General features: G+C 74.1%; 50 protein-coding genes and 2 pseudogenes (1 of these 52 cut by a window edge). 30 read left to right on the top strand and 22 right to left on the bottom strand.

Going from position 1 to position 56,560, the window contains the following annotated elements; genetic code table 11:
• Positions 1-435, top strand: the end of a protein-coding gene (glmS, locus tag AB0J86_RS32640; RefSeq protein WP_363861518.1) for a glutamine--fructose-6-phosphate transaminase (isomerizing). Its footprint begins 1,476 nt before the window's first position; only the last 435 of its 1,911 coding nucleotides appear in the window; its start codon lies off the left edge, out of view; it ends in the stop codon at positions 433-435.
• Positions 436-458: 23 nt separating this feature from the next.
• Here glmS and AB0J86_RS32635 read toward each other — a convergent pair whose 3' ends face one another.
• On the bottom strand, positions 459-2,024 hold the full coding sequence (locus AB0J86_RS32635) for an alpha/beta hydrolase (RefSeq protein WP_363861517.1): 1,566 nt from the start codon (positions 2,022-2,024) through the stop codon (positions 459-461).
• On the bottom strand, positions 2,021-2,320 hold the full coding sequence (locus AB0J86_RS32630; protein WP_363861516.1) for a type VII secretion target: 300 nt from the start codon (positions 2,318-2,320) through the stop codon (positions 2,021-2,023). The genes AB0J86_RS32635 and AB0J86_RS32630 overlap by 4 nt, the downstream gene beginning before the upstream one ends.
• 173 nt (positions 2,321-2,493) lie before the next feature.
• Here AB0J86_RS32630 and AB0J86_RS32625 point away from each other — a divergent pair, with 173 nt between their 5' ends.
• The 6 genes from AB0J86_RS32625 to ung all read left to right on the top strand — a co-directional run bounded on the left by AB0J86_RS32625 (position 2,494) and on the right by ung (position 8,076).
• A complete protein-coding gene (locus AB0J86_RS32625; RefSeq protein WP_363861515.1) occupies positions 2,494-2,862 on the top strand; it encodes a holo-ACP synthase in 369 nt (122 codons plus the stop codon).
• 51 nt (positions 2,863-2,913) lie between these two features.
• Positions 2,914-4,398: an NAD(P)H-hydrate dehydratase gene (locus tag AB0J86_RS32620; protein ID WP_363861513.1), complete on the top strand. Its 1,485-nt coding sequence runs from the start codon at positions 2,914-2,916 to the stop codon at positions 4,396-4,398.
• Between the two features lie 102 nt (positions 4,399-4,500).
• Positions 4,501-5,619, top strand: a complete 1,119-nt coding sequence (gene alr, locus AB0J86_RS32615; RefSeq protein WP_363861512.1) for an alanine racemase — start codon at positions 4,501-4,503, stop codon at positions 5,617-5,619.
• Between the two features lie 8 nt (positions 5,620-5,627).
• Positions 5,628-6,716 (top strand): alpha/beta hydrolase, encoded by a 1,089-nt coding sequence (locus AB0J86_RS32610; RefSeq protein ID WP_363861542.1) that lies wholly within the window; start codon positions 5,628-5,630, stop codon positions 6,714-6,716.
• 73 nt (positions 6,717-6,789) lie between these two features.
• Positions 6,790-7,254 carry a tRNA (adenosine(37)-N6)-threonylcarbamoyltransferase complex ATPase subunit type 1 TsaE gene (gene tsaE / locus AB0J86_RS32605; protein WP_363861541.1) on the top strand — a complete coding sequence of 155 codons (465 nt, stop codon included), beginning with the start codon at positions 6,790-6,792 and terminating at the stop codon, positions 7,252-7,254.
• Between the two features lie 123 nt (positions 7,255-7,377).
• Complete coding sequence (gene ung, locus AB0J86_RS32600; protein ID WP_363861511.1) at positions 7,378-8,076, top strand: uracil-DNA glycosylase; 699 nt, start codon at positions 7,378-7,380, stop codon at positions 8,074-8,076.
• A 167-nt stretch (positions 8,077-8,243) separates the two neighbouring features.
• Here ung and AB0J86_RS32595 read toward each other — a convergent pair whose 3' ends face one another.
• From AB0J86_RS32595 to AB0J86_RS32580, 4 genes are all read right to left on the bottom strand, one after another.
• On the bottom strand, positions 8,244-9,155 hold the full coding sequence (locus AB0J86_RS32595; protein WP_363861510.1) for a hypothetical protein: 912 nt from the start codon (positions 9,153-9,155) through the stop codon (positions 8,244-8,246).
• Positions 9,152-9,679 (bottom strand): SigE family RNA polymerase sigma factor, encoded by a 528-nt coding sequence (locus AB0J86_RS32590; RefSeq protein WP_363861509.1) that lies wholly within the window; start codon positions 9,677-9,679, stop codon positions 9,152-9,154. Before AB0J86_RS32590 ends, AB0J86_RS32595 begins: the two co-directional genes overlap by 4 nt.
• A 148-nt stretch (positions 9,680-9,827) precedes the next feature.
• A complete protein-coding gene (locus tag AB0J86_RS32585) occupies positions 9,828-13,190 on the bottom strand; it encodes a S8 family serine peptidase (protein ID WP_363861508.1) in 3,363 nt (1,120 codons plus the stop codon).
• 104 nt (positions 13,191-13,294) lie between these two features.
• Positions 13,295-14,689: an MFS transporter gene (locus tag AB0J86_RS32580; RefSeq protein WP_363861507.1), complete on the bottom strand. Its 1,395-nt coding sequence runs from the start codon at positions 14,687-14,689 to the stop codon at positions 13,295-13,297.
• Between the two features lie 190 nt (positions 14,690-14,879).
• On the opposite strand from AB0J86_RS32580, the gene AB0J86_RS32575 reads away from it, so the two are divergent.
• From AB0J86_RS32575 to AB0J86_RS32545, 7 genes and pseudogenes are all read left to right on the top strand, one after another.
• Positions 14,880-15,959: a LysR family transcriptional regulator gene (locus AB0J86_RS32575; RefSeq protein WP_363861506.1), complete on the top strand. Its 1,080-nt coding sequence runs from the start codon at positions 14,880-14,882 to the stop codon at positions 15,957-15,959.
• A 34-nt stretch (positions 15,960-15,993) separates the two neighbouring features.
• On the top strand, positions 15,994-16,671 hold the full coding sequence (gene tsaB, locus AB0J86_RS32570) for a tRNA (adenosine(37)-N6)-threonylcarbamoyltransferase complex dimerization subunit type 1 TsaB (RefSeq protein WP_363861505.1): 678 nt from the start codon (positions 15,994-15,996) through the stop codon (positions 16,669-16,671).
• Positions 16,672-16,759: 88 nt separating this feature from the next.
• Positions 16,760-17,206 (top strand): ribosomal protein S18-alanine N-acetyltransferase, encoded by a 447-nt coding sequence (gene rimI, locus AB0J86_RS32565; protein ID WP_363861504.1) that lies wholly within the window; start codon positions 16,760-16,762, stop codon positions 17,204-17,206.
• A 5-nt stretch (positions 17,207-17,211) separates the two neighbouring features.
• The gene (gene tsaD / locus AB0J86_RS32560; RefSeq protein WP_363861503.1) at positions 17,212-18,258 is read left to right on the top strand and encodes a tRNA (adenosine(37)-N6)-threonylcarbamoyltransferase complex transferase subunit TsaD; all 1,047 of its coding nucleotides are present in this window, start codon (positions 17,212-17,214) and stop codon (positions 18,256-18,258) included.
• A 43-nt stretch (positions 18,259-18,301) separates the two neighbouring features.
• Positions 18,302-18,556, top strand: a complete 255-nt coding sequence (locus tag AB0J86_RS32555) for a hypothetical protein (RefSeq protein WP_363861540.1) — start codon at positions 18,302-18,304, stop codon at positions 18,554-18,556.
• A gap of 218 nt (positions 18,557-18,774) precedes the next feature.
• Complete coding sequence (locus tag AB0J86_RS32550) at positions 18,775-19,359, top strand: winged helix-turn-helix domain-containing protein (protein WP_363861502.1); 585 nt, start codon at positions 18,775-18,777, stop codon at positions 19,357-19,359.
• Positions 19,359-20,729 (top strand): annotated as a pseudogene (locus AB0J86_RS32545) (MFS transporter); the annotation flags it as partial. The gene AB0J86_RS32550 and the pseudogene AB0J86_RS32545, both read left to right, overlap by 1 nt.
• 81 nt (positions 20,730-20,810) lie before the next feature.
• Here the strand turns inward: AB0J86_RS32545 and AB0J86_RS32540 are convergent.
• Both AB0J86_RS32540 and AB0J86_RS32535 read right to left on the bottom strand, forming a co-directional pair.
• Positions 20,811-21,101: a DUF1707 domain-containing protein gene (locus tag AB0J86_RS32540; RefSeq protein WP_363861501.1), complete on the bottom strand. Its 291-nt coding sequence runs from the start codon at positions 21,099-21,101 to the stop codon at positions 20,811-20,813.
• Between the two features lie 159 nt (positions 21,102-21,260).
• Positions 21,261-21,479 (bottom strand): GntR family transcriptional regulator, encoded by a 219-nt coding sequence (locus AB0J86_RS32535; protein WP_363861500.1) that lies wholly within the window; start codon positions 21,477-21,479, stop codon positions 21,261-21,263.
• A gap of 655 nt (positions 21,480-22,134) precedes the next feature.
• On the opposite strand from AB0J86_RS32535, the gene AB0J86_RS32530 reads away from it, so the two are divergent.
• The gene (locus tag AB0J86_RS32530) at positions 22,135-22,332 is read left to right on the top strand and encodes a hypothetical protein (protein WP_363861499.1); all 198 of its coding nucleotides are present in this window, start codon (positions 22,135-22,137) and stop codon (positions 22,330-22,332) included.
• 27 nt (positions 22,333-22,359) lie between these two features.
• Here the strand turns inward: AB0J86_RS32530 and AB0J86_RS32525 are convergent, their stop codons facing one another.
• The 6 genes from AB0J86_RS32525 to AB0J86_RS32500 form a co-directional block, all read right to left on the bottom strand.
• Positions 22,360-23,538 (bottom strand): ROK family transcriptional regulator, encoded by a 1,179-nt coding sequence (locus AB0J86_RS32525; protein WP_363861498.1) that lies wholly within the window; start codon positions 23,536-23,538, stop codon positions 22,360-22,362.
• 25 nt (positions 23,539-23,563) lie between these two features.
• Positions 23,564-24,826 carry an ABC transporter permease gene (locus AB0J86_RS32520; RefSeq protein ID WP_363861497.1) on the bottom strand — a complete coding sequence of 421 codons (1,263 nt, stop codon included), beginning with the start codon at positions 24,824-24,826 and terminating at the stop codon, positions 23,564-23,566.
• Complete coding sequence (locus AB0J86_RS32515; RefSeq protein ID WP_363861496.1) at positions 24,823-25,647, bottom strand: ATP-binding cassette domain-containing protein; 825 nt, start codon at positions 25,645-25,647, stop codon at positions 24,823-24,825. Before AB0J86_RS32515 ends, AB0J86_RS32520 begins: the two co-directional genes overlap by 4 nt.
• Positions 25,648-25,780: 133 nt before the next feature.
• Positions 25,781-26,875, bottom strand: a complete 1,095-nt coding sequence (locus tag AB0J86_RS32510) for a substrate-binding domain-containing protein (RefSeq protein ID WP_363861495.1) — start codon at positions 26,873-26,875, stop codon at positions 25,781-25,783.
• Positions 26,876-27,266: 391 nt separating this feature from the next.
• Entirely contained in the window at positions 27,267-27,743 is a 477-nt protein-coding gene (gene ybaK, locus AB0J86_RS32505) for a Cys-tRNA(Pro) deacylase (RefSeq protein ID WP_363861494.1), read from the bottom strand.
• Positions 27,744-27,884: 141 nt separating this feature from the next.
• The gene (locus AB0J86_RS32500) at positions 27,885-29,108 is read right to left on the bottom strand and encodes a methyltransferase domain-containing protein (RefSeq protein ID WP_363861493.1); all 1,224 of its coding nucleotides are present in this window, start codon (positions 29,106-29,108) and stop codon (positions 27,885-27,887) included.
• A 267-nt stretch (positions 29,109-29,375) separates the two neighbouring features.
• On the opposite strand from AB0J86_RS32500, the gene groES reads away from it, so the two are divergent.
• The 3 genes from groES (at position 29,376) to AB0J86_RS32485 (ending at position 33,380) form a co-directional block, all read left to right on the top strand.
• A complete protein-coding gene (gene groES / locus AB0J86_RS32495; protein WP_199187625.1) occupies positions 29,376-29,690 on the top strand; it encodes a co-chaperone GroES in 315 nt (104 codons plus the stop codon).
• Between the two features lie 141 nt (positions 29,691-29,831).
• Positions 29,832-31,481 carry a chaperonin GroEL gene (groL, locus tag AB0J86_RS32490; protein WP_363861492.1) on the top strand — a complete coding sequence of 550 codons (1,650 nt, stop codon included), beginning with the start codon at positions 29,832-29,834 and terminating at the stop codon, positions 31,479-31,481.
• Between the two features lie 324 nt (positions 31,482-31,805).
• The gene (locus tag AB0J86_RS32485; RefSeq protein ID WP_363861539.1) at positions 31,806-33,380 is read left to right on the top strand and encodes a sulfite oxidase; all 1,575 of its coding nucleotides are present in this window, start codon (positions 31,806-31,808) and stop codon (positions 33,378-33,380) included.
• Between the two features lie 88 nt (positions 33,381-33,468).
• Here AB0J86_RS32485 and AB0J86_RS32480 read toward each other — a convergent pair whose 3' ends face one another.
• Positions 33,469-33,852 carry a WhiB family transcriptional regulator gene (locus AB0J86_RS32480; RefSeq protein ID WP_363861491.1) on the bottom strand — a complete coding sequence of 128 codons (384 nt, stop codon included), beginning with the start codon at positions 33,850-33,852 and terminating at the stop codon, positions 33,469-33,471.
• 326 nt (positions 33,853-34,178) lie between these two features.
• Here AB0J86_RS32480 and AB0J86_RS32475 point away from each other — a divergent pair, with 326 nt between their 5' ends.
• Positions 34,179-35,201 carry a LuxR C-terminal-related transcriptional regulator gene (locus AB0J86_RS32475; protein WP_363861490.1) on the top strand — a complete coding sequence of 341 codons (1,023 nt, stop codon included), beginning with the start codon at positions 34,179-34,181 and terminating at the stop codon, positions 35,199-35,201.
• Positions 35,202-35,284: 83 nt separating this feature from the next.
• On the opposite strand, the gene AB0J86_RS32470 is transcribed toward AB0J86_RS32475, so the two are convergent.
• Positions 35,285-35,686 carry a DUF5319 domain-containing protein gene (locus AB0J86_RS32470; RefSeq protein ID WP_363861489.1) on the bottom strand — a complete coding sequence of 134 codons (402 nt, stop codon included), beginning with the start codon at positions 35,684-35,686 and terminating at the stop codon, positions 35,285-35,287.
• A 470-nt stretch (positions 35,687-36,156) separates the two neighbouring features.
• Here AB0J86_RS32470 and guaB point away from each other — a divergent pair, with 470 nt between their 5' ends.
• From guaB to AB0J86_RS32455, 3 genes are read left to right on the top strand one after another with little or no spacing between them, the layout of a single operon-like run.
• A complete protein-coding gene (guaB, locus tag AB0J86_RS32465) occupies positions 36,157-37,707 on the top strand; it encodes an IMP dehydrogenase (RefSeq protein WP_363861538.1) in 1,551 nt (516 codons plus the stop codon).
• 43 nt (positions 37,708-37,750) lie between these two features.
• Positions 37,751-38,869: a GuaB3 family IMP dehydrogenase-related protein gene (locus AB0J86_RS32460; RefSeq protein ID WP_363861488.1), complete on the top strand. Its 1,119-nt coding sequence runs from the start codon at positions 37,751-37,753 to the stop codon at positions 38,867-38,869.
• Positions 38,870-38,895: 26 nt separating this feature from the next.
• Positions 38,896-40,308, top strand: coding sequence for a M1 family metallopeptidase (locus tag AB0J86_RS32455; RefSeq protein WP_363861487.1), 1,413 nt, complete (start codon positions 38,896-38,898; stop codon positions 40,306-40,308).
• Positions 40,309-40,324: 16 nt separating this feature from the next.
• Here the strand turns inward: AB0J86_RS32455 and AB0J86_RS32450 are convergent, their stop codons facing one another.
• Complete coding sequence (locus AB0J86_RS32450; protein ID WP_363861486.1) at positions 40,325-41,476, bottom strand: LCP family protein; 1,152 nt, start codon at positions 41,474-41,476, stop codon at positions 40,325-40,327.
• Positions 41,477-41,676: 200 nt separating this feature from the next.
• Between AB0J86_RS32450 and AB0J86_RS32445 the strand changes: the two genes are divergently transcribed.
• Positions 41,677-43,407, top strand: coding sequence for a GMC family oxidoreductase (locus tag AB0J86_RS32445; RefSeq protein WP_363861485.1), 1,731 nt, complete (start codon positions 41,677-41,679; stop codon positions 43,405-43,407).
• Positions 43,408-43,511: 104 nt separating this feature from the next.
• The gene (guaA, locus tag AB0J86_RS32440) at positions 43,512-45,065 is read left to right on the top strand and encodes a glutamine-hydrolyzing GMP synthase (RefSeq protein ID WP_363861484.1); all 1,554 of its coding nucleotides are present in this window, start codon (positions 43,512-43,514) and stop codon (positions 45,063-45,065) included.
• A gap of 7 nt (positions 45,066-45,072) precedes the next feature.
• Here the strand turns inward: guaA and AB0J86_RS32435 are convergent, their stop codons facing one another.
• Positions 45,073-45,468, bottom strand: a complete 396-nt coding sequence (locus tag AB0J86_RS32435) for a PspC domain-containing protein (protein WP_363861483.1) — start codon at positions 45,466-45,468, stop codon at positions 45,073-45,075.
• 144 nt (positions 45,469-45,612) lie between these two features.
• Between AB0J86_RS32435 and AB0J86_RS32430 the strand changes: the two genes are divergently transcribed.
• The 3 genes from AB0J86_RS32430 to AB0J86_RS32420 all read left to right on the top strand — a co-directional run bounded on the left by AB0J86_RS32430 (position 45,613) and on the right by AB0J86_RS32420 (position 49,001).
• Positions 45,613-46,560 carry an NUDIX hydrolase gene (locus tag AB0J86_RS32430; protein WP_363861537.1) on the top strand — a complete coding sequence of 316 codons (948 nt, stop codon included), beginning with the start codon at positions 45,613-45,615 and terminating at the stop codon, positions 46,558-46,560.
• Between the two features lie 152 nt (positions 46,561-46,712).
• Positions 46,713-47,633: an NUDIX domain-containing protein gene (locus AB0J86_RS32425; RefSeq protein WP_363861482.1), complete on the top strand. Its 921-nt coding sequence runs from the start codon at positions 46,713-46,715 to the stop codon at positions 47,631-47,633.
• 399 nt (positions 47,634-48,032) lie between these two features.
• The gene (locus AB0J86_RS32420; protein WP_363861536.1) at positions 48,033-49,001 is read left to right on the top strand and encodes a CDP-alcohol phosphatidyltransferase family protein; all 969 of its coding nucleotides are present in this window, start codon (positions 48,033-48,035) and stop codon (positions 48,999-49,001) included.
• A 91-nt stretch (positions 49,002-49,092) separates the two neighbouring features.
• On the opposite strand, the gene AB0J86_RS32415 is transcribed toward AB0J86_RS32420, so the two are convergent.
• The 3 genes and pseudogenes from AB0J86_RS32415 to AB0J86_RS32405 form a co-directional block, all read right to left on the bottom strand.
• Positions 49,093-50,346 (bottom strand): phosphatidylserine decarboxylase, encoded by a 1,254-nt coding sequence (locus AB0J86_RS32415; protein ID WP_363861481.1) that lies wholly within the window; start codon positions 50,344-50,346, stop codon positions 49,093-49,095.
• A gap of 392 nt (positions 50,347-50,738) precedes the next feature.
• Positions 50,739-50,921: pseudogene (locus AB0J86_RS32410) on the bottom strand (hypothetical protein); the annotation flags it as partial.
• Positions 50,918-52,708, bottom strand: a complete 1,791-nt coding sequence (locus AB0J86_RS32405) for a PspC domain-containing protein (protein WP_363861480.1) — start codon at positions 52,706-52,708, stop codon at positions 50,918-50,920. The gene AB0J86_RS32405 and the pseudogene AB0J86_RS32410, both read right to left, overlap by 4 nt.
• A 77-nt stretch (positions 52,709-52,785) precedes the next feature.
• On the opposite strand from AB0J86_RS32405, the gene AB0J86_RS32400 reads away from it, so the two are divergent.
• On the top strand, positions 52,786-54,120 hold the full coding sequence (locus AB0J86_RS32400) for a PspC domain-containing protein (protein ID WP_363861479.1): 1,335 nt from the start codon (positions 52,786-52,788) through the stop codon (positions 54,118-54,120).
• Positions 54,113-54,802: a response regulator transcription factor gene (locus AB0J86_RS32395; protein ID WP_363861478.1), complete on the top strand. Its 690-nt coding sequence runs from the start codon at positions 54,113-54,115 to the stop codon at positions 54,800-54,802. The genes AB0J86_RS32400 and AB0J86_RS32395 overlap by 8 nt, the downstream gene beginning before the upstream one ends.
• Before the next feature lie 60 nt (positions 54,803-54,862).
• Here AB0J86_RS32395 and AB0J86_RS32390 read toward each other — a convergent pair whose 3' ends face one another.
• Positions 54,863-55,597: a PIG-L deacetylase family protein gene (locus AB0J86_RS32390; RefSeq protein ID WP_363861477.1), complete on the bottom strand. Its 735-nt coding sequence runs from the start codon at positions 55,595-55,597 to the stop codon at positions 54,863-54,865.
• A 443-nt stretch (positions 55,598-56,040) separates the two neighbouring features.
• On the opposite strand from AB0J86_RS32390, the gene AB0J86_RS32385 reads away from it, so the two are divergent.
• A partial coding sequence (locus AB0J86_RS32385; protein ID WP_363861476.1) for an ABC transporter substrate-binding protein occupies positions 56,041-56,560 on the top strand: 520 nt, incomplete at its 3' end.

Here is a 56,560-nt window from a genome sequence, read left to right as displayed (position 1 = left end):
TTCATCGGGCGGCACGTCGGCTACCCGGTGGCGCTGGAGGGCGCGCTCAAGCTCAAGGAGCTGGCCTACATGCACGCCGAGGGCTTCGCGGCGGGCGAGCTCAAGCACGGCCCGATCGCGCTGATCGAGCAGGGCACCCCGGTGGTCTGCGTGGTGCCCTCGCCGACCGGGCAGGCCATGCTGCACGACAAGATCGTCTCCAACATCCAGGAGGTCCGGGCCCGGGGCGCCCGGACCATCGTGATCGCCGAGGAGGGGGACGGCTCCGTGCTGCCGTACGCCGACGACGTGATCTACGTACCGCGCACGCCGACGCTGCTGGCGCCGCTGGTCACCACCGTGCCGTTGCAGGTACTCGCCTGCGAGATCGCCGCGGCCCGGGGCCACGACGTGGACCAGCCCCGGAACCTGGCCAAGTCGGTCACGGTCGAGTAGCGCGGGTTCCCGCGGGCCACGGGTCACGGGGCGACGCCCAGGGCGATGCGGGCCATGCTGTCCAGTGCCGGGTTGCCGGCGTCCCAGTAGCCGGTGTGGCCGCGTGGGGCGCCCGCGAAGACCCGCGCCCCGAAGCCCGGGTCGACCGGGTTGCGGCCGAACCAGAGCTGCTCACCCGGGCGGCCCAGCACCAGCGGAAGGCCGAGACCCGGCAGCGCCACCCCGGCGGCCAGCCCGGCGAGCGCCTCGCCGGGCGACCGGGCGGCGTACTGGATGACGTCGTTCGCCGCCGTACTGGCCCAGACGGCCGTACCCGGCGCCGACAGCCGTGCGGCGTGGTCCACGCCGACACCGGGAGAGCCGACAAGGACCAGGTTGTCCGCGGCCAACCCGTGGTCCCGGGCGGCGCTGCCGACCACGAGCGAGCCGTAGCTGTGCCCGACCACGGTACGGGTCGCGGTGCTGCCCTCGGCGGTCTCGTGGGTGAGGCGCAGCCCCTCCTGGAACCGGTGCAACCCGGGCGCGGCCACCTCGGCGCGCTTCGCGCCCGCGGCCTCGTCGACGAAGTCGGGCGCGTCGTAGTCCAGCCAGAGCACCGCCGCGCTCTGCCTGGTCGGGGCCAGCTCGCCGCAGCGCGCCGCGAGCCGTTCGGCCCGGTCCAGTTCGCCCCGCAGGCCGGGCAGGTCGGAGGTCATCCCCGGCACGTAGGTCAGCACGTTGTCGGCCCGGTCGGGGTTGCCCAGCGCCACGACCGCCCGGCCGTCGCCGGCCGGATCGAGCGAGAGCAGGTACGCCCGGGGGCCGTTCCGGGCGGCCAGCCGGTGCTCGACGTCGGCCAGCCCGTCCAGGAGCCCGTCCAGCCGGGCCAGCTCGGCCGCCCCGGCCGCGGTCGCCGGGCGCTGCGCGAGCAGTCGGGCGCGCCGCGCCCGCAGCTCCGCCCGCTGGTCGGCCAGGAGCAGCCGGTTGGCCTGGTCGCGGGCGGCCACCGGCACGCCGTCGAGGCGCCCGACCAGCGCCGGCTCGCGCCCGAGCAGCCACCGGCGCTGGGCCGGGGCCAACCGCTGCCACCAGTGCCAGACCGCCAGCGGACCGGCGGTCGCCGGGGGTCGCCCGGCCGGCGGCGGGGCGGTCCAGCCGGTGCGGGCATCGGCCGCCAGCTCGGTCAGCGCCCGGGCGGCCCGCCGGTCGGCCCGACGGGCGAGGGCGAGGGCGGTCTCGGCGCCGCCAGTGGTCTCGCCGCCCGGGATCCCGCCGCCCGGCATCTCGCCGCCGGGGCGCGGTGCGCCGGTGCTCGGGCCGGCGGCGGCCAGCATCGCCCGGGCGCGGGCGAGCTGCTCCGCGTACTCGGCGAGGAGCTGGTCGATCTCGATCAGGACGGGACGGCTCCCGGCCAGCTCGGCCCGCAGGGCGGCCAGCCGCCCGTCGGCGGCTCCGGCGGCCGCGCCGGACCAGACGACCCGCAGCCCGTTCGCGCCGGACCGGATCGCCCCGGCGGGGCGGTCGACCGTCTCGACCAGCGCGCCCCAGGCGACCCCGGCCGCCCGCCACGCGGCCGGATCCATCGCCCGGAGCCGCTCGTACGTGATCATCGGCCCGCTCCGGTGGCGGCGAGGCGGACGGTCGCCCGCTCGTCGGCGGCGTCGTACTCGCGTGCGGCGGCGCGCAGCCCGTCGGCCGTCACCGCGAGCCGGCCACCCAGCGAGCAGAGCCAGGCGTGCGTCGCGGACTCCAGCCCGACCAGCGCCGTGGCCGCCTCGGCCCCGGGCTCCGCCACGACCAGCGCCGGATCGCCGGCCAGGCCGTGGCCCAGCCGGTAGCCGACGCCGGTCAGCTCGTCGGCGCAGGCGCGTAGCACGTCGGTGCGTACGCGAAGCTGCTCTTCCACCTTGGTCACCCCCGCGGGAAACGTCGTTGCCGCCGACGGTAGGCGTGGGCCGGCGCCTCGTCGCCGTCCTGTGGACGGCGCGCGTGGTACCGCGCCGAAGGTTGTCCACAGGTGCTTCCGCGGGCGGGACCGGGGCGGTAATCTCGCCGCCCCCGGCCCGTTAGGCTGAACCCGTGATCGTGGCAGTCGGCATCGATGTGGTCCTGGTCGACCGGTTCGCCCGCGCGCTCGCCCGGACGCCGCTGCTCGCGGACCGGCTCTTCACCGAGGCCGAGCGCTACACCGCGTCGGGGCACCCGCGTTCGCCCGAGTCGCTCGCCGCCCGCTTCGCGGCCAAGGAGGCGGTGGCCAAGGCGCTCGGCGCCCCGGCCGGCCTGCACTGGCACGACTGCGAGATCGTGGCCGACCCGGACGGGCGGCCGTGGCTGACGGTTTCCGGTACGGTCGCCGCCGCCGCGACCGAGCGCGGCGTCAACCGCTGGCACCTGTCGCTCTCCCACGACGGCGGCATCGCCTCGGCGATGGTGGTGGCGGAGCAGTGACCGCGCGGACGGCGCGGTGAGCGGACCGCCCGGCGAGAGGGGACGACGGGGATGAGGCAGGCCTGGCGGGTCGCCGACGTGCGGGCGGCGGAGCGGGAGTTGCTGGCCACGCTGCCGCCGGACACGCTGATGCGGCGCGCCGCCGCGGGGCTCGCCCGCCGGTGCGCGCTGCTGCTCGCCGACCGCGGCGGGGTCTACGGCGCGCGCGTGCTGCTGCTGGTCGGCAGCGGCGACAACGGCGGGGACGCCCTCTACGCCGGGGCGCGTCTGGCGGAGCGCGGCGCCCGGGTGGCGGCGCTGCCGCTGGTACCGGGTCGGGCACACGAGCGGGGCCTGGCCGCGCTGCGTACCGCCGGCGGGCGGGTCGTCGAGGAGCTGCCGGCCGGCACCGACCTGGTGGTCGACGGCATCGTCGGGATCGGCGCGTCGGGCGGGCTGCGCGAACCGGCGGCCCGGTTGGTCGCCCGGCTCGGCGAGCTGCGCGACCGCGACGGCGCGCGGCCCCCCGTGGTCGCGGTGGACGCGCCCAGCGGGGTGGATCCGGACAGCGGTGACGTGCCCGGGGCCGGCGGGGAGACGGCCGAACTGGCGGCGGCGGTGACCGCCGATCTCACCGTGACCTTCGGCTGCCTCAAGCCGGGGCTGGTGGTCGGGCCGGCCGCGACCCGTGCCGGCGAGGTCGAGCTGGTCGACATCGGGCTCGGGCCGTCGCTGCGCTCGGCGGCGGCGCTCGGCGTCACCGAGTGGTCCGACGTCGTGGACTGGTGGCCCCGGCTGCGGGCGTGGTCGGAGAAGTACACCCGGGGCGTGGTGGGGGTGGCGACGGGTTCGGCGACGTACCCGGGCGCCGGGATCCTCTCGGTCGGCGGCGCGCTCGCCGGCCCGACCGGCATGGTCCGCTACGCCGGCGGCGCCCGGGCCGAGGTGCTGCACCACCATCCGTCGGTGATCGCCACCGAGCGGGTGGCCGACGCGGGCCGGGTCCAGGCGTGGGTCTGCGGCTCCGGGCTCGGCACCGGCGAGGAGGCGCTCACCGAGCTGCGCTGCGTGCTCGCCGCACCGGTGCCGGTGGTCCTGGACGCGGACGCGCTGACCCTGCTGGTCGACGGCTCGTCGGCGGACCGGCTGCGGGCCCGGGACGCGCCGATCGTGATCACGCCGCACGACCGGGAGTTCGCCCGGCTGGCCGGCGAGGCGCCGGGCGCCGACCGGGTCGGCGCGGCGCTGCGGCTGGCCGCCTGGATGCGGGCGACCGTGCTGCTCAAGGGGGACCGGACCATCGTCGCCACCGCCGACGGGCGGGCGTACGTGAACCCGACCGGCACCCCGGCGCTGGCCACCGGGGGCACCGGGGACGTCCTCGCCGGGCTGCTGGGATCGCTGCTCGCGGCGGGGCTGGCCCCGGAGCGGGCGGCGCTCGCCGCGGCGTACCTGCACGGGCTGGCGGGGCGGGAGGCCGCCCGGGGCGGTCCGGTCACCGCCGCCGACGTGGCGACCGCGCTGCGCCCGGTGATCGCCCGGCTGGACGTCGGGTGAGCGCCGAATCGGGTCGGGTGAGCGCCGGGTCGGGCGGGCGGGCCGTGCCCGGCGGGACGGCGTCGGCGTACCGGTAGATCACCCGGACAGTAGGCTGGAAACATGTGGCAGGCTGAGGTACGGGTCGATCTTGACGCCATCCGGGAGAACGTGTCCCGGCTGCGCGCCGGTACCACCGCCGAGGTGATGGCCGTGGTCAAGGGCGACGGCTACGGGCACGGCATGCTGCCCGCCGGGCGCGCGGCGCTGGAGGCGGGCGCGGACTGGCTGGGGGTCTGCACCCTCGACGAGGCGTTGACCCTGCGCCGGGCCGGCGTCACCGCGCCCGTGCTCGCCTGGCTGCTCGCGCCCGGCCAGCCCCTGCACGAGGGGGTCGCGGTCGACGTCGACCTCTCCGCGGCGAGCGTCGAGCAGCTCGGCGAGCTGGCCGTCGCCGGCCAGCGGGCGGGGCGCCCGACCCGGACCCACCTCAAGGTCGACACCGGCCTGTCCCGGGGCGGCGCGACCGTCGACGACTGGCCGGCGCTGCTGGAGGCCGCCGCGAAGGCCCAGGCCGAGGGCGCCGTCGAGGTGGTCGGGGTGTGGAGCCACCTCGTGTACGCGGACGCGCCCGGCCACCCCACCACCGACCGGCAGCTCGCGGTCTTCGCCGAGGCGCTGGCGCTCGCCGAGCGGGCCGGGCTGCGGCCGCGCTACCGGCACCTGGCCAACTCGGCGGCGACGCTGACCCGGCCCGACACCCACTTCGACCTGGTCCGGCCCGGGCTGGCCGTCTACGGGCTCTCCCCGGTGCCCGGCGAGACCTTCGGGCTGCGGCCCGCCATGAGCGCCCGGGCCCGGGTGATGCTGACCAAGCGGGTACCGGCCGGCACCGGCGTGTCGTACGGGCACACGTACACCACGGAGCGGGAGACGACCCTGGCGGTGGTGCCCCTCGGGTACGCCGACGGGGTGCCCCGGCACGCGTCGAACAGCGGCCCGGTCCACCTGGCCGGTCGGGTCCGCACCATCTCCGGTCGGGTCTGCATGGACCAGATCGTGCTGGACTGCGGCGACGACGAGGTGGCCGCCGGTGACGTGGCGACCCTCTTCGGCGACGGCGCGAACGGCGAACCGACCGCGGACGACTGGGCCGAGGCGGTCGGCACGATCAACTACGAGATCGTCACCCGGTTCGGCAGCGTCCGGGTGCCCCGGGTCTACGACGGGGTGCGGACGTGACGGCGCCGGTGGGGCGTACCCGCTCGCGCCGGCCGCTGCCCCGGGCCCGCGCCGCCGGCATCCTCGGCGCGGTGGTGGGCGCGGCGGCGGCCGGGGTCGCCGCGGGCATCGCCGCCGAGCGGGCCCTGGTACGCCGCACGAAGGCCGAGCCGGGCGACCGGTACGCCACCGAGGACTTCGGGCGGCAGCCGTACGACGAGGCGTACCTGATCGGGCTGGCCGACGGTACCGACATCCACGTCGAGGTGGTCGACGCGCGGCGGCCGGCGGGCAACCCGACCGTCGTCTTCGTGCACGGCTTCTGCCTCGACATGGGCACCTTCCACTTCCAGCGCAAGGCCCTCGCCCAGCGGGGCGAGCACCGGATGGTCCTCTACGACCAGCCGGGACACGGCCGTTCCGGCCAGCTCCGGACCGGCGAGTACGCCCTCGCGCGGCTCGGCGAGGCGCTGAAGGTGATCATCGACAAGACGGTCCCGGAGGGGCCGCTGGTGCTGGTCGGGCACTCGATGGGCGGTATGACCATCATGGCGCTGGCCGAGCAGTATCCGGAGCTCTTCGGCGACCGGGTGGTGGGCACCGTGCTGATGGCGACCTCCGGCGGTCGGATCGAGCAGACCAAGTTCGGCCTGCCGGCCATCCTGAGCCGGGTCGCCGCCCCGCTGCTGCCCGTGGTGGACAACGCCACCCGGCTCACCGGCACCGTGCTCGACCGGGCCCGCAAGGCCTCCGCGAACGTGGCCTGGCTGCTCACCCGCAAGTACGGCTTCGGCACGCCCCGCCCGAGCGCGGCGCTGGTCTCGTACGTGGAGCTGATGAACTCCCGTACCTCGACCGAGACGGTGGCGCGGTACCTGCGCACCCTCTACACGCACGCGCGCTACCCGGCGCTGCACGCGCTGCGGGACACGCCGACGCTGGTCATCGTCGGCGACAAGGACATGATCACCCCGGTCACCCACTCCGAGGAGATCATGCGTCGGCTGCCGGAGGCCGAGTTCCTGAAGGTGCCCAACAGCGGGCACGTGGTGATGCTCGAACACGCCGACGAGGTGAACGCGGCGCTGTTGGACTTCCTGGACAGGCTGGTGGCGTGAGCGAGAGGTCGGTGTTCGTGAGCGGGAGGCTGGTGGCGTGAGCACGGTGTTCGAAGTGTCCACGGTGGACGAGATGCGGGAGTTCGGCGAGCGCCTCGGTCGCCTGCTGCGCGCCGGCGACCTGCTGGTGCTCACCGGGCCGCTCGGCGCCGGGAAGACCGCCCTGACCCAGGGGATCGGCGCCGGACTCGGCGTGCTCGGCGACGTCACCTCGCCGACGTTCGTGATCGCCCGGGTGCACCGCCCCGATCCGGGTCGCGGCGGGCGGGTGCCGCTGGTGCACGCGGACGCGTACCGGCTGGGCGACGCGCCCGACCCGCGCGCGGAGATCGACGACCTGGACCTCGACGCCTCGGTCGACGACGCGGTGACCGTGGTCGAGTGGGGCGAGGGGATGGTGGAGCAGCTCGTCGACGCCCACCTGCGGGTCCGGATCGAGCGCCGCGACGACGAGACCCGCGTGGTGGAGCTGCTGCCGGCCGGCGGGGACTGGGCCGAGCGGCTCGCCCCGTTGCGGCGGTCGACCCTGCCGGGATGAGCCCGGCCGCCGTCGTGGCCGGTCCGGCGTGCCGCCGTACCGGGCGCGTCGGGCTGTCGTACCGGGCTCGTAGAGTGCGCTGCGTCCCCCGTCGCCGTGAAATCCTCCCGCGAAAGGCCGCCGATGTCCGACGTCCCGACCCTCGACCTTCCGGCCCTGCTGCCCCCGGCGTGGCGCACCGTGCTGGCGCCGCACCTCGACGCGGCCGGCACCGCCGAGCTGGGCGCGTTCGTCGCCAACGAGTACGCGACGCAGACGGTCTTCCCGCCCGTCGAGGACCTCTTCTCGGCCTACCGGCTCTGCGCCCCCGAGGACTGCCGGGTGCTGATCCTAGGACAGGACCCGTACCACAAGGCCGGTCAGGCGCACGGGCTGAGCTTCAGCGTCCGCGACGGGGTGGCGGTGCCGCCGTCGCTGCGCAACGTCTTCAAGGAGTTGGCCGAGGACCTCGGGGTGCCGGCGCCGCGCGGCGGGAACCTCTCCGGCTGGGCGGCGCAGGGCGTGCTGCTGCTCAACGCGGTGCTGACCGTGCGGCAGGGCTCGCCCGGCTCGCACGGCAACAAGGGCTGGGAGGCCTTCACCGACGCGACGATCAAGGCGCTGGACGCCCGGGAGCAGCGGGTGGTCTTCCTGCTCTGGGGCGGCTACGCCCGCAAGAAGCGGGACCTGATCACGAACCCGAACCACGTGGTGCTGGAGGCCGGGCACCCGAGCCCGATGAACCCGCGCGGCTTCCTCGGCAGCCGCCCGTTCAGCGCGGCCAACAAGGCGCTCGCGGACGCGGGGCTGCCGACCATCGACTGGGAACGGACGGCGGGCTGACGGTCGGCCGTGGCGGCGCGGCCGGCCTCCCCGGCACGACGGTGCCAGCGGTTGCGGTCCGCGCCGCCCGGCCGCTATGAGCCCACGCCGTCTTCGGTACGCCGTCCCCGCCGCGACGCTCGGCCCCGTCCGCGATCCGCGACGGGGCCGAGCGGTCAGGGCTGTGATCAGTTGATCACGGGTGGCACCGGTACGTCGACCGGGGCGCCGTAGTTCGAGTACACCCAGGTCACCGTGTACTTGTCGACGTAGTGCTGCGTGACGTGGCGAGAGAAGTCGTACGTGGTCTGGTACGAGATCTTGCTGATCAGCCGGGACTGCGCATTGATCTCGATGACGCCGGAGGCCGGGATCCGATCGGGCTCGTCGGCGTCGCTCGGCTTGACGTCGTAGCTGAACGCGTACCGCTCCACCGCCTCCGCGCCGCTACCGGACGCGCCGAGCGCCGTGACGGTGCCGAGGCTCTTCAGGGCATCGAGCTGAGACGCCGGGTTGACGGTGGACGTGGGGTTGGTCGACAGGAGGTAGCCTCCGTCGATCTCCAGGCTGCGGTTCTCGAACTTCATCCACTTCGAGAGCCGGTGGATGTACAGATCCGTGCCGACGAGCCGCTGCTCCAGCCCCGTCGCTGGCGGGTTGCGGAAGCGCAGGTACCCCTTCGGACCGTTCGGGTCGAACGCACCCTCGTACGACCGGGTGCTCGACGACCTCTTCGCGCCGTCCTCGGACTCGTTGTGCACCGTGACCTGGAAGCTGAAGCTCGTCTGAGCCGACGCCTCGGCCGCCGCCGCGAGCCGGAACTGGGGCGAGGACGCCTCTGCCGAGGCCGTACCGCCGGCCCGCGGCGTCGTGCCCGAGTTTCCGCCCCCGCCGCCGCCCGGACCGATACCGCCGAACCCGACGGCGGCGGCCGCCACCAGGCCGACGACGCCCAGCGCGGCGGTCGTCCTCGTCGCCGCCCTGGTGCGCTTCGCGCGCTGGCCGCGGCTGATCAGGTGCGCGGTCGGGGCGGCTGGCGACGGTTCCCGCCCGGCCAGTTCCCGCAGCGCCGTGCCGAGCTGCTCTTCGTCGACGTTCACCGTGACACCTCCGCGAGTGGTGGGTGGGGATGGGCCAGCAGGGCGCGCAGCTTCGCCATGGCCCGGGAGTGTTGCGTCTTGACGGTGCCGATCGAACAGCCCAACTCCGTCGCGACCTGCTGCTCGGTGAGATCCGCGTAGTAGCGCAGGACCAGCACGGCCCGCTGCTGGCGGGAGAGGGCGAGCAGCGCCGCGCGCAGATCCTGCGGCACATCAGCGGGCGCCGCGTGCGGGTCGGGCCGCTCCGGCGTCTCCGCCATCAGCGTTTCCCGGCGGGTACGTCGCCACCAGCTCACCTTGCCGTTGACCAGCATCCGGCGCAGGTACGCGTGTGGATCGCCCCGCCGAGTCACTTGCCGCCACCGGACGTAGAGCTTGACCAGGCAGTCCTGGAGCAGTTCCTCGGCCCGGTGCCGGTCGCCGCCCAGCAGGATGGCCAACCCCAGATAGCGGGTCCAGGCATCCTCCACGAAGGCGGCGTAGCTGGCGTCGCTCGATGACGACGCCGTCGCTTCCTCGGTCATGCCGGACACACGCGGACCCCCCTCCCGATGGTTGACAGCGGCCGGAATGAGTTCGCTGGTCAACCGGCCGCGACGACGAGGGCGCCGGGCAACAGGGCGTCGCCGAGGTCGGCCCCTGTTGCCCGGCGCTCGGCCGGGTCGCCGGCCGTCAGCTCAGCCGGTACGCGTCGATCGTCGTCTGCCGGACGGAGTTGCCGGCCGTGTCGGACGCGGTGGTGCGCAGCGACACCTTGGTCGCCCCGGCCGGCGGGACGACGCTGACGTACCACTGGTCCGGCCGGCCGAGCAGCCTGAGCCGCTGCCAGCCGCGACCGCCGTCGTACGAGACCTCGACGGCCGGGACGTCGACGGTGGACAACGGAATACCGGTGCGGTGCTGCACGGTCAGCGGGAGGCGTACCGCCCCGCCGTCCCGGACCAGGCGGTCGCCGACCAGGTCGGGCGTGTACCGCACCGTCATCAGGGGCAGCGGCACCATGGCGCCGTCGGGCGACGCTCCGGACCGGAAGGTCCAGTCCAACGTGACCCGCCCGGTCAGCTCGGCGTGTCGGCGGACGGCCTCCAGCACCAGGCGGTACCGGGCCTCCTGCTCGTCCGGTAGCTGATAGAAGACCTCGGGGCTTCCGTCCTGAGTCCCGATCTGCTCCTCGTTCCGGTACAGGGTCGAGTGGTAGTCGGCGGTCTCGTCGTAGACGCCGTGACCGGCCGAATCACTGAATGGGGGTACCTCGACCTCGATGAGGGAGCCGATCCGGTGGGCCCCGTCCTGCGGGTAGAACGGCTCCGGCAGCACCGGCCCGTACCGTCCGGTGTTCCACCGTTCGTGGTAGACGCCACCGGCGAGGTAGCGCCGGGGCGAGCCCGCGAGGGTGCTGTCCAGCGCGTAGTCCCCGCTGCCGGCGTCGGGCGTCTCGACGTACATCCGTCTCATCCAGCGGAGGTCACCGTCGGCACTGAGGTACTCGACGCGCCGGCCCGGCAGGGCCAGGCCGGGCATGCCGCGCACTACGACGTGACCGTTCGGGGCCATGCCGAACACCGACGAACTGGCCCTCGACGACGGCTGCGGCGCGGCGACGTCGAGGTGCACCGCCGCCAGCTCACCCGGCTGGTACCGCCGGGTGAGGCCGGTGAAGAGCCGGTCGTTGGTGAGCGCCGTGAGGAGGTAGGAGTACGGGCTGGCCGTGAAGTCGCCGTTCGCGTCCGGCTTCGCCCACACGCTCGTCGCCTCCGATGTCAGCTCGCCCGGCACCGGGTCGCCGAGCCCGGCCGTGGACAGGCCGTCGAAGCTCTCCCCGGTCAGATACCCCGCCTGATCGTCGTCGCCCGGACGTTTCCGGTAGAAGGCGATCAGGGCGCTCATCGATCGGGCCGAATCGTCCGGCACCGCCACCTCGACCGGTTTGGCCAGGCGGGCGTCCAGGTCGATCGTGGTGTCGCGGGTGAGGCTGACCAGCGGCTGCGACAGCATGGCCAGCTCGTTCGGGCCGTCCGCCGTCGGTGTGCCGATCGTGGTGGTGACCGAGTACGTCGCCTTCGGCAGGCGTACCGTCACCGTGCCGTCCGCGTCGTACGGGAAGAGGTAGGTGAACTTCCCATCCACGTTCGAGATGTTGGTCAGGTAGTTGTCGGTGGCCGCGCCGGTGCGGTCGGTGTGCCGCAGCGTCAGGTCGTACCGCTCGATGTCCTTGAGCACCCCGATCGGGGTACTGCTGGTGACACCCGGCCCGGTCGCGACCACGCTGCCGGAGAACGTCCCGTCCGCCGTCGGTACGCGGGTGTCGGCGGTAACGCTGACCTGTGCCTGCCCACCGGCCGGTACCACGATGCTGGTGGTGCCGAGGGTGAAGGTGCCGGGCGGGGCGGGCTTGCCGTCGGGGCCGATCGCCTCGACGCTCAGGGCGAGCGACAGCGGCGCGTCGCCGTCGTTGCGGTAGGTCAACGTTCTGGTCACCGGTACGTCGTCCTGGTGCGGCCACTGCTGCGCGCCGAAGCTCAGGCTCACCGGGTCGGTGGTCACCGGCTGGGTCAGCGCGCGGGCCACGTCCACCCGCCCGGCGCCCTGCTGATACGCGCCGAGCCCGGGATTCCGCTTCGCGGACGCCATCAACGCCGCCTTCAGCTCACCGGCGTGCCACTGCGGGCGCTGCTCCGCCAGGATCGCGGCCGCGCCGGCCACGTGTGGCGTCGCCATCGAGGTGCCCGACATGCGGGTGTAGCTGGCGTCGACCGGGGTGCCCTCGGTGCCGTTGGCGGCCCGCGCGGCGACGATGTCCACCCCCGGCGCGGTGAGGTCGGGCTTCAGCGCCGCGTCGCCGATTCGCGGCCCCCGGCTGGAGAAGTCGGCCAGTACGTCCGACTTCGTCACCGCGCCGACCGTCAACGCCGCGTCCGCGCTGCCCGGCGAGTTGATCGTCTCGGCGTCCGCGCCCGAGTTTCCCGCCGCGACGACGAACAGCGTTCCCTGCCGCGCGGTCAGGTCGTTGACCGCCTGTTCGAGGGGGTCCACCTCGGGGGTGTCGTCCCCGCCGAGGCTCAGGTTCACCACGCGGGCGCCGTTGTCGGCGGCCCACTGCATGCCGGCGAGGACCGCCGACTCGGGACAGCCCCGCCGCTCGCACACCTTGCCGATCAGCAGTCGCGCACCCGGTGCCACGCCCCGGTAGCGGCCGCCGGAGGCGGCACCGGTACCGGCGATGGTCGAGGCGACGTGGGTGCCGTGACCGACAAGGTCGTCGGTGTCCGGTTCGGAGGTGAAGTTCGCCTGCTTCAGCACCTGACCGGCCAGGTCCGGATGGGTGGCGTCCAGGCCCGTGTCGAGTACCGCGACCGACACCCCGGCGCCGGTACGCCCGGCGGCCCACGCGGTCGGCGCCCCGATCTGCGGGACGCTCTGGTCGAGGGTCGGCCGGCGGAGCCCGTCCAGCCACACCCGTTCGACCTTTCCGGCGCCCGCGATCGACTGGCCGCCGCCGGTGTTCAGGCTCGCCCACAGGTCGCCGATCGCGTGCTTGGCAGCCGAGACCGCGCTGCCCCGTACCGCCGGCAGGCCGCGGGTCACCCTCGCCCCGGAGGCGGCCAGTCGGGGCGCGGCCTCGGTGCGGGCCCGCTCCGAGCCGAACCCGATGATCAGCGGCAGGTCCGGTCGGTGGGCGTCGTCGTAGCCGGATTCGACCAACTCCGTCACGTCGAACAACCGGCGATCGAGCCGGCCCGACTGTACGGGTCGGATGGCGTCCTCGGGTACCAGGTAGAGGTGCCCACCGGCCCGGAAGCCGGTGAAATGGATGCGCTCGCGGCCTTGCGCCGGCAGCACCGTGGGGCTGGCCGTGCCGCCGGCCGGCAACCGCACTCGGTCGCCGGTCAGCAGCGTGACCGTGACCGGTTTTCCGGCGGCGTAGGCCGGACCGTACTCGCCCGGGTCGCCGCCCGCGAGCCGGCTCCAACCTGGCTGCGGTGTGCCGACCAGCAGGCCAGCGACGAGTAGCCCGGACAGCGTGCTTCGTCTCATCGGGGAAAGTTCCTCCACGTCGTGACGGCACCCGGGTTCGGGCGCGTCCGCCACGGCACACGCGGGTGCGCGCTCAGAGGTTGACAGCCCGAGGGGATCGGTTGTCAGGACCCGGTAGCCGGGCGGGCCGGTCGCCGGCGTGCGGTCAGCAGGGCGACGGCCGCGCAGAGCGCCGTGGCCAGCAGGAAGGCGTACCCGGCGCCACGGCCGGGCCCGAGGATCGCGACCGGTGCGCCCATGACGGCCACCCCGAGCGCCGCGCCGACCTGGCGGACCGCGTTGAGCAGCCCACCGGCGGTGCCGGCCGTGCCCGCGGGCGCCGCCGCCACCACCCCGGTGACCAGCGCCGGTAGCGCGAACGAGATGCCGAACCCGAGCAGCGCCAGCCCCGCCGCCAGCGGCGGGTAGCCGCCGTGGGCCAGGGTCGCGCCCGCGAGCAGCGCCGTGCCGGCGGTGATCAGCGCGAGGCCGGCCAACACCGCCGGGCGGGGCCCGTGCCGGGCGACGAGGCGGCCGGTGAGCAGGGGGTTGACGGCGGTCGGCAGGGTGAGCGGCAGGAACGCCAGACCGGTACGGATCGGGTCGAACCGCTCCTGCAGCAGCAGGGTGAGCACGAAGAGGGCCCCGGCGAGCGTGAAGTTCACCCCGGCGCCGGTGAGCAGCCCGATCCGCACCCCCGGCGCCCGGATCACGTCGGCCGGCAGCACCGGGGCGGGGGCGGATCGTTGCCGCCGCGCCAGCAGCGCCCCGGTGCCGACGGTCGCCAGGCTGGCGAGCAGGGCGTGCGTGCCGGCCCGCTCGCCGGCGGCGATGATCGCGTCGGTGCCGAGCGCCAGCAGGGCGCAGGCGACCAGCTGGCCGGGTCGGTCGATCGGCCGGGCGCCGGTCGGGCAGCGGATCGCCGAGCCGGCGGTCAGGGCCAGCGCGACGGCGGCGAGCGGCACGTTGACCAGGAAGACCGCGCGCCAGCCGGCCGCCTCGACCAGCAGCCCGCCGACGACCGGGCCGGCCCCCAGCGCCACCCCGGTGATGGCGGCCCAGGCGCCCATCGCCCGCGCCCGTTCGGCCGGTACCGGATAGGCCCGCGCGATCAGCGCCAGCGAGCTGGGCAGGCAGGCCGCCCCGGCGACGCCGAGGGCCGCCCGCAGCGCGACCAGCGCGCCGAGCGCGGGCGCGGCGGCGCTGAGCAGCGACAGTACGCCGAACGCGGCGACGCCGGCGCGGAAGACCCGGTGTGCGCCGTACCGGTCGGTGGCGGCGCCGGCGGTGAGCAGCAGCGCCGCGAAGGCGACCGTGTAGCCGTTGACCGCCCACTGCTGCCCGCCGACCGAGCCGCCGAGGTCCCGGGCCAGGTCGGGCAGGGCGACCGTGAGGACGGTCGTGTCGAGCAGCACCATGAAGTACCCGAGGGAGAGGCCCAGCAGCAGCCGGCCCCGCCCCGATGGTGGTACGGCCCGGGCCGGCCGGGCGGCCCGGAGGGTGGTGGATGAGTCGGACATCGCTCGTCTCCCTGCGTCGTCGTGCCGCCTCTGGCGGGCCGGTGTCGTCGTGCCGCCTGCGGCGGACGGGTGTCCTCGTGCCGCCTCCGGCGGACCGGCGACCACCCTGCGCCGGCGCCCGTCCCGGCTCCACCGGCGCGATCGCACGGGTCGTTCGGCAAAACCGAACGCCCTGCGTACCGTGGTCGGCGTGGAACTGCGCCAGCTCCGTACCTTCGTCGCCGTGGTCCGTGCCGGCACCGTCACCGAGGCGGCCGGCGTGCTCGGACTCGCCCCGTCCTCGGTGTCGGATCAGATCCGCCGGCTGGAACGCTCGCTCGCGGTGCCGCTCTTCGACCGCACGCCGGACGGGATGCGGCTCACCCCGGCCGGCGAGGTGCTGCTGCGCTGGGCGCGGCGGCTGCTGGACGAGGCCGAGCAGGCCCGCCGCGAGGTGACCGGCGCCCGGCCGGCGGTACGGCTGGGCGCGCTGGAGACGCTCGTCGCGCGCCTGGTCCCCGCGGTCCTCGCCCGGCTGGCGCGGCGCCGGCCGGAGCTCGCGGTCGAGGTCGAGCCCTCCGGCCGGCGGGATGAACTGCTGCGGCGGGTCGCCACGGGACAACTCGACGCCGCGCTGCTCCTGGACACCGGCGCCGCCCTGGGCGCGCTCGGTTTCACCGCCGTGCTGCCGCCGGACGAGTTGGCCTTCACCGACCTGGATCCCGTACCGCTCGCGCTGGTCGCCGCGCCGACCCACCCGCTGGCCGGCGCCCGCGGCGTACCGTGGCCCCGGCTGGCCGACGAGCGGTGGCTGCTCACCCCGGCCGGGTGCTCGTTCCGGATGGCGGTCGACCGGCTCCTCGGCGGCATCGGCGACCGGGTTGAGGTCGGCCACGTCGAGATCGCCCGAGCCTGGGCGGCGCAGGGTCTGGGCTTGGCGCTGCTGCCCGAGTTCGCGGTGGCCGGGGAGCTGGCCGCCGGGGCGCTGCGCCGGATCGATCCGGCCGAGCCGGCAGCCCCGCTCGCCCTGCGCCTGGTCTGGCGCGCCGACCGGGAGGCCGAGCCGGACGTGCGGGAGCTGCTCTACGCGGCCAGCCAGCCGCACCCAGTGCTGCCGGAGCCGGCCGGCGGGCCGCATCCCGTGCTGCCGGAGCCGGCCGGCCAGCCGCATCCCGTACCGCCGGGCTCCATCGTCGGGCCGATCTCCGCGCCGCCGGGCCCGGGCGGCGGGCCGCGGCCGGCGGTCGCCGAGCGGGCCGGGACGGGAGCGGCGGTGCCGGCCGGGTGGTGACGGGCGGTAGTCGATGCCCGGCTAAGGTCAGGGTGTGCTCGTACTCGTGGTGGATTCGTCGACCCCAGCGGTGACCGCGGCGCTGGCGGAGATCACGCCCGACCGCGTCACGCTCCGCGCCGAGCGGCGTACCGTCGACGCCCGGGCGCACGGGGAGCTGCTCGCCCCCCAGGTGGACGCGGTGCTGGCCGAGGCCGGCGCCCGCCCCGCCGACCTGGGCGCGATCGTGGCCGGGCTCGGCCCCGGACCCTTCACCGGGCTGCGTGTCGGTCTGGTCACCGCGGCCAGCATGGGCCAGGTGCTCGGCATACCCACGTACGGCGTCGGCTCGCTGGACGCGATCGGCCACGCGGCGAAGGGCGAGCAGACCGTACTGGTGGCGAGCGACGCCCGCCGGCGCGAGATCTACTGGGCCGTCTACGACGGCGCGGGCCGGCGCCTGGCCGGACCGGAGGTCGACGCGCCGGCCGAGGTGGCCGGCCGGGCGGCCGAACTCGGGGCGGTCGTCGCGGTCGGCGAGGGCGCGCACCGGTACCCGGAGGCGCTCGGGCTGCCGCTGCGCGACGAGCCCCGCTACCCGCCGGCGTGGGCGCTGGCCGAGCTGGCCGCCGAGCGGGTGCGGTCCGGCGCGCCCGGCGAGCCGCTGACCCCGCTCTACCTGCGCCGCCCCGACGCGGTGGCGGCGCTGGCGCGCAAGTCGGTGCTGCAGTGATCCGGTACGCCCGTACGGCGGCGACCGGCCACGGCGCCGCGCCCTCGGGAGGGGCCGGCGTGGCGCGCGGACCCGCCGGGGCGCCGGGGTGAGGCTCGGTCGGTTCCGCTGGTGGCACATCGACGAGGTGCTGCCGATCGAGGCGGATCTCTTCGGGGCCGAGCAGTGGTCGGCGGCGATGTTCTGGAACGAGCTGGCCAACGGCCACCACTACACGGTCGCGCTGGACGAGGCGAGCGGCGAGGTCGTCGGCTACGCCGGTCTCGCCCTGGCCCCGCCCGACGAGGCGTGGGTGCAGAACATCGCGGTACGCCGGGACCGGCAGCGTTCCGGCATCGGGCGGGCGCTGCTGGAGGCGCTGCTCGCCCAGGCCGGGCGCCGGGGCGTACGCAGCACGTTCCTGGAGGTGGCGGTGGACAACGCGCCGGCCCAGAAGCTCTACGCGGCGTACGGTTTCGAGGCCGTCGGGATCCGCCGCGGCTACTACCAACCCAGCAACACGGACGCGCTGGTGATGCAGCGCCAATTGGACTGAGGAACATGGCAGACGAACCACTCATCCTCGGTATCGAGACCTCCTGCGACGAGACCGGCGTCGGCATCGTCCGCGGACACACCCTGCTCGCCGACGCGCTCGCCTCCAGCGTGGACGAGCACGCGCGGTTCGGCGGGGTGGTTCCGGAGGTGGCGAGCCGGGCGCATCTGGAGGCGATCGTGCCGACCATGCGGCGCGCCCTGGACGACGCCGGGGTGACCCTCGCCGACATCGACGCGATCGCCGTGACGGCGGGCCCGGGCCTGGCCGGGGCGCTGCTGGTCGGCGTGGCCGCCGCCAAGGGTTACGCGCTCGCCGCGGAGAAGCCGGTGTACGGCGTGAACCACCTCGCGGCGCACGTCGCCGTGGACACCCTGGAGCACGGGCCGCTGCCCGAGCCCGCGGTGGCCCTGTTGGTCTCCGGCGGGCACTCGTCGCTGCTGCTCGTGGACGACCTCGCCACCGGGGTCACGCCGCTGGGCGCCACCATCGACGACGCGGCGGGGGAGGCGTTCGACAAGGTCGCGCGCCTGCTCGGGCTGCCGTTCCCGGGCGGACCGCCGATCGACCGGGAGGCGCGGTCCGGTCGCGCCGACGCGATCGCCTTCCCGCGCGGCCTGACCGCGCCCCGGGATCTCGCCACCCACCGGTTCGACTTCTCCTTCTCGGGGCTCAAGACGGCCGTGGCGCGCTGGGTGGAGGCGCGCGAGCGGGCGGGCGAGCCGGTACCGGTCGCCGACGTGGCCGCGTCGTTCCAGGAGGCGGTCTGCGACGTGCTCGTCGCCAAGGCGCTGGACGCCTGCCGGGAGCACGGGGTGGAGACCCTGGTCATCGGCGGTGGGGTGGCGGCGAACTCGCGGCTGCGCGCGATGGCCGAGCAGCGGGCGGCGCGGTACGGGATCACGGTGCGGGCGCCCCGGCCCAAGCTCTGCACCGACAACGGCGCGATGGTGGCGGCGCTCGGGTCGCACCTGGTCGCCGCCGGCGTCGCGCCCAGCCGGCTCGACCTGCCCGCCGATTCCGCGATGCCGTTGACCGTCGTCAGCGTGTAGTGTTCCGGCGTCTTCGCCGCCGCTGGGAGGAGTAATGGCCGACGTGATCGTGCGGATGTGGGAGGCGCGCGCGGAGCCGACCGGGTTCACCGACCTGATCGACTGGGTCTGCGAGAAGGCGTTGCCGGACTTCGACCACCATCCGCTGCACCTGTCGAGCGAGGTCTTCTCCTCCACCGACCACCGGCTCGTGGTCGTCTCGAAGTGGCGCGGCAGCCCGGTGAGCCTGCCGGAACCGCCGTCGCGGCTGGTCGCCCGCCCGCCGCACGAGTGGGACTTCACCCAGGTGGACCGGTAGGGGAAGGGTCCGGTCGACGGGGCCGGGCGTCCCGGTAGTCGGCGCGTCCCGCCCGGCCCGCCCGTGCTGCCTTTCCCGCCTGTCCCGCGCCCGTCCTACGCCTGTTCCCGGTTCGGCCCGTCCCGCGCTGGTGCCGGCCGCATCATCGTCCGCTACCGCGGCGGCGGTTCGCCGTACAATCCTTGCAAAGACTCCTTTGCAAGGATACCGTTGCAAACATGTCTTCGGAAGCCGCCCGTCCCGATCCCGTCTCGCTGCGCGGGCTCGCGCACCCGCTGCGGGTACGGATGCTCAACGCGCTGCGCGAGCACGGTCCCGCCACGGCCACCCTGCTCGCCCAGCGGCTCGGCCAGTCCACCGGCGCCACCAGCTACCACCTGCGCCAGCTTGCCCAGTACGGCTTCGTGGTCGAGGACCCGGACCGGGGCGCCGGCCGGGAGCGGTGGTGGAAGGCGGCGCACACGCGGACCCTTCTCGACGATCCGGACCTGGCCCGGGAGGCCCCCGAGGAGACCGAGGCGTACCTGCGCGGCGTCGCGTCGCTCTACGCCGAACGGGTCGACCGCTGGCTCGGCGAGCGCGCCGCCCTGCCCGAACAGTGGCGGGACGTGCCGACCATCAGCAGTTGGCGGCTGCGGCTCACCCCGGCGGAGGGGGAGGAGCTGAATCGGGCCATCTTCGCGCTGGTCGAGCGGTACCGCCACGACGACGCGGCCGGCCCGGACACCCCGGACGGCGCCGAACCGGTGGACCTGCAGGTGCAGCTCATGCCGTTCCTCCGCGGCCCGGACGAGGTGCCGTGATGCGCGCCGCCCCGGACCGATCGGCGAGCCGCCGGGAGGCGCCCGAGCGGGCCCGGTCCAGCCGCCGGGAGGCGCCCGAGCGGGCCCGGTCCGGCCGCCGCCGGGCGCTGGTCGGCCTGCTGACGGCCGAGACGCTCTCGCTGGTCGGTACCCGGATGAGCCTGGTCGCCCTGCCCTGGTTCGCGCTCAGCACGACCGGCAGCGCCGCCCGTACCGGCGTCGTCGCGTTCGCCGAGATGCTGCCCTACGTCCTGGCCTGCGGCCTGGGCGGGCCCTTGATCGACCGGGTCGGCGGACGCCGGACCAGCGTGGTCGCCGACGTGGCGAGCACCCTAGCGGTGGCCGCCGTACCGGTGCTGCACCTCGCGGGCGGGCTCACCTTCGGCGCGCTCTGCGCCCTGGTCGCGGCGGCCGGATTGCTGCGCGGCTTCGGCGACACCGCCAAGCGCGTGGTCTTCCCCGTCGCCGTCGAGGCGTCGGGGACCGCGATGACCCGGGCCACCAGCCTCCACGACGGGCTGAGCCGCCTCGCCACCCTGCTCGGCGCGTCGCTGGCCGGGCTGCTCGTCGCCGCCCTCGACGCGCCGGTCGTGCTGCTGGTCGACGCCGCCACCTTCGCGGTGGCCGCGCTGGTCGTCGCCGTCGCGGTCCGGCCCCGCCCGCCGGTACGCCCCGACTCCGCACCGCCCGGGGAAGCCGCGCCGGGCCAAGCCGCGCCGGGCCAAGCCGCGCCGGAGGACGCCGCGCCGCCGGGCCGGCACGAGCCGTACCTCGTGGCGCTCGCCGCCGGGCTGCGCTTCCTGCTCCGGGACCGGCTGATCCGCGGCGTCGCGCTGATGCTCTTCGTGACCAACCTCGCCGACGCGGCGTACGGCACGGTGCTCGCGCCGGTGTGGGCGCGCGACATCGTCGGCTCCCCGGTCGCGCTGGGCCTGCTCTCCGCGGTCTTCGCCACCGGCGCGATGCTCGGGAACGTGGTCTTCACCGCGATCGCGCCGCGGGTGCCGCGCTTCCCCGTCTTCGCGGTCGGTTTCCTGATCGCCGGCGCGCCGCGCTTCGTCGTCCTCGGCGTACTGGACCGGGAATGGATTGTCTACCCGGTCGCCTTCGCCGCCGGGCTGGCCATCGCGGCGGTCAACCCGATCCTCGGCGCGGTCTCCTACGAGCGGATACCGGAGTCGCTGCGGGCCCGGGTGCTCGGACTGTCCCAGGCGCTCTGCTGGGCGGGCATCCCGTTGGGCGGCCTGCTGGCCGGCTGGGCGGTGTCCGGACTGGACCTGCGGGTCGCCTGCCTGCTCTTCGGCCTGGCCTACCTGGTCGTGACGGTGCGACCGTTCCTCGGCCGGACCTGGCGGGAGCTGGACCGGGACGCGGGCCCCGACGCGGATGGCGCTGCCGACGGCGGGCCCGTGCCCGTGCCCGGCGGCGCCGTGCGGGCCGCCGGACCGGGCTCAGCGGACGACCGCGATGTAGATCCCGAGCAGCACCAGGGTCACCGCGGCGACCGCGAAGAGGATCAGCAGGTCACGACGGCCGTTGGTGGCGTCGCCGGGGACGCCGGCCGGGACCGCGGGTAGGTCCCGGGTGACGGCCGCCAGCTCGCCGAGGGTACGGGCGGAGTAGACCGCGCCGACCCGCTCGGAGAACTCGTCGAGGTCGAGCCGCCCCGCCTCGGTGTGTCGTTGCAGGTCCGCGATGACCCGCTGCCGGTCGTCGTCCGAGGCCCGCATCTGAACGTCCACGCCGGACAGCGTACGCAGCCGCCCGCGCCGCCGGGTCCCGCCAACCCACCCGCCGATGGGTCCGCGGCGCGTCCGCTGCGCACCGCACGCCGGTCCAACAGACCCGGTCCGCATCCGCAGCGATTCCCTGCCGCCAGGTGTCGGGCCTCCGCGTACGGCTCAGCGTTCCCGGACGTACACGCCGACGCCTGGCAGTGTCTCCGTGATGCCCTTGGCGCGGAGGTTCTGCATGGCCCGATCGATGACGGGTTCCGTGACGCCGTAGTGCTCGGTCAGCTCCCGCCTGCTGGGTAGGCGAGAGCCGGGTGAGAACTCGCCCGCCTCGATCCGCTTCTCCAGGTCATCGGCTATTTCCTCATAGCGGTAGCGCGGTGGCATGGTGATCCCTTCGGTCGGCAGCTATAGGAAATCACCAAAGGGAAGCCATTGACTACCCAACGCTAGCTGTGGGAGGTTCAGAGATGGGTCCCCTCGGTCGGCAACCAAGGGGGCCTGCCGGAAGGCGGTCCGGCTCCGTGACCCCAGGACTCCGGGGCCGGACCTGCCCAAACGCGGAGGAGGCTGATCGCGTGAGGAACCGCAGCGCTGTCTGGGAACGGCCCGTGACCGCGCATGAACCGGATCCGATGCCACCGCCGTACCTGGCATACCTCTGTATCCGGTGCGCGACGGCCGGCCGGGCGGAGCACCGCTGCATCGAGAACGGCGGCGGTGGACCGTACGCCTACCTGCGCGACTGGCGCTGCGACTGCCCATGCCCCAAGCGGTGAGCGGTGGCGTCGAGCGAAGGGCGGGGGCCGGCACGCGGCCCAGCCGTCGACGACCACGAACCAGTTCGTCCCGAGTGGGACTGCGACACGTGTCAGGAGGCGTGGCCGTGTCCGCAGGCCCGGAGTCGGTTGTACGGACGGTACGGCGAGGATCGGATCGGACTCTCGATGGAAATGGCCGATCGGCTGTACGCCGCGACGCGTGATCTGGCCGGCAGATCCCCCGCCGAGCTCTACGTTCGCTTCATCGCTTGGACCCGCTGATGAGCCTCCTCAGGCGCGGTGACGAGCCGATGCACTACGAGGACGGGTCGCACCGATGGGTGCCGCCCGATCCAGAGATGGATCAGGAGGCGTGGGAGGCGAGCGTCCGGGCACACCAGGAGAAGCACCGTGAGCTGTTCGGCGGCAGGCCGAAGGAGAAGCCGGCAACGCCGAAGGAGAAGTCGGCCACCTGTTGACCGGCCCCCACCGTCTCGCCACCAATCTCAGCCGGCGTCGAGTGGGTCGGCGAGCAGCTGCTCGAAGGCGAGTTCGGCCGCGCCGATCAGCGCCGCGTCCTCGCCCAGTAGGGGAGTACGCAGGCGGACCTGCTCGCGGGCGGCGGGCAGCGCCATCGCGTTGAGCCGGCTGCGCACCCGGGCCGCCCCGGCGAGGTAGATGTCGCGGAGCGTACCGCCGAAGATGACCACCGCGGGGTTGAAGATGTTGACCAGGTTGGCGACGCCGAAGCCGAGCCAGTCGGCGACGTGCCGTACCGCCGCCTGGGCGCTGGCGTCCCCCCGGGAGGCCGCGTCGATGAGGGCGAGCGAGGCGCCGGGGGCGGCGGTGTCGCGCCCGGCGAGCCGGAGCATCGCGTACTCGCCGATCTCGGTCTCCCAGCAGCCCCGGGAGCCGCAGCCGCAGGCGCGGCCGTCGGGCCGCACCACCATGTGCCCCACCTCGCCGCCGTAGCCGCCGTGTCCGGTCAGCCGGCGCCCGTCGACGATGATCCCGGCGTCGATCCCCACGTCCCGGTGCAGGTAGAGCACGTTGTCGTAGCCGGCCCCGGCGCCCCGCGCGTGCTCCGCGAGCGCCACCACGTCGGCCGCGTTGCCGACCAGTACCGGCCGGCGCGGGCCGACCACGGTGGCCAGCGCCTCGCCGAGCGGCTCGCCCGACCAGCCGGTACGGGGGCTGACGTGTAGCGGCCCCTGCTCGCCCCGGACGATGCCGCTCACCGCGACGCCGCCGCCCACGTAGACGGACTCCGCCGGTACCGCCTGCTGCATCTGCCGGGCGAAGCCGGCGAGCAGCGGCAGCGTCTCCTCGGCGAGCAGCCCGCGCGGCCGGGCCGCCTCCCGCCGGTCGAGGACCTCGCCGCCGAGCCCGATCCGGGCGGCCCGCAGCCGGTCCACCTCGATGCTGTACGCGTACGCGTACACCAGGGAAGACTCCGGCCGGACGACCAGCGACGGTCGTCCGGCCCGGCCGGTCTCCCGCGGTGCCTCCTCGCTGACGAGCCGCGCGGCCGCCAGGTCGGCGGTGAGCGCCCCGATGGTGCTGCGGTTCAGACCGAGGGTGGCGGTCAGCTCCGCGCGCGAGGTGGCCCCGTGGATGTGTACGTAGCGCAGCAGCGCACCGAGGTTCTGCCGGCGGATCTCGTCCTGGCTCGGCCCTGCGCGCATTGTCGTGTGCTCCGGAGTGGAGGGTTCAGCGGGTGCCCGTGGCTGCCGCCCTCCGCCGGGAGAGCGCGTCGACGCCCGCGGCGAGCAGCAGCACCACGCCGGTGAGAACGTACTTGACGCCCGACTTGTAGCCCATCAGACCCATGCCGTTGATGATGACCGCCACCACGGCGCCACCGAGCACGGCGTCGACCATCCGGCCCTTGCCACCGAAGAGGCTGGTACCGCCGATCACCGCCGCGCCGACCGCGTAGAGCAGCACGTTGCTGCCGCCGGTGTTCGGGTCGACCGAGCGTCCCTGGCTCGCCGCGATGATGCCGCCGATCGCGGCCATGCCGGAGCAGATGACGAACGCCGAGATGCGGATCCGGTCGACCGGGATACCGGCGCGCCGCGCCGCCTCCCGGTTGCCGCCGACCGCGTACAGGTGCCGGCCGTACGCGGTGCGCTGCAGGACGAAGGTCCAGACCACCAGCAGCACCGCGATGATCGGTACGACGATGGGCATGCCCTTGTTGGAGGTGATCAGCGGGTTGATGCTGCGCTCCAGGTTGAGCACGTAGACCGCGATGCCCAGGATGATGGCGAGCGTCGCGATCCGGCCGATCACCACGGCGAGCGGGTCGGCGATGAGGCCGTGCGAGGTGCGGTTGTGGTGCCGCAGCAGCTGCACGAGGGCGTACCCGGCGACGGCGAGCGCCGCGAAGATCCAGCCGAGTGCCGGCGGCACCTTGCCGTTCTCGATCGCGACGAGGACGTCGTCGTTGATCGAGATGTTGGTGCCCTCCTTCATCAGGAGCAGCACGATGCCCTGGAACGCCAGGAACCCGGCCAGGGTGACCACGAACGACGGTATGCCGACCTTCGCCACCAGCATGCCGAGCACCAGGCCGATGAGGACGCCGGTGCCGACGGCCGCGAGGACCGCGACGTACCAGGGCAGGCCGAGCACGGTGGCGACGTTGGCCAGGATGGCGGCACAGACGCCGCTGGCGAAGCCGGCCGAGAGGTCGATCTCACCGAGCAGCAGTACGAAGATCAGGCCCATCGCGATCACCGTGACCGCGGCGCCCTGGGTGAAGAGGTTGGCGAAGTTGGCCGCGGAGAGGAAGACCGGGCGCACGATCGCGAAGACCGCGCAAAGCACGACGAGGCCGGCTACGGCGGGGAGCGAACCGAGGTCGCCGCCGCGTACCCGGGACCAGTAGTTGCGCAGGTGGCTGCCGACGGTGGGGGTGGGGGTGACGGCTGCGGGCCCCTCCGCCCGGACGGCGGTCGTAGTGGTCATCGGACTGCTCCTGGGGCGGTGTCGGCGGGCTCGGCGCCATTGTCGGGCTGGCCCTCGGCGGGCTCGGCGGCGAGGCCGAGGGCGCCGGAGCGGCCCGCGGTGATCAGTTCGACCACCTGGGCGTGGGTGACGTCGGTGGTCTTCACCTGGGCGACCATCTGGCCGAGGTAGAGCGCGGCGATCCGGTCGGCGACGGCGAAGACGTCGTTCATGTTGTGCGAGATGAGCACGACGGCGAGGCCCTTGTCGGCCAGCCGGCGGACGAGTTCGAGTACCTGGGCCGTCTGCGCGACGCCGAGGGCGGCCGTCGGCTCGTCCAGGATGACGACCTTGCTGTTCCAGAGCACGGCCTTGGCGATGGCGACGGTCTGGCGCTGTCCGCCGGAGAGGCTGGAGACGTACTGGCGCAGCGACTTGACCGTACGGACGGAGAGGCCGGCCAGCGTGTCCGCGGCCATCTTCTCCATCGTCGGCTCGTCGAGCACCAGGCCGCTGCGCTTCTCCCGGCCGAGGAACATGTTCTGCACGATGTCGAGGTTGTCGCAGAGCGCCAGGTCCTGGTAGACCACCTCGATGCCGAGCCCGGCGGCGTCCCGCGGGGTGTTGATGTGCACCGGGCGGCCCTCGAAGAGGACCTCCCCACCGTCGATGGGGTAGATGCCGCTGATGCACTTGACGAGGGTGGACTTGCCGGCTCCGTTGTCGCCGACGAGTGCGGTCACCTCGCCCGGATGGGCGGCGAAGGCGACGTCGCGCAGGACCTGGACGGGACCGAAGTTCTTGTCGATCCCGCGCAGTTCCAACAGGGGTTGTGCGGACACGGAGCATCTCCTTTACGCGGGTGTCCGATCGAGGGTGCCCGTCAGCTCGACGGAGCCGCCCGGCACGCGGGTTGGCGTGCCGGGCGGCTCCGCCTCGGCGGTGCCGGAGACCGGCCGGTCGGCCGGGACTGGTTCAGCTGATGCCGGCGGCGGCGCAGGCCGACGCGAGCGCGGGGGTGCAGACCTCCGCCTTGGTCACGTACCCGTCGGCGATGACGTCCTTGACGTTCTCCTTGGTGATCGCCTTCGGCTGGAGCAGCACGGCCGGCACGTCCCGGTTGCCCTCCGGGTCACGGACCGTCTGGCCGGTGTCCTTCTTCTCGCCCTTGGCCAGCGCGATCGCCAGGTCGGCGGCGGCCGCCGCCTCCTGCTTGACGGCCTTGTAGACGGTCATGCACTGGTCGCCGGCGAGGATGTTCTGCAGGCCCTGGGGCTCCGCGTCCTGCCCGGTCACCGGCACCTTGCCGTTGAGGCTGTTCTTCTTGAGGATCGAGATGGCGGCGTTGCCGAGCTTGTCGTTCGCGGCCAGCACGCCGTCGATCTTCCCGCTCTGCTTGGTGAGCTGCTGCTCGAAGATGGTGAGCGCCTGGGCCGGGTCCCAGTCCGGCACCGAGTCGTCCGGGCCCTTGGTGTACTCGCCCGAGTCGTACTTCGGCTTGAGGACCGAGTCGTAGCCGTTCTTGAACAGGGTGGCGTTGTTGTCGGTCGGCGAGCCGTTCAGCTCGGCCACCACCGGCTTCTGGACCTTCATGTCGGTCAGGCACTTGACCAGGCCCTCGCCCTGGAGCTTGCCGACGGCCACGTTGTCGAAGCTGACGTAGTACTGCGCCGAGCCGCCGAGGGTGAGCCGGTCGTAGTCGATCGTCGCCACGCCCTGCGACTTGGCCTTGTCGAGCACGGCCTTACCGGTACCGGAGTCCAGGTTGACGATCATCAGGGCGGTCACCCCGCTGGTGATCATCTGGTCCGCGATGGTCTGGAACTGGGTCTTGTCGTTCTGGGCGTTCTGGATGTCGTACTGGACGCCCGCGGCCTTGAACGCCTGCTCCAGGAACGGGCGGTCCGCGCCCTCCCAACGTCCGGAGGACTTGCTGTCCGGCAGGATCACGCCGATCTTGGGCGTCTTCGCGCCCCCGGCGCCTTTGCTGCCCGAGTCGTCGCCACAGGCGGAGAGACCGCCGGTGACCAGTAGGCCGGCCGCGGCGACGGCCAGGATCCCTTTGCGCATTGCACGGGTCCTTTCGAGGGATGGGTGGGGGTGTTCGGTGCCCGGTCCGGGTGGTGCGGCCAAGACGGTCACGGACGCGGCACTGATGGAGAACGTGAGACGACGGTTACTTTTGTTGTGTCCGGCAACGTATTTCTCGGTGTGCCCTCGCCGCAAGACTGCCGAGGTCACGAGTTTGTTGGCGCCGATAACAATTCCGCAACGCGGTGGACACGCGGCGGCTACCAGGGCGCCCTCCACCTGCGACTACACCCGGTAGGTAGATCGTTTCGCCCCGGCGCCCCCAGGGCGACGCTCGCGGCGCGCGATGGCGTGAGACCCGAACGCCACGCCGGTCGCGTTGTTCGCCGCGTTCGGGTACGTGGACGGGCGCGCTCTCCCGTCGGGCCGCTCAGGCGGCGATCGGGGCCGTGGTGGCGCCGGTGAGCCGGATCAGGTCGGCCGGGGCGAGTTCGAGCTGGAGACCGCGGCGGCCCGCCGAGACGTACATCGTGCTGAGTCCGGTGGCGGACGAGTCGACCACGGTCGGCAGCCGCTTGCGCTGCCCGAGCGGGCTGATGCCGCCCCGGACGTACCCGGTGGCGCGTTCGGCGACGGCTCGGTCGGCGAGCACGGCCCGCTTGCCGCCCACGGACGCGGCGAGCGCCTTGAGGTCCAGCTCGCCGGTGACCGGTACCACCGCCACGGTGAGGGCGCCGTCGACCTCGGTCACCAGCGACTTGAAGACCCGCTCCGGCGGTACGCCCAGCGCGGCGGCGACCTCGGCACCGTAGCGGGGCGAGTCCGGTGACACGTCGTACGGGTGCGTACGGTGGGTCACCTTCTGCTTCACCAGCAGCGCCGTCGCCGGAGTGCCCTGACCCGCCATGAGCGCCAACCTACCGCCGCGCCGTCGGCCGCCGGGAAACGGGCGGCGGCATACGCCGACGTACAGGGACATTGACCGGAGGGCCGCCGGCAGCCGCCGAGCCCGGGAGCCGGACGCTCACCGGGCCGGCGGACCGGCCGCTCACCGGCCCGGCGGGTGCGGGCCGGCTGCGGCGTCGGCCGGTACCGGCTGGCAGAGCAGCACCGTCGGCGCGCCGGCGACCCGGGTCAGCACGACGCTGGCCGAGGCGGGGCCGGCGAGCCGCAGGTCGCGCCGGAGCTGCTCCGGCTCGAGCGCGGAGCCGCGCTTGAGGATCTCCACCCGGCCGACACCCCGCTCGCGCAGGAGCGCGCGCAGCCGCTTCAGCGAGAACGGCAGCACGTCGGTGATCTCCAGACAGCGGCCGAACGGCGACGGGGTGGGCGCGTCCGCGTAGACGTACGCGATGCTCGGGTCGGCCAGGACGCCGGTGACGGTCTCGGCGAACTCGGCCACCAGGTGGGCGCGGACCACGGCACCGTCGGGGTCGTAGAGGTAGCGCCGGACCGGCCCGACGGGCGCCTCGGCCGTACCGCCGCCGGCGAGCCGCCCGACCTCGCGCCCGACCCGCAGCAGGGTGGCGCGGCGGGGGGCCGTGGCGAGCGGGCCGCACCAGAGGGCCGCCTCCACCAGCTCGCCGTCGACGCTGACCCACTCCGCCTCGGCCCCGGCCGGGATCAGCGTGTGGTCGATGCCCGGTGCGACCTTCACCACGGTGCGGGGGACCCGCTCGGCGAGGCCGGTGACGAAGTCCCAGGGCGGTGAGTAGGCCGCCGGGTCGAAGATCCGCCGTCCGGTACCGGCCCGCCGCCGCGCCGGGTCGCAGAAGACGCCGTCCACCCGGTTCACGTCGAAGGCGGTGGCGTCGCCGCACTCGACCGTGAACCGGTCGGCCACCCCGGCCGCCTCGGCGTTGGCGGTGGCCATCGCGGCGGTGAGCGGGTCCGCCTCGACGCCGTACACGCGGATGCCGGCCCGGGCGGCGGCGAGCGCGTCGGCACCGAGGCCGCAACCCAGGTCGGCGAGGGCCTCGACCCCGGCGGCCCGCAGCCGGGCGGCCCGCCGGTCGGCCACCACGGCCCGGGTGGCCTGCTCCAGCCCGGCCCGGGTGAAGAACATCCGGGCCGCCGCGGGCCCGAACTTCCGCGCGGCGCGGCGGCGCAGCTCGGCCTGGGTGAGCGCGCCGGCCGCGAGCCCGGCGGGCACGCCGGCCGAGCGCAGCGCGGCGGCGGCGGCGAGCGGGTCGCCACCGGCCAGCCCGGCCGCCAGGTCGAGCGCCGCCGTCCCGGCCGGGGTACGCAGGGCGGCCAGCTGGTCGAGATCCACGGCCACATTCTCGTGCGGGACCCGAAGTCCGGGGCCAGCGGGACACGCGGCGGTGGCGTGTTGGCACTCTCCTTGACGGAGTGCTAGCCGCCGGCATAACCTGCCGTTAGCACTCTCGAACCGAGGGTGCCAGCTTCCGGGCTCCGTCCGGAGGCTGAGCGCCAGGCGGACCCGGCACCCGCGACGACGGACCCGCCCGGTGGCATGTGGCAGATTGACGCCGCCCGGTTCGCCGGGCGGTACAGAAACCAAGTACCCCAGGAGGGTATGCCCGTGACTACCGCGACCAAGGTTGCGATCAAGCCGCTCGAGGACCGGATCCTGGTCCAGGCGAACGAGGCTGAGACCACCACGGCGTCGGGCATCGTGATTCCCGACACCGCCAAGGAGAAGCCGCAGGAGGGCACCGTCCTCGCTGTCGGCCCGGGCCGCTTCGACGACGACGGCAACCGGATCCCGGTTGACGTCAAGGTCGGCGACACCGTCATCTACTCGAAGTACGGCGGCACCGAGGTCAAGTACGCCGGCGAGGAGTACCTGGTGCTCTCCGCCCGCGACGTCCTCGCGGTCATCGAGAAGTAACCAGAACATCAGTGTCGATGCCCCGGACCGGCTCGCCGGGCCGGGGCATCGACTGCTTCTCCGGCCGGACCGGCGTCCACCGCCTCCGCGCGGGGCCACCGGCCCGGCCGGACGAACGATTGCATGTCTGAAGGGGCATCAATGGCGAAGATCCTGAGTTTTTCGGACGACGCCCGGCACCTGCTGGAGCACGGTGTCAATACTCTCGCTGACACGGTCAAGGTCACTCTCGGGCCGCGCGGGCGTAACGTCGTCCTGGACAAGAAGTTCGGTGCGCCGACGATCACCAACGATGGCGTGACCATCGCCAAGGAGATCGAGCTCACCAACCCGTACGAGAACCTCGGCGCCCAGCTGGTCAAGGAGGTGGCGACCAAGACCAACGACGTCGCCGGCGACGGGACCACCACCGCCACCGTGCTCGCCCAGGCGATGGTCCGTGAGGGCCTGCGCAACGTGGCGGCCGGCGCCAACCCGGCGGGCCTCAAGCGGGGCATCGACGCGGCGGCCGAGAAGGTCTCCGCCGCGCTGCTCGACAAGGCCGTCGAGGTCGGCAGCAACAAGCAGTCGATCGCGCACGTCGCGACGATCTCGGCGCAGGACGCCACCATCGGCGACATGATCGCCGAGGCGATGGAGAAGGTCGGCCGCGACGGCGTCATCACCGTCGAGGAGGGCTCCGCGCTCGCCACCGAGCTGGAGGTCACCGAGGGCCTCCAGTTCGACAAGGGTTTCATCTCGCCGAACTTCGTCACCGACACGGAGTCGCAGGAGGCGGTTCTCGAGGAGCCGCACATCCTGATCACCACCCAGAAGATCTCCGCGATCGAGGAGCTGCTGCCGCTGCTCGAAAAGGTCGTGCAGAGCGGCAAGCCGCTGCTGATCGTGGCCGAGGACGTCGAGGGCCAGGCGCTCTCCACGCTGGTGGTCAACTCGATCCGCAAGACCCTCAAGGTCTGCGCGGTGAAGGCGCCCGGCTTCGGCGACCGCCGCAAGGCGATGCTGCAGGACCTGGCGATCCTGACCGGCGCCGAGCTGGTCGCGCCCGAGCTGGGCTACAAGCTCGACGCGGTCGGCCTGGAGGCGCTGGGCAGCGCCCGCCGGGTCGTGGTCGACAAGGACACGACCACCTTCGTCGACGGCCGCGGCCGCGACTCCGAGGTGGCCGACCGGGTCGCCCAGATCCGCAAGGAGATCGAGGCATCGGACTCCGACTGGGACCGGGAGAAGCTGGCCGAGCGGCTGGCGAAGCTCTCCGGCGGCATCGCGGTGATCAAGGCCGGCGGCGCCACCGAGGTCGAGATGAAGGAGCGCAAGCACCGCATCGAGGACGCCATCGCCGCGACCAAGGCCGCGGTCGAGGAGGGTACCGTCCCCGGCGGCGGCGCGGCGCTCGTCCAGATCGCCTCGGTCCTCGACGACGGCCTGGGCCTCACCGGCGACGAGAAGGTCGGCGTCTCCATCGTCCGCAAGTCGCTCGCCGAGCCGCTGCGCTGGATCGCGCAGAACGCCGGCCACGACGGCAACGTGGTCGTGGAGAAGGTCTCCGGCAAGGAGTGGGGCGTCGGGCTCGACGCGGCCAAGGGCGAGTACGTCGACCTCCCCGAGAGCGGCATCATCGACCCGGTCAAGGTCACCCGCAACGCGGTGAGCAACGCGGCGTCCATCGCCGGCCTGCTGCTCACCACGGAGAGCCTGGTCGTGGAGAAGCCGGAGAAGGCCGAGCCGGCCGCCGCCGGTGGGCACGGCCACAGCCACGGCCACGGACACCAGCACGGCCCCGGTTTCTGACCCGGTCCCCGACCACGGTCGGAGATCGACGTAGCACCGAGATCCGCGTGACCAGGCACGGCCCCGGCGCGTACCGCGCCCCGGCCGCTGGTCACGCGGATCTTTCGTTCCCGTACCGGCCGCCGCCGGATCCCCGGCCGGGGCGCCCGGCCCGCGCCGGTGCGCGACATCACTCTTACCGCTCCCTTACGGCCCTTGGCCGCGGTACCGCCCAGCCGGCCGAGGATCGACACTGGCACGGTGGAGACGAGCGGTGCGGTGGAAACGAGCGGGGCGGTAGCGGCGCGCGCGACGGCGGGAACCCGATCGGGTTGGCTCGGCGCGCTGGCCGGGCTCGCCGCGGCGGGCGTCGCGATCGGGGCGGCCGAGCTGGTCGCCGTGGCCACCGGACCCCGGTCGGCGCCGCTGGTCGCGGTCGGCGGGGTGGTCGTCGACACCGTGCCCGAGCCGCTGAAACGGTTCGCCATCGACCTGTTCGGGGTGCACGACAAGACGGCGCTGCTGACCGGTACCGCCGTCCTGCTCGCGGCGTTCGCGGCGCTGGTCGGCGCGCTCGCCGTACGGCGGCTCGCGGTGGGCCTGGCCGGGATCGGGCTCTTCGCCGCCGTGGGCGTCGCCGCCGCGCTGACCCGGCCGGCGGCCGGCCCGGCCGCCGCCCTGCCCGCCCTGGTCGGCGCGGCGCTGGCCGCCGGGCTGCTCTGGGCGCTGACCACCGGGCCGCTGGAGAACCCGCGGCGACCCGAGACCGCCCGTGGTTCCGGCGCCGGCGGTGTCCCCGCGGCGGGCCGCGACGCCGAGGACCAGGTGGCCAGGTTCGCCGCCGAGGAGTACGACCAGGAGCGCCGGCGGTTCCTCACCGGGGCGGCGGTGGCGCTGGCCGCCGCGGCAGTCAGCGGGTTCGCGGGGCGTTCGCTGGCGACCCGGCGCGGCGTCGCGCAGGCACGGGCGGCGGTGACCCTGCCCGCCCCGGTCAGCGCGGCGGCGCCGGTACCGGCCGGCGGTGAGCCGACGGTCCCCGGGCTGTCGGCGTACCTGACCCCGAACCCGGTGTTCTACCGCATCGACACCGCGCTGACGGTCCCGCAGGTCGACCCGGACGACTGGCAACTGCGCATCCACGGGCGGGTACGCGAACCGGTCACGATCGACTTCGCCGAGCTGCTGCGCCGGCCGATGATCGAGCGGGACATCACGCTGACGTGCGTCTCCAACGAGGTCGGCGGTGACCTGGTCGGCAACGCCCGCTGGCTCGGTACGCCGCTCAAGCGGCTGCTGGAGGAGGCCGGGCCGCTCGACGGGGCGGACCAGGTGGTGGCCCGGTCGGCGGACGGCTGGACCTGCGGCATCCCCACCGCCGCGCTGCTCGACGGCCGGGACGCGCTGCTGGCGATCGGCATGAACGGCGAGCCGCTCCCCGTGGAGCACGGCTTCCCGGTCCGGCTCGTGGTGCCCGGCCTCTACGGCTACGTCTCGGCGTGCAAGTGGGTGGTCGAGCTGGAGCTGACCGCCTTCGCGGACTTCGACGCGTACTGGGTGCGGCGCGGCTGGTCGGCCCGGGGCCCGATCAAGACCCAGTCCCGGATCGACACCCCGCGCACCGGCCGGGGGCTGGACGCGGGAACGGTGACGGTCGCGGGTGTGGCCTGGGCCCAGCACCGGGGCGTCGAGCGGGTCGAGGTACGCGTCGACGGGGGCGACTGGCAGCCGGCCCGGCTCGCCCCGGCCTCGTCGGTCGACACCTGGGTGCAGTGGTCCTGGCCGTGGCCGGCGACCCCGGGCGAGCACACGCTGCAGGTCCGGGCCACCGACCGGACCGGCGAGGTGCAGACCGAGCGCCCGCAGGACGTGCTCCCCGACGGGGCGACCGGCTACCACACGGTACGGGTGACGATCCGCTGACACGCGATCTAGGGCAAATCCTCGTTGATTGATCTCCAATCACGAGGATTTGCCCTAGATCGGCGAAGGATGGGGCGCGGGTGCGGGCTCAGGCGACGTGGCGCTGGTCCGGCACCGTGGACTTGTGCGGCTGTCCCAGCCGCGCCTCAAGGCGGCCGACGTCGACCCGGCTGCGGTGCCGATCGGCGACGTCCTCCCAGCCCAGGGCGAGCAGCCGCAGGCGTTCGGACTCGCTGAAACCGCCCCACACCCCGTACGGCTCGCGGACCGCCAGGGCGTGCGCGGCGCACTCGGCGCGCACCGGGCAGGTGCCGCAGACCGCCTTGGCCCGGGCCTCCCGCCGGTTCCGGGAGGAGCCCCGCTCGCCGTCCGGGTGGAAGAACTGGGCGCTGTCGCGGCCCCGGCACGCGCCGAGCCGCTGCCAGTCCCACAGGTCGACGATGGGTCCGGGCAGCCTGCGTACGTTCGACATCAGCACCCTCCTTCCGCGCGGCGCCGTGATGACCGGTCACGGGAGCCGTTTCGGCGGCAGCCCGCGCACGCGTACCGATCCGACCCCGGAGGGTCCGATACCCAACCACCCGTCGCCTCACACGTAACAGATCAAAAAGTTCGCGCCGGCCGTGGTGCGGCCCCTTGCCCGGCCCCAACCCGGGTACCCGCACCCTCGGCGGGGCGGTGCCGCAGGTCGCGGGCGCCGTCCGGGCGGGGCGGGCCAAAAAGTTCCCGTTGATCAGCCGGAAACTCTTCATGATCAGAGGGTCTCGTGGTTCTCTCGTTGCAGGAGAGGAGACCACCGTGCGTACCGTCCTCGTCTGTGTCCGGACCCCACTCGCGGCGCAGAATGTCGCGTCTGCCGCTGCTCGGCTTGGTTTGTCCACTGCGGTTCGTACCGCGGTGTCCGACCCCGAGGTGATGCTGCGGCTGGCCGAGCGGCCTGCGGACGTGGTTCTCGCCGACACCGCGCTCACTCGGCCCGACAGCGTCGGCTTCACCCGGCGGGTGCTGGCCCGGGCCCCCGGCGCCGCGATCCTGCTCTTCGGCAGCGAGGAGCCGGGGGTGGCGTCGGCCGCCATCGCCGCCGGCGCCCGCGGCCTGATCTCCTGCAACGCGGAGTACGACCTGGTCAGCGTCGTCGCCAAGGCGATGCTGCTGCTCGCCGGTCCGAGCCGGGTGGCCGGCGGTGGCCGAGGCGGCGTCGGCCGCAACCCGGCGGGTCTGGCCGGGCCGGCCCCGGGTGGCCGTCCGGGGCTGCCCGGGGAATTGGGCGCCACGACCGGGCGTACCGCCGCGGAGGCGCGTACCGATCCCGGCTCGCGGCTGCCGGTCCGGCCCGGCGCGGTGCCGCCGGCCGGCCGCAACGCCGGCCCGGAACCCGCCGCGAAGTCCGCCTCCGGCTCGCCGAACGCGGGGGCGCCCGGCGCGATGATCGTGCCGGTCCAGCGTGGCGAGGACGCGGTCGACGAGGGCGAGCCGACGTCGCCGAACGGCCAGCCGCAGGCCGGCACGGCGGGCGACCCGCGGGCCAACGCCGCGCCGGACGCCCGCTTCGGCGCCGATCGCCGGGGCGAGTCCGGGAACGGCGGCGACTACTCCCGGGCCGCCGGCGGCGCGCCGGGGCGCCAGGTGGCGCTGACCGAGCGGGAGATGCAGGTGCTACTCGGGATGGCCGACGGCAAGAGCAACGCGGAGATCGGCCGGGAACTCTTCGTCTCGGAGGACACGGTCAAGACGCACGCCCGGCGGCTGTTCCGCAAGCTCGGCGCCCGGGACCGGGCGCACGCCGTGGCGGCGGGCTTCCGCGCTGGGCTGGTGGCCTGAGCACGGCGGCGGGGGCCCGACCGCGAGCCCCTCGGCGCTCCGCCCGGTCCGGGCAAGCCGGACCCGGTCCGCCGGGGACCGGGTCAGTCCTCGTCCTCGTCGGTGCCCTCGGTCAGCGTGTCGTGCACCCCGTCCGCGTAGCCGCGGGCGTACTCCCAGGTCACGTAGTGGTCCGGGTCCGGGTCGTAGGCCGGCTCGTGCACCCGGGGCCGGCCGGAGTTCAGCAGGTGCCGCAGGTTGCCCCGGAGCAGATCCCAGTCGAAGTAGTGCGGCTCACGGCAGTCCTCACACTCGATCACCAATCCGCGTACCCCGACCGGCTGCAGCAACGCCTGGTAGACCTCCAGGTCGGCGAGGTCCTCGAGCACGTCCTGCCGCTCGACCTCGGTCAGCGGGTCGAGCTCGTTCTCCTCGACCGGGTCGTCGAGACCCGCCGACGGGTCGGCGGGGTCGCCGTTGAAGGGGTCGATCGGCTCGTCGTGCACCCCTCCACCGTAGTCGTACCCCCCGGATCCCCGCCCGCCCGACATCGCAGCGGACATGCGCGACCGGCCCACCCGCCCGGACCTGAGAAGCCGGGACGCGCATCACAGCGCCCCACCCGCCCGAAGTCGAGGAGCGCGGGACGCGGGCCACAGCGCCACCCGACCGGAGCCGAGGAGCGCGCCGCGCAGCGGTCGCGCCCCGCAGGCTTCCCCAGCGAGCGAGCGCAGCGGCGCGGCGGTGTCTGGACCGGAGCGGCGCGGCGGGCGACCACCCACCCACGCCGCCGCGGAGGGGAAGACGCCGCCTCAAGGCGCCGTGGAGCGCGCGAGCGCGGAAGCACAGCTCACTGGGTACGATGAACCATCGCGCCGCCAGCGCGGGTGACCCGTGCGCGCCCGTGTACCAGGCGAAGCCGTCCGACCAGCTCAGGGGACAAATCGTGGAAAACTCGCCCGCCACCGATCTTCCGATGGGCGCCGCCGACCAGGCGGCCGGGGCCACCGACCTGCCCGCCGCACACCTGCCCGAGCTGCCGGCCGGTTCGGCCCGGGCGGTACCGCTCGGCCTGACCTTCGACGACGTGCTGCTGCAACCGGGCGAGTCGGACATCGTGCCGAGCAAGGTGAGCACGGTCACCCGGATGACCCGTAACGTCACCCTCGCCCTTCCGCTGCTCTCCAGCCCGATGGACACGGTCACCGAGGCGCGGATGGCGATCGCGATGGCCCGCCAGGGCGGCATCGGCGTGCTGCACCGCAACCTCTCCCTGGAGGACCAGGCGTTGCAGGTCGACCTGGTGAAGCGCTCCGAGTCGGGGATGATCACCAACCCGGTCACCTGTAGCCCGGACCACACCATCCGCGAGGTCGACGCGCTCTGCGGGCGCTACCGGATCTCCGGCGTGCCGGTCGTCGACGACCAGGGCGCGCTGGTGGGCATCGTCACCAACCGGGACATGCGCTTCGTGACCGACCTGGCCACCCCGGTCCGCGAGATCATGACCCCGATGCCGCTGGTCACCGCACCGGTCGGGGTGTCCAAGGAGGACGCGCTCGCGCTGCTGCGCCGGCACAAGGTGGAGAAGCTGCCGCTGGTCGACGACGCCGGCCGGCTGCGCGGCCTGATCACGGTGAAGGACTTCACCAAGAGCGAGCAGTACCCGAACGCCACCAAGGACGACGCGGGTCGGCTGCGGGTCGCGGCCGCCGTCGGGGTCGGCGAGGACGCGTACAAGCGGGCCCGGGCGCTAGTCGACGCGGGCGTCGACGTCCTGATCGTCGACACCGCGCACGGGCACCAGCGGGCGGTGCTCGACATGGTCCGGGCGCTCAAGCGGGACACGAAGGTCGACATCGTCGGCGGCAACGTCGCGACGTACGCCGGGGCGAAGGCGCTGGTCGAGGCCGGTGCGGACGCCGTCAAGGTCGGCGTCGGTCCGGGGGCGATCTGCACCACCCGGATCGTGGCCGGGGTCGGCGTGCCGCAGATCACCGCGATCATGGAGGCGGCGCGGGCCTGCCGCCCGGCGGGCGTACCGGTCATCGGCGACGGCGGCATCCAGTACTCCGGGGACATCGCCAAGGCCCTGGTCGCCGGCGCCGACACCGTGATGCTCGGCAGCCTCTTCGCCGGCTGCGAGGAGAGCCCGGGCGAGCTGCTCTTCATCAACGGCAAGCAGTTCAAGTCGTACCGGGGGATGGGCTCGCTCGGCGCGATGCAGTCCCGGGGCCAGGTCCGCTCCTACTCCAAGGACCGCTACTTCCAGGAGGACGTGACCAGCGAGGAGAAGCTGGTACCGGAGGGCGTCGAGGGCCAGGTGCCCTACCGTGGCCCGCTCGCGCGCGTCGCGCACCAGCTGGTCGGTGGCCTCCGCCTGGCGATGGGATACGTGGGCGCCGAGAGCATCCCCGAGCTGCACCGCCGTGGCCAGCTCATCCGGATCACGGCGGCCGGGCTCAAGGAGAGCCACCCGCACGACATCCAGATGACCGTCGAGGCGCCCAACTACCACACCCGCTGACGACACCGCCGGTTCGGCGACCCCTTCTAACCTGGAGTGAGCCATGCGTGACGTGGTCGAGATCGGGCTGGGCAAGACCGCGCAGCGCGGTTACCACCTGGACGACATCGCGATCGTGCCCAGCCGCCGTACCCGGGACGTCGACGACGTCTCGACGGCGTGGCAGCTCGACGCGTACCAGTTCGGGATCCCCTGCCTGGGACACCCCTCCGACGCGACGATGAGCCCGAGTTCGGCGGCGCGGCTGGGCCAGCTCGGCGGCCTCGGCGTGCTCAACGTCGAGGGGCTCTGGACCCGGTACGAGAACCCGACGAAGATCCTGGAGGAGCTCTCCGGGCTGGACGAGACCGCCCGGGCCACCAAGCGGCTGCAGGAGGTCTACGCCGAGCCCATCCGGCCCGAGCTGATCGCCGAGCGGGTACGCGAGATGCGCGAGGGCGGCGGCACGGTCGCGGTACGGGTCTCGCCGCAGCACACGCTCGCGCTCGCCCCGGTGATCCTGGACGCCGGGGTCGACATCCTGGTGATCCAGGGCACCCTGGTCTCGGCCGAACACGTCTCCACCACGGACGAGCCGCTCAACCTCAAGGAGTTCATCGCCGACCTCGACCTGCCGGTGGTGGTGGGCGGTTGCATCGACTACAAGACGGCGCTGCACCTGATGCGCACCGGCGCGGCCGGGGTGATCGTCGGCTTCGGCTCGGACGACTGGTCCACCACCGAGTCGGTGCTCGGCATCCGGGTACCGATGGCCACCGCGATCGCCGACGCCGCGGCGGCGCGCCGGGACTACCTCGACGAGACCGGCGGCCGGTACGTCCACCTCATCGCCGACGGTGACCTGCAGACCTCGGGCGACATCGCCAAGGCCCTGGGCTGCGGCGCGGACGCGGTGATGCTCGGCGAGCCGCTCTCGCTCTGCGACGAGGCCCCGGCGGCCGGCGCCTGGTGGCACTCGGCCGCGAGCCACCCCTCGCTGCCGCGCGGGGCGTTCGGCGTCGCCGAGCGCTCGCTCGGTTCGATGGAGAAGCTGCTCTTCGGTCCGGCCGACGAGCCGGACGGCCAGCTGAACCTCTTCGGCGGGCTGCGCCGGGCGATGGCCAAGTGCGGGTACCGCGACCTGAAGGAGTTCCAGAAGGTAGGGCTCGTCCTGGACCGGTGAGCCGGCGGGAGGGATCAGGGGTTGTCATGGGGGATCGGAGCCGGCCGGCGACGGCCGTGGTGCTGCTGGCCGTGCTCCTGGCCACCGGCTGCACCGGGACCGGACCGCGACGGTCGGGCGAGTTCTCCCCGGGCGCGGCCGGAATCGGCGACCCCTACTTCCCGAGCTACGGCAACGGCGGTTACGACGTCGGTTCGTACCGGCTCAGGGTCCGGTACGACCCGGCGTCGCGCGCGCTGACCGGGACCGCGACGATCGCGGCGACCGCCACGGCGGACCTCTCCCGGTTCAACCTCGACCTCGCCGGGCTGACCGTGCGCGGCGTCAGGGTGGACGGTGCCGCGGCACGGCACCAGCGCGCCGAGGGTGAACTCGTGGTCACCCCGGACCGTGGGCTCGCGAAGGGCGCGCGGTTCGAGGTGGAGGTTGCCTACGACGGGACGCCGGCCCCGGTCACCAGCCCGGACCTCGGGTCCAACGGGTTCCTCGCCACCGCCGAGGGCGCCGTCGCGCTGGGGCAGCCGGAGTCGGCGAGCACCTGGTTCCCGGTGAACGACCACCCGCTCGACAAGGCGACGTACGAGATCGAGGCGACCGTGCCGGACGGGCTGACCGCGATCAGCAACGGCGTGCCGGGCGGGAGCACCACCACCGGCGGCTGGACCACGTGGAAGTGGTCCGAGCGGTCGCCGATGGCGAGCTACCTGAGCACCCTGGTGATCGGCCGGTACCGGGTGAGCACCGGCACGCACGCCGGCAAGCCGATGGTGACGGCGGTGGCCGCGGCGCTGCCCGCCGACGGTGCGGCGGCCAGGTCCGTGGCCCGTACCGGCGAGATCGCCGACTTCCTGGCCACCCGGTTCGGCCCGTACCCGTTCGACGCGTACGGCGGGGTGGTGGTCGACGACCAGCGCATCCGGTACGCGCTGGAGACGCAGTCGCGGCCCGTCTACGGTCCCGTCTTCTTCGACTCGGGCGAGAACGCCGGCGTGGTCGCGCACGAGCTGGCGCACCAGTGGTTCGGCGACAGCGTGTCGCTGAGCCGGTGGAGCGACATCTGGTTGAACGAGGGCTTCGCCACCTACGCCGAGTGGCTCTGGGCGGAGCACGAGCAGGCCGGGGCGTTGCGGCGCAGCTTCGACACGGCCTATGCCGCCACCGACTGGGCGAAGCCGACCCTCGACCCCGGTCGGGCGGGGATCTTCGGCAACGCGGTCTACAAGCGCGGGGCGCTGGCGGTGCACGCCCTGCGGCTGACCGTCGGCGACGAGGCGTTCTTCCGGATCCTGAAGAGCTGGACGGCGGAGAAGCGCGACGGCAACGCCACCACCGCGGACTTCGTCACCGTGGCGCAGCGGGTGTCGGGCAAGCAGCTCGGACCGCTTTTCGACGCGTGGCTCTCCGGTACCGGCGCGCCGCCGGTACCCGGGCGGGGCTGACACCCGCGCCGCCGGCTCAGTCGCGGACCACCAGTTTCGGGTGGGTCGACAGAAAGGCGTCCGCCCGGCCGGCCACGAGTTCGGTGAGGAAGTCCCGCCCGACCTGGTCGAGCTGCTCGCCCCGGTAGCGCCCGCCGCTGCTCACCGAGTGTCCGGGGAGGCTGACCAGGGTGATCGCCGCCACCGGGAGCCGGCTCAGCGCGAACGCGAAGTCGACCACCCGCTGGCCGTTGCCCTGAAAGGTGAGGGCGGCGCCCAGGGCGCGGACCACCCGGTCGAGCCGGTCCGGGTCGCGGGCCAGCTCCTGGCTGAGGATCTTCCGTACGATGGCCCGGACGAGCTGCTGCTGGTGGCGCTGCCGGGCGTAGTCCCCGCCCGTGGTGTAGCGCTGCCGCGCGTAGTCCAGCGCCTGCCAGCCCACGAGGTGCCGGTTTCCCCTCTCGTAGACCATCTGCGGCCCGACGTAGCCGTTCGCGCCGCCGGCCCGGTGCCGGCCGTCGGGGCGCCGGTGCTGGGAGACGACCCGCTGGTCGACGTAGAGGTCGATGCCGCCGAGGGCGTCCACCAGGTCGTCGAAGCCCTCGAAGGTCAGTACCGCCCCGGCCTCGAAGGAGTCGATGCCGGTGTAGTCGCGCACCGCGGTCTCCAGCAGCTCGTAGCCCTGCGCGGTGTTCGGCTTGCCGCGTTTGCCCGGTACCCGGCTGCCGTAGCTCATCGCGTGGGTGAGCTTGGTGCGCTCGCCGTCGAAGTCCGCCTTCGGGAAGGGCGGCAGCTCCACCACCAGGTCGCGGGGGAGGGAGAAGAGGTACGCCCGGTCCAGCTCCCGGGTCACGTGCATGACCAGTACGGCGTCGCCGTGCGGCTCCCAGCCGGGCACCCCGATGCGGGTGTCGACGCCGACCAGCAGGAGGTCGAGCGGGCCGGTGATGTCGCGGCCGGGCTCCGGCGTCGGGCTGGGGGTGGGCGACGGTGCCGCCGGCGAGGGGGTGGTGGGCGCCGCGGCGGGGCCGGCGTCGGGGTGCTCCACGCCGGACCGTCGCAGTTGGACGACGGCGTAGCCGGCGCCGACCAGTACCGCGAGCAGCGTGACGACCGCGAGGACGCCGCCGACCGTGCGACCGGGCCCGCCGCCCGGGCCCGGGGAACCGGGCGAATGTGTGCCCGCCATGTCTCGCTCCCTTCGGCCGGATCCGCGGCCGGTGTCGGGGCGCCCGGAGATGCCGGCTCGCGCCGGGGGCGTGTGTCGAGGGACCGCCCTCAATTGAAGAACGTTTTGGCCCGGATGAACGTTGCACCCTGGTCACAGCTTGCCCGGAAGGCACCCGGCACCCATGGTGCGAAAGCTACTCGTCGGTAATGATGGCGCCCATGCGCTACGACGTGGTCGTCATCGGATCCGGCTTCGGCGGCAGCGTGGCCGCGCTCCGGCTGATCGAGAAGGGCTACTCGGTCGCCGTGCTGGAGTCGGGGCGCCGCTTCGCCGACGACGAGCTGCCCGAGACCTCCTGGCGCCTGCCCCGGTTCCTCTGGGCCCCGGCACTCGGCTGGTACGGCATCCAGCGGATCACGCTGCTGCGCCCGGCCGTACGCCGGTCCGGCGCGGGCGTACTCGTCCTCTCCGGCGCCGGCGTCGGCGGGGGCTCGCTGGTCTACGCCAACACGCTGTACGAGCCGCTGCCGGAGTTCTACGACGATCCACAGTGGCGGGACATCACCGACTGGCGGGCCGAGCTGGCGCCCCACTACGACCAGGCCCGGCGGATGCTCGGCGTGACCACGTACCCGGTCCGGACCGCCGCCGACGACGCGATGCGGGCGGTGGCCGAGCGGATGGGCGTGGGCGACACCTTCCACCCGACGCCGGTCGGCGTGTACCTCGGCTCGCCCGGCGAGCGGGTGGCCGATCCGTACTTCGGCGGGGCAGGGCCGGAGCGGACCGGCTGCCTGCACTGCGGCGCCTGCATGACCGGCTGCCGGCACGGGGCCAAGAACACCCTGGTCAAGAACTACCTGTGGCTGGCCGAACGGCTGGGCGCCGAGGTCCACCCGTTGACCACCGTGACCGCGGTACGCCCCGCCGCCGAGGGCGGGTACGTCGTCGAGACCGTCCGGACCGGTGCCTGGCCGCCCCGGCGCCGCCGACGCCTGCACGCCGACCAGGTGGTCTTCGCGGCCGGGGCGCTCGGCACCCAGCGGCTGCTGCACGAGATGCGGGCGACCGGGGCGCTGCCCGGCCTCTCGCCCCGGGTCGGCGCGCTGACCCGGACCAACTCGGAGGCGATCCTCGGCGCCGCGGTACTGCGCGGCGAGGCCCGCCGCCGGGGGCTGGACTTCACCGCCGGCGTCGCGATCACCAGTTCCTTCCACCCGGACGCGCGCACCCACGTCGAGCCCGTGCGCTACGGGCGCGGCGCCAACGTGATGGGGCTGCTCCAGTCCGCGCTGGTCGACGGCGGTCCCCGCCGGGTCCGGCGCTGGCTGGCGACGATGGCCCGGTCCCCGCTGACCTACCTGCGCCTGCTCTCGGTCCGTGAGTGGTCGCAGCGTACGGTGATCGCCCTGGTCATGCAGTCGCTCGACAACTCGCTCACCACCCACCCGCGGCGCGGCTGGCACGGCCGGCTCCGGCTGGCGACGACCCAGGGGCACGGGGCACCGAACCCGAGCTGGATCCCGGCGGGCAACCGGGCGGCCCGGCTGCTCGCCGAGGAGATCGGCGGCGTACCGGGCGGCGCGGTCACCGAGCCGTTCGACGTACCGATGACGGCGCACATCCTCGGCGGCGCGGTGATCGGTGCCTCCGCCGACGAGGGGGTGGTCGACGCGTACCACCGGGTCTTCGGGCATCCCGGGTTGCACGTGGTGGACGGGGCGGCGGTCTCGGCGAACCTCGGTGTGAACCCGTCGCTGACGATCGCGGCCCAGGCGGAGCGGGCCCTGTCGTACTGGCCCAACCGGGGTGAGCCGGATCCCCGTCCCGACCTCGGTGCGCCGTACGTCCGGATCGACCCGGTGCCGCCGCTGCGTCCGGCCGTACCGCCCGACGCCCCCGCGGCGCTGCGCCCGCCGCGCGGCCGGGACGACCGGGACGGGCGGTGAGCCAGGGGCACGTGTTGCGGGAGAGCCCGCTCGCGGGGGCGGCCGCGTCCCCGCCGGCCGGCCGCGCTCCGGGTCCCCGCTCACGGTCGGTAGGCTTGGTGCGCATGAGCACCCCGCGCCCCGTTCTCGTGGTCGACTTCGGAGCCCAGTACGCCCAGCTCATCGCGCGCCGGGTACGCGAGGCCAAGATCTATTCCGAGATCGTGCCCCACACGATGCCGCTCGCCGAGATGCTGGCCAAGGAGCCGACGGCGATCATCCTCTCCGGCGGCCCGGCCAGCGTCTACGAGCCCGGGGCGCCCCGCGTCGAGCCGGCCCTGTTCGAGGCGGGCGTGCCGGTCTTCGGCATCTGCTACGGCTTCCAGGCGATGGCCCAGGCGCTGGGCGGCACGGTGGCGCACACCGGCAGCCGGGAGTTCGGCGGTACGGTGCTGCGGCCCGGCGACGCCGCGGGCGTGCTGCTGCGGGACCTCCCGGCCGAGCTGCCGGTCTGGATGAGTCACGGGGACTGCGTCACGGCCGCCCCCGAGGGCTTCACCGTGACCGCCGAGTCCGCCGGGGCGCCGGTCGCCGCGTTCGAGGACGTCGCCGGTCGGCGGGCCGGCGTGCAGTTCCACCCCGAGGTGGGGCACACCGCGCACGGCCAGGAGATGCTGACCCGCTTCCTGTACGACATCGCCGGCATCGAGCCGACCTGGACGCCCGACAACATCATCGACGAGCAGGTGGCCGCGATCCGGGCCCAGGTCGGTACGAAGGAGGTCATCTGCGCGCTCTCCGGCGGGGTCGACTCGGCGGTGGCCGCGGCGCTCGTGCACCGGGCCGTCGGTGACCAGCTCACCTGCGTCTTCGTGGATCACGGTCTGCTGCGGGCCGGCGAGGCCGAGCAGGTGGAGAAGGACTACGTGGCGGCGACCGGCATCCGCCTGAAGGTGGTCGACGCGGCCGACCGGTTCCTCGGCGCGCTCGCGGGGGTCACCGACCCGGAGCAGAAGCGCAAGATCATCGGTCGGGAGTTCATCCGGGTCTTCGAGGCCGCCGCCCGCGAGGTCGCGGCGAGCGGGGACGTGGAGTTCCTGGTCCAGGGGACGCTCTACCCGGACGTGGTGGAGTCCGGCGGTGGGACCGGCACCGCCAACATCAAGAGCCACCACAACGTCGGCGGCCTCCCCGAGGACCTGCGGTTCTCGCTGGTCGAGCCGTTGCGCACGCTCTTCAAGGACGAGGTCCGCGCGCTCGGCGTGGCGCTCGGGCTGCCCGAGGCGATGGTCTGGCGGCACCCGTTCCCGGGGCCGGGGCTGGCCATCCGGATCATCGGTGCGGTCGACCGCGAGCGGCTCGACGTGCTCCGGGCCGCCGACCTGATCGCCCGTCAGGAGCTGACCGCCGCCGGGCTCGACCGCGACGTCTGGCAGTTCCCGGTCGTGCTGCTGGCCGACGTACGCAGCGTCGGGGTGCAGGGCGACGGGCGCACGTACGGCCATCCGGTCGTACTGCGCCCGGTCTCCAGCGAGGACGCCATGACGGCCGACTGGTCGCGGCTGCCGTACGACGTGATCGCCCGGATCTCCACCCGCATCACCAACGAGGTGTCGGAGGTCAACCGGGTGGTGCTCGACGTGACGAGCAAGCCTCCGGGCACCATCGAGTGGGAGTGACGACGCCTCACGCCCCGGGCGGCGGGCCCGGGACGGTCGGCGGGGCCTCGGCCGCGGCCGGCTGGCCCGGGGCGGTCGGCGCCGTCGGCGGTACGGGCGCGCCCGGCCCCGGGCGGGTCGCCGGGCCCGCGGTGGGCGCGCGCCAGCCCGGTCCGCTCGCCGGCGGGTGCGGCCAGGCGGGAGCGCCGGCCGGCTCCTCGGGCATCAGGAACCACATCACCGGGTACGCCAGCAGCGCGAGGCCGCCGGTCAGCACCCCGGCGACCGCGAAGACGACGCGGACCAGCGTCGGGTCGAGGTTGAAGTAACGGCCGAGCCCGCTGGCGACGCCGGCCACCATCCGGTCGGTCGTCGGGCGGCGCAGCTGCTTGTACGGGGCCTGGGTGAAACCTGCGTCGGTCATGCCCCAACGGTCGCGCGCCGGACGCGGCGGCGCCTCGGTGACCGCCCCGAGGTCGACCCTGACTGCCCCCTGATGGGCAACAAACTGTCAGGAATCCGACTCTTGTTCCGGGCTCGAAACATGATCGGTGGAGAATTCAAGCTCGTGAAACCCGCGCTGAAGCCGCTTCGCAGGATCGCGGCGTACGCAGTTTGTACCGATTCGACGGGCCGGGTGCTCCTGGTCCGCGCCTCGGCGCAGTCCGGCACCCCGGGCGTCTGGTCCCTCCCCGGCGGCGCCGTCGACCACGGCGAGGACCCCAACCACACAGTGGTACGCGAGACCGCCGCCGAGACCGGTCTCTCCGTCACCGTCACCGGGCTACGGGACGTCCTCGCCGACGTGCGGGCGCTGCCCGGACGCGGCATCACGATCCACACCGACCGCCTGCTCTACGCGGTCGCCGTCCGCGGCGGTACCCTCGCCGACCGGGTCGACCAGCCCACCGACCTGGTCCGCTGGCACACCCTGGACGAGGCGAAGGGGCTGCCGCTGCGCCCGTTCACGGCCCGGGCGCTGGGGCTGCCGCCGGACTCGATCGACCAGTCCCCGGACGAGATCCCCGACTACCCGTCCTTCCACGCGGTGCCCGGCCCGGACGGGCTGCACCGGGCGCAGCGCTTCGCCGCGTACGCGGTGGCGACCGATCCCGCCGGGCGGGTGCTGCTCACCCGGGTCGCCGACGGCTACCCGGGGGCCGGCTGCTGGCACCTGCCCGGCGGCGGTACCGACTACGGCGAGCAGCCGGGGGCCGCGCTCATCCGGGAACTGGTCGAGGAGACCGGCCAGAGCGGGCGGCTGGTCGAGCTGCTCGGCGTGGCGAGTCACCGCGACGCGGCCTCGCTCGGGCCGGAGGGCTACCCGATCGACTGGCACGGCGTACGCGCCTTCTATCGCGTGATGATCGATTCTCCGGCGCCACCGAAGGTGGGCGACGTCGGCGGCTCGACCTGCGAGGCGCGCTGGTTCGGGCCGGACGAGCTGGGCGCCCTCCCCGCCGAACGGCTGACCGAGGTGACGGCCGAGGCCGTCCAGGCCGCCCGCCTCGGCTGACCGCCCGCGCCCGCACCGCCCCGCCTGCCCGTCGATCACGGAGTCGGGGCGGCGCGAAGTGCCGTATACCGCCCCATAACGCCGGCCCCAACTCCATGATCGGCGGACCGCACCCGCTACCCTCGTGATCGACACGAGCGGGGGTGTTGCGGGTGCGGCAACGACGGCGGATCGGGGCGTACGGGCTCTGCCGCGACGGTGACCGGGTGCTGCTGACCCGCGCGTCCGCGCTGGCCGACTTCCCCGGGCTCTGGCAGTTGCCGGGCGGCGGGCTCGAACACGGGGAGCACCCGGCGGTCGCGGTGGCTCGCGAGTTCACCGAGGAGACCGGCCTGACGATCGAGGTCGGCGAGGTACGCGCGGTGGTCGCCGACGTGATCCGGCTGCCGGACCTGGACGTCGCCCTGCACACCGACCGGGTGATCTACGACGTCGCCGCCACCGGTGGGGTACTGCGCGACGAGGCGGCCGGCACCACCGACCTGGTCGCCTGGGTACCGCCCGACGAGCTGTCCCGGCTGCCGCTGATGCCGTTCACCGCGGAGCTGCTCGGCCTGCCGGTGACCCCGCTGCCCGAGGACGTCCCGCCGCCGTGGCCGCGCCAGCCGCTCGCGCCGCCGGCCGCGGATCGGCGGCAGCGGTTCGCCGCGTACGGGCTCGCCACGGATCCGGACGGACGGGTGCTGCTCACCATGATCGCCGACGGGTACCCGAGCGCCGGCCGCTGGCACCTGCCCGGCGGCGGTACCGACCACGGCGAGCAGCCCGCCACCGGGCTGCTGCGCGAGCTGGTCGAGGAGTCCGGGCAGCTCGGCCGGATCACCGGTCTGCTCGGCGTCTCGAACCTGCACAACCCCGCCGCGCTCGGGCCGGAGGGCGTGCCGCTGGACTGGCACGGGGTTCGGGTGACGTACCGGCTCATGGTCGAGGCGCCGACCGAGCCCGTGGTGACGGAGCGGGCGGGCTCCACCTCGCGGGCCGCGTGGTTCGACCTCGCCGAGGCCCGCGAGCTGCCGCTGACCGACGTCGCGGCCGCCGCCCTGGCGCGGCTCGCCGCCGAACCGACCGGCTGAGCGGCCCACGGCCGCGCCGGCCCCCGGCATCGGCCCTGATCATGCGGGGTGCGGGCCGCCCCGACTCAGTGTCGTGGATGTCTACAGTAAAGTGACGGGACTCCGCCGGGCTGGACCCCTGGCGTGATTCCGGCTGGATTGGGAAGATATTCCTGGTCGGCCGGTTTGCCCGTAAAAGTTCGGTCAACAGATATCGCCAACCAACGCTGATTGTGCGATGGTGTAGGCCGCAAAAGAGGTTGCCGGTCACACTTGGTCGGCACGAGACAGCCGGGAGTTCGTCCGCCGAATGGGCGAAACGGGCATCCCGGTGATGGAGGAAACGTGCCGAGGACCCCTTGGCGTCGGCGTCGTACCACGGACAATCCCCGCCCCGCCGGACGCCGATGGACCGGGCAGCTGCGCCGCAGCGGCGCCTTCGCCCGTCAGGTGCTCCTGGTCCGGGTGGCGCGCCGGGACCAGGAGCCGGGCCGGGACCGCGGGCTCGGCGGCGGCACCGCCACCCTGACGCCCGGACACCCGTACCCGGCGGCCCCCCGGCCGTCGCGACGCTACGGCTTCGGGCGCTTCGCCGACGCGGAGATCCGCGCGGAGATCGAGGCGGTCGTCCCGGTCAGCCCCGCGCTCGGCGGCCCCGTGGCCCCGGTCGAGCCGGCGGCCAGCGGCGGCGTACCGCTGCTGCCCGGCGAGCGCACCACCGCCCGGCGGATCAAGTTCGCGCTGGTCAACTCCTGCACGCTGGCGAGCCTCACGCTCGGCATGCTCGCCATCTTCCTGGCCATGCACGGGGAGGTCCGCACCGCCGCCGGGTTCCTGATCGCCTGCGTCGCCTTCGACGGCCTCGACGGCGCGCTGGCCCGCAAGCTTGGGGTGGCGAGCCCGTTCGGCGCCCAGATGGACTCGCTGGCCGACATGTGCTCGTTCGGCCTGGCCGCGCCGGTCGTGGTCTACGCCTCGCTGGCCGGCTCCGTCTCGACCACCGCCGCCGCGGTCGCCTGCGCCCTGGTCGCGGCCTGCTCGGCGATCCGGCTCGCCCGGTTCAACATCTCGCCCAGGGACGGCCGGTTCTTCTGCGGCGTGCCGACCACCATGGCCGCCGCGGTACTCGCCCTCGCCGTACTGATCGGCCTGCCGGTACCCGGTACGGCCCAGGTCGCCGTGGTGGCGCTGCTGGCGTTCGCGATGGTGTCGAGCTTCCCGTACGCCAAGCTGGCTCGCCTGATCAAGCTGCCGCCGTGGCTCTGGCTCGCCCCGGTCATCGGCGCGCTGATCGACGTACGGCTCACCTTCGCGCTGGTGGTGGTCGGCTACCTGGCCAGCGGCCCGCTGCTCTGGCTGCGCCAGCGCCGGGCGGCCCGGCCGGCCTGACCGCCCCCGACCCGACGGAAAGGGCGCGCCCCGGAGCGATCCGGGGCGCGCCCTTCGTCGTTGTCGCCGCCGCGTCGGTGGCGCGGGCCCGTCAGCGCCAGCGGGCGATCACGGAGGAGCCGCCGACGACCTTGTCGCCGGGGGCCACCACCGGGTCCGCGGCGTCGGCCGGCAGGTAGACGTCGGTACGCGAGCCGAAGCGGATCAGCCCGAACCGCTCCCCACGGGCCAGCAGCGAGCCGACCGGTGCCCGGTGCACGATCCGGCGGGCGATCAACCCGGTCCGTTGGGCCACCACCACCGTCCCGTGATCGGTGTCGAGGACCGTGTACGCCGCCACGTTGTGCTCGGCGTCCGGCTTCATCGCGGCCGCGAAGCCGCCGTCGGCGACGAAGTAGTCGGCCACCTTGCCGGCCACGGGGGCGCGGTTGACGTGCACGTCGAGGACGGAGAGGAAGACCGCGATCCGGAGGAACTCGCCGTCGCCGAACCGCTCGTCGGGCAGCCGCTGGACCGAGAGCACCCGACCGTCCGCCGCGGCCACCACGGCCGCGGGATCCTCCGGGATGTCCCGTTCCGGGTCGCGGAAGAACGCGGCGACCGGGGCGGCGGCCAGCGCCGGCACCAGCCAGAGCTTCGACTTCGGCCGGGCGGCCCGGGTGAGCGCGGCCAGGCCGAGCGCGATGCCGGCCGCCGCGACGCCGTTCGAGTCGATGTGCATGTTGCGGGTCAGCGGGATGCTGGACGGGCGGTAGGCCGGGGCGAGCCGGGCCGCCACGGCGATGTCGGCCGGGGTGAAGCGCAGCCGGTGCACGCGTACCGGCGGGTGGTTGCGCAGCACCAGGTCGGTACCGACGCCGAAGAGGGCGTCCTGGCGGTCCAGCTCGGCGGCGGCGTCCGGGGTACGCCCGGGCAGGGCCGGTACCGCCACGGTCAACACGCCGCCGGGCCCGACGTACTTGCCCAGCTCCTCCAGGGTGGCCCGGGCCGCCTCCGCGGAGCCGGTGAACGGCTCGGCCGCCACCACCACGTCGGCCGGGTCGGCGGCCGCGAGCGAGTCGACGATCCGTACCCGGTCGGCCACCCACTGCCCCTGGAGCGTCAGGTGTTCCCGCAGCCGGTCGGCGTCCGTGCCGTCGGCGGGTACCAGCGTGAGCGTGTCGCCCGGCAGCAGCGCGCCTAGCGCGACGGCCAGCACGACGCTGTCCGGCGTGGCCCCGACCACCAGCGCGGTCTTCGGACCGTGGTGCCGGGCGAGTTCGGCGGTGAGGGTGCGGGCGGCACGCTCGCCGAGACGGACCGGGTCGGGCGGACCGGCGGGACCGACGACGGGGGACTGGGTCATGTCGGACGAGCTCCTCGCGGGGTCGGGGTCGGGACGGCCGGACGGAACGGACGGGGACACCGTTTCCGGCTCGCCCGACGCGGACCGGCCGGCGGAGGCGGAAACCTCCACCGGCCAGCATAGGGTGCGGCCGAACAGGCGTGCACCGATGCGCGTCAGCGGTCGCGGTCACCGCCGGACGCCGGCGGCGCGGTGACCGGATCCTCGGCCGACCAGGTGCCGGAGCCCGGATACCCGGGTGCCCCGCTCGTCGGCCGGGGACCGGCGCCGCTGGTCGGTTCCGCGCCGGCGCCGCTGGTCGGCGGCAGCCCGCCGCCGCTGGTGGGCGCGGCCGGCGTCGAACCGTCCGGCGTCGCGCCCGTCCGCGCGGTTTCGTTCGGCGCGGAGCCGTTGCGGGCCGCCCGTACCGCGCCGAGCAGGCCGAGGCTGCCGAGCAGGATCAGCGCGCCGGCCATGAACCAGCCGACCGGTGGCAGCGCCAGGTCCAGCAGCTGACCGACCAGCCACCAGCCCGAGAGCGCCAGGAAGAGCACGCCGAAGGTGAACGACACTCCGTCGGTACGGTGCGCCCTCATCGCCGGACCTCCAGGTTGCCCGCGTTGACGTTCAGGTCGAGCCGCAGCGTGCCGCCGCCCGGACCGTCGCTGCCGTAGTCGGTGGCCGTACGGTCGGTCCGGTCGAAGCCGCTCCAGTGCGTGCCGAAGATGTCCGTGTCGCCGGCCCGTACCCGGGTCTCGGTCGTGACGTCGACCCGCGGCGGTACCAGGATCGTCAGCGAGCCGACGTTGACCTGCACCGAGATGTCGGTTTCGTGCCCGCCGAAGTCGACGTTGCGCAGGTCGAGCGTCGAGTCACCGAACTGGTTCTCGTACCGGTCGGCCAACTCCTGGTAGCTCGTCGGCGTCCAGACCACGGGCGCGTCCGGCCCCTGGACCCCCTCGTACGACTCGGCGAGCGTGGCGATGCCGAGCGCGACCGCCCCCGCCAGGCCGAGCGCGATCAGCCACCGGGCCCGGCCGAACCAGGTACCGACGAGCAGGCCGAGGCCGATGGTGGTCAGCGCCACCGCGAAGTAGCCGGAGACCGGTACCGAGATCACGCCGCCGAGGTCCAGGATCGCCGTCACGCCGATGGCCAGGAAGATCAGCGAGAAGGTCGCCGCGCCGAGGGGCGAGCGCTCGCGGTTGCGGGGCGCCTTCGGGGGCTTCGCGGGCGGGGGGACCGGTGCGCCACCCGGCGGGTACGGTCCGGTGCCCGCGTACGGGCCGCGCGGGGCGAAGGGCGGCCGGTAGGCGCCGCCGGGCGGCGGCCCGTAGCCGGGCGTGCCGTACGCCGGGGTGCCGTAGCCCGACGCGCCGTACCCGGGGGCGGGCGGCAGCGGGCTCGTGGTCAGGGCGGACCAGGCGGGCAGCGGCTCGGTCGGCGGCTCGGCGGTCCCGCCGCCCGCCTGGCCCGCCGCCGCGGTCCCGCGCGCCTCCGGCTGCTGGTACCCGCCGGGCGCCGCCGGGTAGGAGGCCGGACGGCCCGGCTCGGCATACCGGGCGCCGGCCGGGGCGACGAAGCCCCCCGCGCCGGGGTGGCCGGCGCCCGGCGCCGCCGGGAAGGCGGTCGTCGGGCCGGGCTGGCCCGGCGCCGCGGCGGCGAAGCCGCCGCCCGCCGCCGGCGCGCCGGGAGCGACGCCGGCCGGCGCGGCGCCGGTCCGGTCCGCGTTGGCGTCCCGGCGGCCCGCGTCCCGGTTGAGCAGGATCGCCCCGCCGATCAGGATCGCCGCGCCGAGCAGCACGGCCCGGAACGCGTCGGTGACGATGAAGCCGAAGCTGACCGCGACCAGGACGCTGAGCACGATCACCGTGACCGGCGACATGCTCGACCGGCCCCGGCCCAGCATGGACTCGACCGGGGAGGCGGTGTCCCCCTCGCCCGGGATGATCAACCACGCCGCGACGTAGACCAGGATGCCGATGCCGCCGAAGAAGCCCAGTACGGCGAGGAGCACCCGCCAGAGCACCGGGTCGGTGTTGGTGGCCCGGCCGATCGCGGCGCAGACCCCGGCCAGGTAGCGGCCGTCGCGCGGGCGGACCAGCCCGTACCGGGAGGTGAAGCCGGCTCCGGTGGGCGGCGGCGGGGCGGCGCCCGGGCCGTACCCCCATCCCGGCGGCGGGCCGGGCGGTGGCGGCGGTGGCGGGGCCGCGCCGCCGGTCGGCGGGTCGGCCGGCCGCGTGTCGCCCGGCGGTGCGTCGCCGGGCCGGGCTTCGGCCGCCGGCTCGGGCGTCGAGGGCACCGGACCCGGTCCCGGAGCGGATACGGTGGAGTCCCCGCTGGTCGTCTGCGCCCCCGGGTGCGCGGCAGCGTCGTCGGTCATACTTCGATCGTCGCCGCTCGCGTACCCGAGCGGCCTCAGGCGGCAACCCTGAGCGGACCCTGAGATCCCGCAGCTCGATGTCCGGGTCGTCCCCGTGGCCGGAACGGGCCGCGCCGTGTGACGATCGGTGCACGCCACCGACCAGGGAGCCAGCGATCATCACCACGACCGAGCCACCCCGCCTCTACCGGGCCCGCCACGGCCGCATGGTCGCCGGCGTGGCCAGCGGTATCGCCGAGCACGTCGGGATCTCCGTGGTGCGGGTACGCGTGGCCTTCGCGGTGTTGCTCGGGCTCAGCGGGCTGGGCCTGCTGCTCTATGCCGCCTTCTGGGCGGTGGTACCGCTGCAACCGGGGCCGGCGACCGCCGAGCCGCCGCGCCGGGACATCTTCCAACTGCTGCCCTTCGTCGCCATCGGCCTCGGCATGATCCTGGTCCAGGTGATGGTCTTCGACTCGATCGGCGTGGCGAGTACCGCCGGCTGGCTGGTGGCGATCATCGCGGTCGGCGCCGGAGTGATCTGGCACCAGTCCGCCCCCGAGCGGCGGCGGCAGTGGAGCGAGTCGATGCCGGTGCCGTGGCTCGGCGCGGTGGTGGAGGAGAGCGACCGGCGCGCCTTCGTCCTGCGCTTCATCGGCGGCGGCGTGCTGGTGGCGGTCGGCATCATCGGGGTGGCGGCGGTCTTCTCCCCGCAGGACAGCCTCGACGCGGTGCTCTACGGCGTGATCTTCGCGCTGGTGGGGCTCGCGGGCGTCGGCGTGGTGGCCGCCCCGGTCCTCTGGCGCACCTACAACCAGCTGCGCGCCGAGCGGGAGGGACGGATCCGCGAGCAGGAGCGCGCCGAACTGGCGGCCATGGTGCACGACCAGGTGCTGCACACCCTCGCGCTGATCCTGCGCAACGCCGGTGACGTCAAGACCGTGCAGCGGCTGGCCCGCGGCCAGGAACGGTCGCTGCGCAACTGGCTCTACAAGCCGACCGCGTCGCCGTACGAGCGGCTCGCCGCGGCGCTGGAGCAGGTCGCGGCCGAGGTGGAGGACACCTACGCGGTGACCGTCGAGGCGGTGGTGGTGGGCGACCGGGAGACCGACGAGCGGGTCGGCGCGCTGGTCGCCGCGGCCCGGGAGGCGCTGGTCAACGCGGCCCGGCACGCCAAGGTACAGACCATCTCGCTCTACGCCGAGGTCGAGCCGGAGCAGGTGAGCGTCTTCGTACGCGACCGGGGCGCCGGCTTCGACCCGGCTACGGTAGAGGACCACCGGCACGGCGTACGTGGTTCGATCATCGGCCGGATGAAGCGGCACGGCGGGCGGGCGGAGATCCGCAGCGAGCCGGGCCAGGGCACCGAGGTACGGCTCCACCTGCCGATCGGTGCCACCGCAGGAAGGGCGGCAGGTAGAGATCATGATTGAGCAGCCGATCGGGCCCGGGACGGACGCGCCGGGCGGCGAGCCGCGGCGACTGCGGGTCTTCCTGGTCGACGACCACGCGATGTTCCGTGCCGGCGTACGCGCCGAGCTGGGCGCGCACGTGGAGGTGGTCGGCGAGGCGAGCACGGTGGCCGAGGCGATCAGTCGGATCGCGCTGACCGCGCCGGACGTGGTCCTGCTCGACGTGCACATGCCGGACGGCGGCGGTCGGGCGGTGCTGGAGTCGATGCGGCGTACCCAACCGCAGGTGCGGTTCCTGGCGTTGAGCGTCTCCGACGCCGCCGAGGACGTGATCGGGCTGATCCGGGCCGGCGCCCGGGGCTACGTCACGAAGACGATCTCCCCGGACGAGCTGGCCGCGGCGATCCGCCGGGTGGCCGACGGCGACGCCGTGTTCAGCCCCCGGCTGGCCGGGTTCGTGCTGGACGCCTTCGCCGCCCGCCCCGACGCGCCGGTCGCCGACCCGGAGCTCGACCAGCTGACCAACCGGGAGCGTGAGGTGCTCCGCCTGCTCGCCCGCGGGTACGCGTACAAGGAGATCGCCAAGGAGCTCTTCATCTCCATCAAGACGGTGGAGACGCACGTCTCGAACGTATTGCGGAAGCTGCAGATGTCGAACCGGTACGAGCTGTCCCGCTGGGCGGCCGACCGCCGCCTGGTGTGACCCGGCGTCCGGCCGGCCGGGCGGCTCGTTGCACCCGCCGCGCCGCCGCGCCGCGCGCCGTTACTCCGTCCGCAGCACCGTGAAGGCCTCGGCCAGCCGGTCGTCCGGCAGGCCGAGGCTCTCCGCCATGGTGGTGAGCCGGTCCCGCAGCCAGGTCCCCAGGTCGAGGTGCGCGGTCTGGGAGGCGTGGGCCCGCAGCGCGGCGAGCTTGCGGTCGTACCGGTCGGTGATGTCGACCGCGTGGTCCGGCGCGGGACCGCCGGCGTACCAGACCTCGCGCACCACCCACGGCTGGAGCCCCTCGTCCAGCAGCTCCGGGAAGGCGAACGGGTTGCGCGCGTCGGGGTAGATGGCGCAGGTGGTCGCCTCGCCGGCGGCCAGGTGGTCCGGGTGGCTCGGTCCGGTGAGCTGTTCCCAACGCCGCAGCGGCGAACTGGTGAGCACCCGGTCCGGCCGGAACCGGCGGATCGCCGCGGTGATGTCGCGGCGCAGCGCAAGCGTCGGCGCGAGGGCGCCGTCGGCGTACCCGTCGAGGAAGTCCACCCGGGTGACGCCGACCGCGGCGGCCGCCGCGCGCTGCTCGCGTTCCCGGATCGCCGGGATCTCCGCGCGCGGCGTGTCGTCGAATCCGCCGGCGTCCCCCCGGGTGACGATCAGGTACGCGACCTCGATACCCTCGTCCACCCAGGTGGCAATCGTGCCCGCGGAGCCAAAATCCACATCATCCGGATGGGCAAACACGGCCAGTGCGCGGCGCACGTCGGACAGTGCCGGGGCGGAGGCGGGGAAGGTCATACCACTGAGCCTACGCGCAGGAGGTCATATCGCCCGTCGGGGCGAAATCGCAGGTCAACGGCGTGCGGCGGAAATCCGGAATGATCTTCATTCAGTATCGGCAGGGCACCGGCCAACTAACGTCTTGATAACGGCACCTTCACGTCAAGGGCAGGTCGGTGTCACAGTTGCAGTCACCTCACCCCCTCGTGTGAGCCGCCCTGCGGGTCCCCCGTCGCTCGCGAACGCCCTGTTCAGGCTGTCCGCCCCCCGGGAGCCTGCGCGGCGACGGGCGCATCGGGGTGAGTAAGCCCGGCGGATCATCGGTGCATCTGGGGTGTCCCGAGTCCCTGCGGTAGCTTTCCGGCAGTCGGCGCCAACGTCGCCTGCCGGCTGGCGTGATCCCCCAATGTGCGTGTGACACACGACCAAGACCTGGTCATGAAAGAGGAGGGCCCTCGGTAATGAGAGTCTCGAAGCGTGCGAGCGCTGTCGCGCTGGGCGCGGCCTGCGCGCTCGTCGCGGCAGGCTGCAGCTCTGGCGGCGACAACAGCTCGTCCGGTGACACCAACGGCGCCATCAGCATCTACGGCACGCAGCCGGAGGTCGGCCTCGTCCCGGCCAACACCACGGAGACCGGCGGCGGGAAGCTCATCGACGCCCTGTGGACCGGGCTGGTCGAGTACCCGAACGACGGTGGCGCCCCCAAGAACGCCCTGGCCGAGTCGATCACCACGCCCGACTCCAAGGTCTACACCATCAAGATCAAGCAGAACACGAAGTTCCACGACGGCACGGTCGTGAAGGCCAAGAACTTCGTCGACGCCTGGAACTTCGACGCGTACTCGCCGAACGGCATGCAGAACGCCAGCTTCTTCAGCGACATCGCGGGCTTCTCGGACGTCAACACCTCCGACCCGGACGGCCCGGACGGCCCGCAGAAGGCCCCGGAGCCGAAGTCGAAGACGATGTCCGGCCTGAAGG

The sequence above is a fragment of the Micromonospora sp. NPDC049559 genome (genome assembly GCF_040676675.1).
GTDB lineage: Bacteria > Actinomycetota > Actinomycetes > Mycobacteriales > Micromonosporaceae > JBFAPK01.
This window is presented reverse-complemented; position numbering and strand designations above follow the sequence as displayed.

Coding starts and splice junctions, on each gene's coding strand:
- AB0J86_RS32635 (WP_363861517.1), bottom strand. CDS start 2,024: ATGATCACGTACGAGCGGCTCCGGGCGATGGATCCGGCCGCGTGGCGG.
- AB0J86_RS32620 (WP_363861513.1), top strand. CDS start 2,914: ATGAGGCAGGCCTGGCGGGTCGCCGACGTGCGGGCGGCGGAGCGGGAG.
- alr (WP_363861512.1), top strand. CDS start 4,501: ATGTGGCAGGCTGAGGTACGGGTCGATCTTGACGCCATCCGGGAGAAC.
- tsaE (WP_363861541.1), top strand. CDS start 6,790: ATGCGGGAGTTCGGCGAGCGCCTCGGTCGCCTGCTGCGCGCCGGCGAC.
- ung (WP_363861511.1), top strand. CDS start 7,378: ATGTCCGACGTCCCGACCCTCGACCTTCCGGCCCTGCTGCCCCCGGCG.
- AB0J86_RS32590 (WP_363861509.1), bottom strand. CDS start 9,679: ATGACCGAGGAAGCGACGGCGTCGTCATCGAGCGACGCCAGCTACGCC.
- AB0J86_RS32585 (WP_363861508.1), bottom strand. CDS start 13,190: ATGAGACGAAGCACGCTGTCCGGGCTACTCGTCGCTGGCCTGCTGGTC.
- AB0J86_RS32580 (WP_363861507.1), bottom strand. CDS start 14,689: ATGTCCGACTCATCCACCACCCTCCGGGCCGCCCGGCCGGCCCGGGCC.
- tsaD (WP_363861503.1), top strand. CDS start 17,212: ATGGCAGACGAACCACTCATCCTCGGTATCGAGACCTCCTGCGACGAG.
- AB0J86_RS32550 (WP_363861502.1), top strand. CDS start 18,775: ATGTCTTCGGAAGCCGCCCGTCCCGATCCCGTCTCGCTGCGCGGGCTC.
- AB0J86_RS32535 (WP_363861500.1), bottom strand. CDS start 21,479: ATGCCACCGCGCTACCGCTATGAGGAAATAGCCGATGACCTGGAGAAG.
- AB0J86_RS32530 (WP_363861499.1), top strand. CDS start 22,135: ATGAGCCTCCTCAGGCGCGGTGACGAGCCGATGCACTACGAGGACGGG.
- AB0J86_RS32525 (WP_363861498.1), bottom strand. CDS start 23,538: ATGCGCGCAGGGCCGAGCCAGGACGAGATCCGCCGGCAGAACCTCGGT.
- AB0J86_RS32520 (WP_363861497.1), bottom strand. CDS start 24,826: ATGACCACTACGACCGCCGTCCGGGCGGAGGGGCCCGCAGCCGTCACC.
- AB0J86_RS32510 (WP_363861495.1), bottom strand. CDS start 26,875: ATGCGCAAAGGGATCCTGGCCGTCGCCGCGGCCGGCCTACTGGTCACC.
- ybaK (WP_363861494.1), bottom strand. CDS start 27,743: ATGGCGGGTCAGGGCACTCCGGCGACGGCGCTGCTGGTGAAGCAGAAG.
- groES (WP_199187625.1), top strand. CDS start 29,376: ATGCCCGTGACTACCGCGACCAAGGTTGCGATCAAGCCGCTCGAGGAC.
- groL (WP_363861492.1), top strand. CDS start 29,832: ATGGCGAAGATCCTGAGTTTTTCGGACGACGCCCGGCACCTGCTGGAG.
- AB0J86_RS32480 (WP_363861491.1), bottom strand. CDS start 33,852: ATGTCGAACGTACGCAGGCTGCCCGGACCCATCGTCGACCTGTGGGAC.
- guaB (WP_363861538.1), top strand. CDS start 36,157: ATGGGCGCCGCCGACCAGGCGGCCGGGGCCACCGACCTGCCCGCCGCA.
- AB0J86_RS32460 (WP_363861488.1), top strand. CDS start 37,751: ATGCGTGACGTGGTCGAGATCGGGCTGGGCAAGACCGCGCAGCGCGGT.
- AB0J86_RS32455 (WP_363861487.1), top strand. CDS start 38,896: ATGGGGGATCGGAGCCGGCCGGCGACGGCCGTGGTGCTGCTGGCCGTG.
- AB0J86_RS32450 (WP_363861486.1), bottom strand. CDS start 41,476: ATGGCGGGCACACATTCGCCCGGTTCCCCGGGCCCGGGCGGCGGGCCC.
- AB0J86_RS32445 (WP_363861485.1), top strand. CDS start 41,677: ATGCGCTACGACGTGGTCGTCATCGGATCCGGCTTCGGCGGCAGCGTG.
- guaA (WP_363861484.1), top strand. CDS start 43,512: ATGAGCACCCCGCGCCCCGTTCTCGTGGTCGACTTCGGAGCCCAGTAC.
- AB0J86_RS32435 (WP_363861483.1), bottom strand. CDS start 45,468: ATGACCGACGCAGGTTTCACCCAGGCCCCGTACAAGCAGCTGCGCCGC.
- AB0J86_RS32415 (WP_363861481.1), bottom strand. CDS start 50,346: ATGACCCAGTCCCCCGTCGTCGGTCCCGCCGGTCCGCCCGACCCGGTC.
- AB0J86_RS32405 (WP_363861480.1), bottom strand. CDS start 52,708: ATGACCGACGACGCTGCCGCGCACCCGGGGGCGCAGACGACCAGCGGG.
- AB0J86_RS32400 (WP_363861479.1), top strand. CDS start 52,786: ATGTCCGGGTCGTCCCCGTGGCCGGAACGGGCCGCGCCGTGTGACGAT.
- AB0J86_RS32395 (WP_363861478.1), top strand. CDS start 54,113: ATGATTGAGCAGCCGATCGGGCCCGGGACGGACGCGCCGGGCGGCGAG.
- AB0J86_RS32390 (WP_363861477.1), bottom strand. CDS start 55,597: ATGACCTTCCCCGCCTCCGCCCCGGCACTGTCCGACGTGCGCCGCGCA.